Source organism: Streptomyces sp. NRRL S-455, assembly GCF_000717875.1.
Taxonomy (GTDB): Bacteria; Actinomycetota; Actinomycetes; order Streptomycetales; family Streptomycetaceae; genus Streptomyces.
The window spans coordinates 1-56,733 of sequence record NZ_JOCT01000046.1; the positions used below are offsets into that span (position 1 = coordinate 1).

Here is a 56,733-nt window from a genome sequence, read left to right on the forward strand (position 1 = left end):
GTGTCGGGGGGTGTCCGCCCGCAGCTGGTTGGCGCGTCAACGGACAGTCAATTGATCTCCGACCCCATCGCGCCGTTCCGAGGACGGACACCCCCCGGCGCGGCCCCGACCCACCACGAAACCGTTGGCGCTCCGCGCAGAACCAGACCCGCCTGCCCACCGACGAGCGGCAGGCAGGCAGGCAGGCGGCGGCGCGGCACTCGCACCGCGCGGTCAGTCCGAGATGAGGCCTTCCCGCAGCTGCGCCAGGGTCCTCGTCAGCAGACGCGAGACGTGCATCTGTGAGATGCCGACCTCCTCGCCGATCTGCGACTGCGTCATGTTCGCGAAGAACCGCAGCATGATGATCCGCCGCTCACGGGGCGGAAGCTTCGCCAGCAGCGGCTTCAGGGACTCCCGGTACTCCACACCCTCCAGCGCGGTGTCCTCGTACCCCAGCCGGTCCGCCAGCGAGCCCTCGCCACCGTCGTCCTCCGGCGCGGGCGAGTCCAGCGAGGACGCCGTGTACGCGTTCCCGACGGCCAGCCCGTCGACCACGTCCTCCTCGGACACCCCGAGCACGGACGCGAGCTCGGTGACCGTCGGAGAGCGGTCCAGCTTCTGTGACAGCTCGTCACTGGCCTTGGTCAGCGCGAGCCGCAGCTCCTGAAGCCGGCGCGGCACCCGCACCGACCACGACGTGTCGCGGAAGAACCGCTTGATCTCGCCCACGACCGTCGGCATGGCGAACGTCGGGAACTCCACGCCCCGTTCGCAGTCGAACCGGTCGATCGCCTTGATCAGCCCGATCGTGCCGACCTGGACGATGTCCTCCATCGGCTCGTTCCGGGACCGGAACCGCGCCGCCGCGTACCGCACGAGCGGCAGATTGAGCTCGATGAGCGTGTCCCGGACGTACGCACGCTCGGGGCTGTCCTGGTCGAGCGCGGCCAGCCGCAGGAACAGGGAGCGGGACAGGGTGCGGGTGTCGATGGCGCCCGCGGCCGGGATGGTCGGGGCGGCGGACTCGGTCGCGAGCTCGGCCGGAACGTCTTCGATGGGGCCGAGTGTGTCGAGAGCATGGGGAGCTGACTCGCTCTCCGCGAGCGTGAGCACCTTCGAGCTGCCCTGTTCTGCGGACATGCCACCCCCTTTGGGTCGCGGGACGGTCGCGGCGAACGCCCCCCGTCTGAGGAACGCAGCCTTCACCTGAATACCGGCGCCGAAGCCCCGGCAAACGCGCTTCCCGCAGAATGTCACATGTCGGCAACACGCCGTAGTGACATGTCGACATCTGAGACGCGAATCCGCCCTGCAAGCAAGGGGTCTGACACCCTGTCGGCACCGATCTGTCGGCAACCGCCCTGACCTGCGATTCCCTCGCCCCGGTTACCTGTCGATCAGGTTTTCGGTTACGCCCCGACCTGTTTCCGGCGACGCCCCGACCCGGTTCCGACTACGCGTCGATCCGGTTCGCCGACCGCAACCGCTGAAAGCTACGCGCGAGTAGCCGCGAGACATGCATCTGCGAGACGCCGAGCTCCGCGCTGATCTGGGACTGCGTGAGGTTGCTGTAGTACCGCAACAGCAGAATCCGCTGCTCCCTCTCGGGTAGTTGCACGAGCAGATGCCGCACGAGATCCCGGTGCTCCACCCCGTCCAGCGCGGGATCCTCGTAGCCGAGCCGGTCCAGCAGCCCCGGCAGCCCGTCACCCTCCTGCGCGGCCTCCAGCGAGGTCGCGTGGTAGGACCGCCCGGCCTCGATGCAGGACAGCACCTCGTCCTCGGTGATGCGCAGCCGCTCGGCGATCTCCGCGGTCGTCGGGGACCGCCCGAACGCGGTCGTCAGGTCCTCGGTCGCGCTGTTCACCTGCACCCACAGCTCGTGTAGCCGGCGCGGCACGTGGACCGTACGGACGTTGTCCCGGAAGTACCGCTTGATCTCGCCGACGACCGTCGGCATGGCGAACGTCGGGAACTGCACGCCCCGGTCCGGGTCGAAGCGGTCGATGGCGTTGATGAGCCCGATGGTGCCGACCTGGACGACGTCCTCCATCGGTTCGTTGCGGGAGCGGAAACGGGCGGCCGCGTAGCGCACGAGCGGCAGATTGGCCTCGATGAGCGCCCCACGCACCCGGTCGTGCTCCGGCGTGCCCGGCTGGAGCTCCTTGAGCTGACCGAAGAGGACCTGCGTGAGGGCGCGAGTGTCGGCGCCACGGCTGCTGCGCCGAGGGGCCGCTTCCGAGGACGGTGCTTGAGGTGCGGTACTGGCCAGCACGGTCAACTCCACCTCGTCATCCGTCAACGCATCCGTCCATGCTTCCACTAAAAACGGTCATAGCATCACAAGAGATGCGCACTGTGTGCAAGCACCCCATAACTACGTGTTGAGGGGTAAAACAACAGCCCCCGTCGGTACGACGGGGGCTCGAGACCACGCTTCGGGACTCAGCTCGGCGGAGCGTGCCAGAACTCAGAATTCGTAGTCGGCGATCACCCATGTGGCGAACTCCCGCCACAGCGCGACACCCGCCTGGTGGTCGGGGTGCTCCACGTACCGGCGCAGCGCGTCCGCGTCGTCGAAGGCCGAGTTGATGGCGAAGTCGTAGGCGATCGGACGGTCGCTGACGTTCCAGCCCAGCTCCCAGAAGCGGAGCTCGGGGATCTTGCCGTCGAGGGAGCGGAACGCCTCGACGCCCTTCACGACCCGGGGATCGTCGCGCCCGACGCCCTCGTTGAGCTTGAAGAGGACCAGATGGCGGATCATCACTTTCCTCCGTTGGCGACCCAGGTGGCGAAGTCGCCGAGGGCCTGGACGGCGTCCGATATGCCCTGGAACCCTATCCCGACGTAGCCGGTGGCCTTGTCCGGGTCCGTGATGATCACGTACAGCGCGAAGACCACGAGCAGATAGACGGCGATCTTCTTCGCGTTCACCGCCATCGCGGCCTCCCATATCACCGATGCCTCATGCAGCGCACATGATCGCACGAAGAGCCGAGGACCCGAAGGGGCAGATCGTACGAAGGGCCCCGTCTGACGACGGGGCCCTTCCCAAGCGGTAGCGGAGGGATTTGAACCCTCGGTGACTTGCGCCACACTCGCTTTCGAGGCGAGCTCCTTCGGCCGCTCGGACACGCTACCGAGGGAGACCTTACAGCAAGGGGCGGCCTGCTTCGAAATCGGTATTCACGGCATCGGATTCAGCGGCTGCGGATTCAGCGGCTCCGGAAGAACTCGGTGAGCATTCGGGCGCACTCCTCGGCGAGGACGCCCTCGATCACCTCGGGCCGGTGGTTGAGCCGCCGGTCGCGAAGGAGGTCCCAGAGGGAGCCGGCCGCGCCGGCCTTCTCGTCGCGGGCGCCGTAGACGAGCCGGTCGACGCGGGACTGCTGGATCGCGCCCGCGCACATCGTGCAGGGCTCCAGCGTCACCACGAGGGTGCAGCCGGCGAGCCGCCACGCGCCGAGTGCGGCGGCGGCCCGCCTCAGGGCGAGCACCTCCGCGTGGGCCGTCGGGTCGCCGCAGGCCTCCCGTTCGTTGTGCCCGGCCGCGAGCACGGTCGTGCCGTCCGGGGCCAGCACGACCGCGCCGACCGGCACGTCCCCGCCCCGGACGGCCTCGGCGGCCTCGTCCAGGGCGAGTCGCATCGCGGGCCGCCAGGGGTCGCGTACCGGGTCCGGCGGCCCTGGGATGGTGCGAGCGGTCAGCGGACGGCCTCCAGGGTCTCCGAGGCCCCGAGGGACTCGGCGATCTCGTTGACGGCGTCCGTCACCATCGAGCGCAGCTCCTTCTCGCTCACGCCGAGGTCGTCGAGGATCCGGGCGTCGCCGACCGGGCCGTGCGGCACGGCCTCGGCGGAGCCGGCGGCACCGGCGACGTCGCCGGATTCGTCGTCCTCGTCGGGTTCACCGTCCTCGGTGCCGTCCAGGTCGAGGGCGTCCAGGTCGTCCCCGTCGTCCGGGTCCCGGCCGAGCAGCTCGTCGGTGAGCAGGATCTCGCCGTAGCTGCTGCGGGCAGCGGCGGCGGCGTCCGAGACGTAGATGCGAGGGTCCTCCTCGCCGTCCACGCGGACCACACCGAACCAGGCGTCCTCCTGCTCGATGAGCACGAGCACCGTGTCCTCGTCGGGGGAGGCTTCACGGGCCAGGTCGGCCAGATCCGACAGGGTTTCCACATCGTCGAGCTCTGTGTCGCTCGCTTCCCACCCGTCTTCGGTGCGCGCGAGCAGTGCGGCGAAGTACACCGTGACTCTCCCACTGGTCATAGGCGTGCCGGTTGGGGATCCCCCCGGCGGAGGTTACGGGCGGGGAGTGCTCGTCCGAGCCCCACCCACCCGGAATCGTGGCAGAAACAAGGCGTTCAGGGGATGTCTTCCACTCCCTGTGTCCAGCGGTTCCGCTCGCACGCTCGTTGCCACCACGTGCGGATCGTACGCGGCTTTCCCCTGCTCCACGCACGGTCACCCGCGAAGAATTTCCCGCGGTTCGTGATCTTCCCCGGGGGTTTCCTCACTCGTTTCCTACCAGCGGAATGTACGCATGCGCATGGCGTGCCGCAGCCGGGCCACCTTGGCGCGGCGCGGCTGGACGCGGTCGCGCAGTTCCCGGGCCTCGGCGAGGTCGCGCAGGAACCGGGCGCGGCGCCGGCGGCGCTCGGCGTCGGACACGTCCGTCCCGTCCGTCCCATCCGTTCCGTCCGGCCTGTCCGTCCGGCCGGTCTCCTGGCCCGTCCCGGGCTGTGCGCGCGGCGACGGGGCATGTCGGGAATGCCGTTCGGGCATCAGGTTCACCACCCCCAGTCCGTCCCTCCCGTTTTCCCCGGACGGCCGGATTGACGCCTGCGAACGGGTGGCGGCCGGACGGTGGGCTCGCCGTGCCGCCGGGTCATCCGGCCCGGTTACTGTTGTGGACATGCGTCTCCACGTCGTCGACCACCCCCTGGTCGCCCACAAGCTCACCACGCTGCGCGACCAGCGCACCGACTCAGCGACCTTCCGCCGTCTGGCCGACGAGCTGGTCACCCTGCTCGCCTACGAGGCCACGCGCGACGTGCGCACCGAACAGGTCGACATCCAGACGCCGGTGGCCGCGACCACGGGCGTCAAGCTGTCCCACCCGCGTCCGCTGGTGGTGCCGATCCTGCGGGCCGGACTGGGCATGCTGGACGGCATGGTCCGGCTGCTGCCGACCGCCGAGGTGGGGTTCCTCGGCATGATCCGCAACGAGGAGACGCTCGAGGCCTCCACGTACGCCACGCGTATGCCGGAGGACCTGTCGGGCCGTCAGGTGTATGTGCTGGACCCGATGCTCGCCACCGGCGGCACGCTGGTCGCGGCGATCCAGGAGCTGATACGGCGCGGCGCCGACGATGTGACCGCCGTGGTGCTGCTGGCCGCGCCGGAGGGCGTCGAGGTCATGGAGCGCGAGCTGGCGGGCACGCCGGTGACGGTCGTGACGGCGTCGGTCGACGAGCGCCTCAACGAGCACGGCTACATCGTCCCGGGCCTCGGTGACGCCGGGGACCGGATGTACGGGGCGGCCGAGTAGGCCCCTCTCAGCAGCTCTTCTTCGACGACGGCGCCGGCTCGGGCTCGGCCATCTTGGTCAGGGCCCGGTCGGCGTCCGCCCGTTTCGCCAGCCCCTTGAAGGCGTCGCCGATGACGAGGTCGACGGCGGTGCCCTCACGGGCCGCCTCGGCACGCCGTTCGGCGCCCGGGAGCTGGGTGCCGAGGACGGGCAGTGACGTGTCGAGGGCGGAGGCGGGGCCGAGCAGGACTCCGGCGCCCTTGACCTTCTTGTCGTACTCCTTGGTGGCGTTGCCCACGTCGCCGATCTTGAAGCCGCGCTTCTTCAGCTCGTCGGCGGTCTTCTTCGCCAGGCCGCTGCGGGTGGTGGCGTTGAGGACGTTGACCTTGATGGTGCGCGGGGCGGGCAGGGCCTTGGCACTGGGCTTGGGGCTCGCCTTGGTCCTGGGGGCGCAGTCCTTCCCCGTGCCGGCCGCCGAGGCCTTCTTGCCGCCGCCGGTGAAGACGTCGATGAGCTGCAGCGTGCCCCAGCCGCCCACGCCGAGCACCGCCACGGAGGCGACGACCAGGACGGCGAGCCTGCCGCGCCGCCGGGCCCGGCGCATCCGGGGGTGCTTGTTGCCCGTGATGCGGTACTTGCCGCCCATGCCGGGGGGAGTCAGCATGCTCATGAGCGCAGCGTAGTGCGCCCGGGCGACGATGCCTACTAGATGATCATTCGACATCGCCCGGCGGAACCCGAAAGGGCCAACGCGTGACCGGGGAGGGTCAGTCGAGCTCGAGCACGCGTGCGTGCAGCACCTGACGCTGCTGGAGCGCGGCCCGCACCGCGCGGTGCAGCCCGTCCTCCAGGTACAGGTCGCCCTGCCACTTCACGACGTGCGCGAAGAGGTCGCCGTAGAACGTCGAGTCCTCGGCGAGCAGGGTTTCCAGGTCGAGCTGCTGCTTCGTCGTCACGAGCTGATCGAGGCGGACCGGGCGCGGCGCGACGTCCGCCCACTGCCGGGTGCTGTCCCGGCCGTGGTCGGGGTACGGCCGGCCGTTTCCGATGCGCTTGAAGATCACACGGAAAGCCTACCGGGCAGGACCTTCCGGGCGCAGCCGTGACGGCGGAGTGCGACGCTGAAAAAAAGCCCACAAGGCGGTATGAACCGGGAACAGAGGCGTGAATATGCCTGACCGTGAGGCCAGCCACCGGCCGCTGCTCCCGAGGCGTCCGCCCGTGCGGCCGCCCTCCAAGGGTGCTGCGGCTGAACCGGACCCAGGATCTTCCTCGACGAGGCCCACCCGCTCTTCGACGACGCCTCCGAGGCGTTCGCGGACTCGGTCACGCGGACCGTTCGCCTGATTCGCTCGAAAGGGGCGTCCTCTTCGCGACGCAGACCCCGATCCTGATGGGGCCGGTCGCGCAGGCTGCCTTCGGGGCGGCGGAGGCGTTCGTTAGTCCGGTGGCCGACCGGCCTCCGCCGCTGCGGATCGGTCAGCCGCGCTCCCGTTCCCTCGGGGACTGCTGCGGCTTCCGCGCGTCCCGCTCGGGCTGGGGCTTCTTGGAGGTGCTGCGGGCGGCCTCGGCGCGCAGCAGGGCGCGCATGACCGCGTACGGGTCTTCGTACATGGCTGGTTCCTCGTCGTTCCTTGTGCCTTGTTGTGCCTTGTGCGTGTGCTCCGTGCCCTTTTCGGGCCGGCGCCGCTGTGTGGACCGGTGTCCGGTCCGGTCAGCACGGTCAGCAGCGCAGCACCTCGGAACGCAGGGGACGAGGGTCGAGCGACGGGCCCGGCGGTACGGGCACCCGGCGCCGGGCGGCGTGGGCGGGCCCGGGGGGCGAGGGCAGTGCGGGGCGCGGCGGGACGGCGGCGCGGTGGGCGAACCTGGCCGGTGGGCGCAGGGCGGCGTCGAGGGCTTCGTACTCGACGGCCGTGCTCTCCCCGGAGACGGTGGCCGTCGGCCCGGTGTGCGCCTCGGCATACGCGGGACAGGCGGCCACGAGCAGGGCGAGCAGCAGGACGAGCACCCGCAGCCACGCGCTGTGGTGTGCGCCGCGGGAGGCCGGCCGCGGTGCGGGGCTCACGGGAGGTCGTTCCCCGTGGTGAGCGGGGCGTTCGGGCCCACGCGCGGCGGTATTCGCCCTTCCGGCCTGCGGGGGCCCGGGAGCGTGGAACCGCGACGGTCCCTACGACGCCTGCCGCGAGCGGCGGGCAGCCGCCGGCCGCGGCGGGGGCGGCGACCGGCCAGGAGCGGGAGCCCTGACACGGGTGAGGGGGAACCGGTGCCCGGGGCGGCGTGCCGTGCGGCCCGGGAGAGTCGCGAGCCGTCCCGGCCCGGGCCCCGGGGGACGTGGAGTTCCAGTCCCTGCGGTGGGCGCGGGGCGGGGCCGTGGGAAGGGGCTCGCTCCGGTTCCCGGGGGGAGCCGCTCGGTGGCTCGGTCATGGTCCATGTTTGGACCCGGCCTGAGGGGCCCGCCACCTGGGGCGGGCCACGTGGCTGACGCCTACTTGCCGACCGCTACGTGCCGACCGCTACGTGCTGGCCGCTACGTGCCGGCCGCTACGTGCCGGCCGCCTTCGCGGCCTTGGCCGCCGCCTTCATCTCCTGCTTGTGCGCCCGCACCTTGGCCAGCGACTCGGGGCCGGTGATGTCGGCGACCGAGCGGAAGGACTTCGGCTCCCCGTAGGAGCCCGCCGCCTCCCGCCACCCCGTGGGCCGCACGCCGAGCTGCTTGCCGAGCAGGGCGAGGAAGATCTGGGCCTTCTGCTTGCCGAATCCCGGCAGTTCCGCCAGCCGCTTCAGCAGTTCCTTGCCGGTGGCGACGTCCTTCCAGACGGCCTCGGCGTCACCGTCGTAGTGCTCGACGAGGTACTGGCAGAGCTGCTGGATCCGCTTGGCCATGGAGCCCGGGTAGCGGTGCACCGCGGGCTTCTGCGAGAGCAGCGCGGCGAAGGCCTCGGGCTCGTGCGCGGCGATCTCGTGCGCGTCCAGGTCGTCCGCGCCGAGCCGCTGGGCGATCGTCGCCGGACCCTTGAACGCCCACTCCATCGGGACTTGCTGGTCCAGCAGCATCCCGACCAGCGCGGCGAGCGGACTGCGGCCGAGCAGCGCGTCGGCTTCGGGGTCCTGGGCGAGGTGAAGAGTGACGTCCATGCCCCGATCATCCCCCGGGGCGGGTCCGGCCGCGTCCCGAGCCCGCTCAGGTGGCGCGCCAGTAGCCCAGGGCGTGCACGCGCTGCTTGGGCAGGCCCAGTTCCTTGCGGACGTACGCCGCGAGTGTCCGGGTCGTCGCCGTGTCACAGGCGATCCAGACGTACGGGTCGGAGGTGCCCTGGAGCAGGCCGGGCAGATCCTTCTTCACCCGGTCGACGAGATGGGCCCCTGAGTCCCGGCGCGGCACCGCCCGCAGTTCGTGCCTGTCGGGGTCCGTGCGGTGGGGCAGGTCGTCGTCGCCGCCCTCGAACCAGACGGTGGCCGGGGCGGAACCCAGGGCGTCCAGCAGGGAGTTGATGGCCGGCAGCGAGGCCGGGTCGCCGACGGCGAAGACGTGCGAGGGCGCCGGGCTCGGGTACTCGAAGCCGGTGCCCTGGACGGTGGCCTCGATGGTGTCGCCCGGCTTCGCCGCCCGGGCCCAGTCACTGGCGCACCCCTCGTGCAGGGCGAACTCCAGGGCGAAGGTTCCGGTGTCGGGGTCCGGGTCGACCAGGGTGTAGGCCCGCTGGTGGGGCCTGCCGGCGTTGTCGAACCAGAGGCGGACCCACATGGTGGGGTGCACGTCGGCCGCCGCGAGCAGACCGCCGTCGGTGAAGCGCAGCCGACGGTAGTCCGGGGTGACGTCCTCGGCGTCCGTCACGGTGAACTCGAAATCCTTCGCGCGCAGCAGCTTGAGGACCGCGCCCTCCCAACCCCGCCCCTGCCCCATCGCGTTCCAGCCCTTCGCGTACGATTCCGGCCACAGCTTTGGCTTAGGCAAGGCTAACCTAAAGGAAAGTGGGGGGCAGGGTGGCCATCGAGATCTACCGCGACGCCTGGGGCATTCCGCATCTGCGCGCGGGCAGCGCGACGGAACTCGCCCACGCGCAGGGCCTGGTCACCGCCCGCGACCGGGCCTGGCAGATGGAGACCGAGCGGCACCGGGCCGAGGGCACCTCGGCTTCCTTCCTCGGCGCGAGCGCCCTGGCCTGGGACCGGTTCGCCAGACGGGCCGGACTCGACGACACGGCCAGACGCTGCTTCGACGGCCTGGAGAGACGGGAACCGGAGACGGCGCAGTGGGTGCGGGCGTACGTGGACGGGGTGAACGAGGGGCTGGCGGAAGGAGCGGACGCGGCCCCCGAGTTCGCCCGGACCGGTCTCGTCCCGGGCCACTGGCACCCCTGGACCCCGCTCGGCGTCTGGCTCGCCACCCACATCCTCTTCGCCGGGTTCCCGGCCAAGCTCTGGCGCGAGCAGGTCGCCGCCCACCTCGGTCCGGACGCGGTCGGCCTCTTCGCCACCGACGGCCCCGGCACCTCCGGCAGCAACGGCTGGCTGGTGAGCGGGGAGCGGACCGTCACCGGGCGGGCGGTCATCGCCGGTGACCCGCACCGCTGGATCGAGGACCCGGGCGTCTACCAGCAGATTCACCTGTCCTGCCCCGAGTTCGACGTCGTGGGCCTGGCCGTGCCCGGCGTCCCCGGCATCGCCCACTTCGGCCACACCGGCACGGTCGCCTGGGCCATCACCAACGCCATGTCCGACTACCAGGACCTGTACCGGGAGCGGCTGCGGCGCACCGGCGCGGGCGTGGAGGCCCTCGGGCCCGACGGGGTCTGGCGCCGGGCGGCCCGGCACACGGAGGTCATCGAGGTTGCGGGCGAGGAGCCCGTCGAGGTCGAGGTGATCGAGACCGACCGGGGGCCGGTGGTCATCGGAGGGCCCGAGGGTATCGACGGGGATTTGGTGGATGTGGCGGTGGCGGGCCTTCGGGGGGACTCGACGGGTCCGGGTGGCCCTGCCGGTGCGGTCGGCCCTGCCGGTGCGGCCGATGCGGTCGGGACCGCTGATGCAGCCAGCCCTGGTGGTGCTGCCGGTGCCGCCAATGCGGTCGGCTTTGCCGGTGTGGCCGATGCAGCTGGCCCTGCCGGTGGTGCCGATGCGGCCGGCCCTGCCGGTGGTGCCGATGCGGCCGGCCCTGCCGGTGTGGCCGGTGCAGCTGGCCCTGCCGGCACTACCGGTGCAGCCGATGCGATCGGGACCGCTGATGCAGCCAGCCCTGGTGGTGCTGCCGGTGCCGCCAATGCGGTCGGCCGTGCCGATGTGGCTGATGCCGCTGACCCCGCCGACCCCGCCGCCCCGCCCCTGGCGATCAGCCTGCGCTACCCGCCCCGCGTCACCGGAGACCTCGGCTTCGGCGCCCTGCTGCCGCTGCTGCGGGCCCGCCGGGTCGCCGACGTCGACGAGGCCTTCGACCGGTGGGCCGAGCCGGTCAACGTCGTCCAGGCCGCCGACACCGACGGCGGGGTACTGCACCGCGTGGCCGGACGGGTGCCGCTGCGCGCCGAGGCCAACCGCGTCCGCCTGGTGCCCGCCTGGGAGCCCGGTCACGACTGGCACGGCTGGCACGAGTCACCCCGTGCCGGGCTCACCGACGGCGTCGCCGTCATGGCCAACCAGCGCGGCCCGGCCGAACCGCTCGGTGTCGAGTTCGCCCCGCCGCACCGCGCCGACCGCATCGCCGAGCTGCTCGCCGGCCGGCAGCGCTGGTCCGCCGCCGACATGCCCGCGATCCACACCGACACCCATCTCGCCTCCGCGTCCCCGCTCCTGGACCACCTCCGTGCCCTCGACGACCTCACCCCCGAGGCCTCCGCCCTCCGTGACCGCCTCCTCGCCTGGGACCGCCGTATGGACGCGGGCAGCGCCGACGCGGCCCACTACGCGGCGGTGCGCGGCGCCGTCGTACGGCAACTCGCGGCACACCCGGCCTTCGCCGCACTCGCGACCCCGCCGCCGTACCCCGAGGTGTTCCGGCCCTGGCTGGCCCTCCTCCCGCGCGTCGGCTTCGCCCTGGAACACCTGCTGCGGGCCGAGGAGCTGTACGGCGTCGACCGGCCGGCGGCCGTGCGCGCGGCGGTCGAGGAGGTGGCAGCACAGCCACCCGCCGGTGTCTGGGGCGACACCCACCGGCTCGCCCCCTGGCGGGCGCTGGACCCGGAGACCCCGTACGACGAACCGGGCCTGTCCGGTGACCACGACTGCGTGCTGTGCACCTCGGGCGTGCCCGGCCTCACCGACCTGGCCGCACGTGGCCCGGCCGCCCGCTACGTCTGGGACCTGGCCCGGCGCGAGGACAGCCGCTGGGTGGTGCCGTTCGGCGCCTCGGGCGTCCCCGGCTCGCCCCACCACCGTGACCAGCTCTCCCTGTGGCTGGGCGGAGAACTCGTCCCGGTCGTCACCGACTGGGCCCTGCTGAAGAAGGAGACCGATGTCTGACCTGTACGCCTCCCGAACGGCCGTCCACGAGCAGCTGACCGACGGCTTCGGCACCGTCCGCATCCTGCCGCTGGACCCGGAGGCCGACTCCGGAGTGGTCCACCGCTGGGTGAGCGAGGACCGGGCCGTCTTCTGGGGGATGAACGGCCTCACCGAACAGCAGGTGGCCGGCATCTACGCCCACATGGCCACGCTCACCACCCACCACGCCTTCCTCCTCGTCCGGGACGGTGAACCGGTCGCGCTCCTGCAGACCTACGAGCCCGAGGCGGACCGCGTCAGCGAGTGCTACGACGTCCGCCCCGGCGACATCGGCATCCACCTGCTGATCGCCCCGGCCGGCCCGGGCGGCGCACGCTCCGGCTGGACCGCCCGGCTGGTGGCGGCCATCGCCGAATACGTCCTGCTGGGCCTGGACCGCCGGCGGGTCGTCGTCGACCCGGACGTGCGCAACGAGAAGGCGGTCACCCGTTTCCTCGAGCTGGGTTTCACACAAGGGCCGGTGGTCGTCCTGCCGGAGATCGACCTCCCGGACGTGTACCTGCCGGAGAAGAAGGCCCAGCTCGCCTTCCTGGACCGGCAGACGCTCTTCCCCGGGTGACGCCCCCGGCGACGTCATCGCCCAACTGCCCGACTGCCCGGTCGCCCACTCATCGCCCACGACACCTGTTCGACCTCCACGGACGCTCCCTCCTCGGTGAGCACTACACCGATCCCGTCCGTACATAACGCCGAGCCGTACAGCCCAACCCCGGAGACCCACGTGGACCAGCGGCGGAACGAGGAGCGCGATGTCGGACACCCCCGGCGACTACAAGCCTTGGTGCTGCTCGGCACCGTGCTGGTACTGCTCCTCGGAGGAGCAACCCCCGCCTCGGCCCACGCCGCCCTCCGCGGTTCCGACCCCGACGACGGATCCGTCGTCAAGCAGGCCCCCCGCCAAGTCACCCTGACCTTCACCGAGTCCGTCGGCCTGCTCGACGACTCGTTCCGGATCTTCGGCCCGGACCAGCGCCGCGTGCGCACCGGCGAGGCGCAGCACGCGGACGGCCGCTCCGACACGGCCCGGGTCGGACTGCCCGGGAAGCTCACGCAGGGCACGTACACGGTGGCCTGGCGGGTGGTGTCCTCGGACAGTCACCCGGTCTCCGGCGCGTTCACCTTCTCCGTCGGCAAACGGACCGCGACGAGCGCGCAGATCGACACCGGCCCGTCCGAGGACCCGCTGACCGGCGGCCTCTACGACGCCGCTCGCTACCTCGCCTACCTCGCCGCCGCGCTGCTCGTCGGCACGGTGGCGTTCGCGCTGCTGTGCCGGCCGGCGGACACGTCCGCGCTGCGCAGGCCGCTGGTGAGCGCCTGGTGGACGCTGCTCGGTTCAACGGTCGTCCTGCTGTTCCTGCGCGCCCCGTACGAAGCGGGTGCGGGCCCGGTCGCGGCCTTCGACGCTTCCGCCCTCGTCCGCACCCTGACCAGCCGCCCGGGCTGGGCCCTGCTGGCACGGTTGGTGATCCTGCTGCTGGCCGCCGTGTTCCTCGTCCGGCTGGCCAGGAGCCGTGACCGGCAGAAGCCCGTGGTGCTCGCGGCGGGCGCGGCCCTGGCCGTGGCGCTCGCATTGACCTGGGCGGCGGCCGAGCACGCCTCCGCCGGGATCCAGGTGCCGCTGGCGATGACGTCGTCGGTGCTGCACCTGGTGGCGACCGGCGTCTGGCTCGGCGGCCTGGTGGCACTGCTTCTGACCATGCGCCGAGCCTCCGGTGACGTGCTGCGGGAGGTCGTGCCCCGCTTCTCCGGGATCGCCTTCGCCTCGGTGATCGTCCTGGCCCTGACCGGCCTCTACCAGTCCTGGCGGGGCCTCGGCTCCCTCTCCGCGCTGAGCGGGACGTCGTACGGCAGGCTGCTGCTCGCCAAGCTGGTCGCGGTGACCGTGCTGCTGATGGCGGCCGGCTACTCCAGGCGCTGGACCGCCCGCCTCGCGGCACCGGTGGCCGTCGCCGTCCGGACGGCCGTACCGGAACGCGTCCCGCAGCCGGTCGGCGCCCCGCCCCCTCCGGACGTCACCGAGCGGGCCGGGGCCGGGGAGCCCGGGCCGGGCGGAGAATCCCGGCCGACCGGGGAATCCGGGAAACCCGGGCAGCCGGAGGACGCGCACATGCCCGACGGGCCGAGGCCTGACGGACCAGCGCCGGACGGACCGGCACCCGACGGACCGGCACCCGACGGACCGGCGGTCGAGTCCGGCGACACGGACGCCCAGCGACGCGGCCTGCGCCGCTCCGTCCTGGTCGAAGTGGCCGTGGCCGCCGTGGTGTTGCTGATCACGACACTTCTCACCACCACGCTGCCCGCCCGTGCGCAGGCCGAGGCGGCACAGCAGGCACCGGTGGGGGCGCTGCCGCCCACCTCCCTCACGGTGGTGCCCTTCGACATGGGGGGAAGCACCGGAAACACCCTCTCCAGCCGCGGCTCGGTGTACGTCACCCTGGATCCGGCCCGCGTCGGCGTGAACGGTGTCCAGGCCGTGGTCCACGGCGCGGACGAGGGCCCGATCATCGTCCCCGAAGTCCGTATCACCTTCACCCTCCCGTCCCGGAAGATCGGCCCGATCGACGCCGAACTCACCGACGCGGGCGGCTACTGGGGCACCAACTCCGTCAACCTGCCCCTCCCCGGGACCTGGACGATGAAGACGACCGTTCGGGTGTCGGACGTCGACCAGGTGACGGTGTCGAGGAAGGTGCGGATCGTGCCCTAGGCACCGCCGGTGTCGTCCCCGCCGGGGCGTCGCGGTCGAGGAGCCGCGTCATGCACTCGGCGGCGCGAACGGCCGCGTCGCCGCAGCAGTTGTTGAACAGCACGTGGACCTGCTCGGTCCGCTCGGCCAGCCGGCGCACCCGGGGCAGCCACTCGGCGAGTTCGTCCTCGCCGTACCCGTACCGGAACCGGTCCTCCTTGCTCCCGGTCCCCCATGCGGTGCTGCGTCCGTGGAACCGCACCACGGACAGCCGGGGCGAGGTGACGGGGGCGACCGGCGGGACGGAGGAGGGGAGTGTCTGCGTCATGTCGACGGCGACCGCGGCCATGTCGTACCGGGCGAGCAGCGCGCACGTGCTCTCCGCCCGGTCCGGCTCCCACCACGAGGGATGCCGGAACTCCACGGCGACGGGCCACCCGTCCGTCCGCTCCGCGCACTCCCCCAGGAAGGTCTCCGCCCGCTGCCCGGGCCGGAACCACGGCGGGAACTGGAACAGCACGCTCCCGAGCCGTCCGGCCTGCCGCAGCGGCTCGATCCCCGCGCGGAAACGGTCCCACACCGTATCGAGCACCGCCGGGTCCCGGTGATCGGCCGGCAGCCCGCCCGGCATCACCGCCTCCCTGGTGGGATGCCCGGTGAGCAGCGAGAACGCCTTGACGTCGAACACGAACCCGTCCGGTGTGCGTTCGGCCCACAGCCGGCTGTTCCGTTCGCTCGGCAGTGCGTAGTACGACGCGTCGACCTCGACGACCGGGAACCGCTCGGCGTAGTGCCGTAACCGCCCCTCGGCGTCCCGCCGCCCCGGCGGATACCAGCCACTGCCGACCAGCGCCCGGTCGGTCCAGGAACACGTGCCCACGAGGATCTCGCCCATGGGGGAGCGGTTACCCGGGCCGGGCACCGGCAGGCTCGCGCCCGGGGGCCGACGCGAGACCGTCCGTCGCGGCCGTCTGCCCGGCATTGCCACCGCTACACATCAGGGCAAACAGGGGTACTCGTGGCGAACGACCTGCCGCCGCGCGGCCCAGGTGCTGTGGTCCGGTGACCGGCGACCTGTGACCTGTGACCTGTGACCGGTGATCGGTGCCACCGGACGAGGAGAACTTCCCGCGAGGAGCCACACGGCATGCAGACCTTCCTCCCCTACCCCGGCTTCCGGGAGTCGGCCCTGGTCCTGGACCGCCGTCGGCTCGGCAAACAGCGGGTCGAGGCCCTGCAGGTCCTGCGCGGCCTGGTGGTGCCGGACTACGGGTGGCGCCGGCACCCGGCCGTGCGGATGTGGGCCGGGTACGAGGAGGCGCTGGTCCGCTACGGGCTGGAGATCTGCCGCGTCTGGCGCGAACTGGGCCACCAGGACAGCTGCGCGGCCACCCTGGTCGCCGACCTGGCGGCCACCCGCCCGCACGCGCCGGTCCGGGACCAGCCGGTCCTCGCGGCCGAGGGGGAACTGCCGCCCTGGCTGGGCGACGACTCCTTCCACCGCAGCCACCGCTCCGCCCTGGTCCGCAAGGACCCGACGGCCTACACCGGGCACTTCCCGGACGTCCCCGACGACCTCCCCTACGTCTGGCCCGCCTCGGACCGGGAGTCGTAGGCGGTGTCGTAGCCGGGGTCGAAGCCGGCCCGTAGCCGGGGTCGAAGCCGGAATATTCGCAACTCCTCCCCGTGCAGCCCCTGTTGTCCGACCGGATGGTTCCGTGCTCCACTGGATCTTTTCTGGCACATCGGTCACGGGTCACCCGCCCCCCGGGGCGGGCAGGCACTCCAGGGGGGTCCGTGTGTGAAGAACTGGGGTTCGAGAGACTCCTCGACGAGGACGGCTTCTTCGCCCGTCTGCTCGGCCGGTCGCCCTCGGGTGCCGGCCGGGATCCGCTGTACGGCCCCGACCTTCCCGTGGTGCTGCTCACCGGCGGCCCGGGCATGGGCAAGGGCCGGCTGCTGCGCGCCGTGCGGGACCGCTTCGCCGCCAAGGTGCCGGTGATCCACCTGGACTGCGCCGCCCCGGTGTACGCGGACCGCGCGGACCCGGAGCCGGGCGCCCGCTCGGCCGCGACCGAGGCCCTGGTGGAGGTGGCCCGGCGGCTGGGCACCTGGCAGGGAACGGGTGGCTCGTTCGCCTTTCCGCGCCTCTTCGCGGGGCTCGCCATGATCGCGACCGGCGTCACGGAGGGCACGCCCGAGGCGGTCGCGACGGAGGCCGAGCGGTACGAGGGCCTGGCCCAGCGGCAACGCCTGCGCGGACTGGTCACCGGCGACTTCTGGCGGGGCGTGCTGCACGGCGCCATCCGCAACCTGCTGATGAGCCTGTCCGGGCAGATGCTCGACAACGTGTACTCGACGGCCGTCAGCAACGCCCTGCTGGACGCCCTTTTCGAGCGTGCGGCCCCGCGCGGCAGGGCGGAGCTGGAGCGGGTCTACGGCGCGTATCCCGGCGCGGCCGGCCAGCCCAGGATCGGTCTGCGCATCCTCGCCGCCGACTTCCGGGCCGGCGGCGAGGCACGGGAGGTCGCGGAAAGCTTCCTCTTCCGGGCTCTGCGCGAGGACCTGGAGGCGTCATACTCCTCGGCCTCCGGCTGGCTGCGCCGGGTCGGCCGCCCGGGCCTGCTGCTGGACCACGCCGAGTCGCCCCTGGGCGAGCAGTTGCTGCGCGCCGTGCTCACCGACCGCCGGGCCGGGCAGCGCGACCGCGTGGTGATCATCGGCACGGCACGCCGCCCGGACGGCGGGGCCTTCCTGCACGGCGGCCTCCCGCCGCAGGAGGTGACGCCCCCGGCGGAGTACCGCCCCGCCGACGGCGCACCGCCCGCCTGGTCCCGCCGCAGCGACGCGGCCGACCGGGCCCCCCTGGCCGACGGCGTGCTCCTGCTGCGGATGCCCCTGCTCACCGGCGACCAGCTCCGCCGGGAGACGGTGCGAAGACAGCAGCACGCGGAGCCGGAGGGCGGCACGAACCGTCGCCGTATCGACGCCGCCGTGGCCCGGCTGAGCGGCGGCCGGCCGCACACGGTGATCCGCCTCGCCGCCGCCGCGGCCGCCTTCCGCATGCCGGCGGACGCCAATGACCGGGACATCCTGGACGCCCCGTTACGACTGCCCGGCCTCCCCGGCGACGACGCCACCGAAAGCCCCGTCGCCGACGTGCTCCTGCGGGAACTGGTCCTGGACCAGTTACCGGTACGGCTCCCGACCGAGCACCACGCTCACTGGCTCGACCTCCTCACCCACCTGTCCGTGGCCCACGACACGGAGTGCGCCGACGTCCTGCTCCGCCATCACCAGTCGGGTCACGTCCACCACCTGACCGCCCATCACGTCTCCCAGCTGCTCACCGACACCGGATGGCCCACCTGCGAACGCCACTTCATCGGCGACTTCGGCCTCCGCCAGCTGCTGGTGCACCGGCTGTACGGACTGCGCCCCGACGGCGCCGCCTGGTACGCCGACCACCACCTGCTGCGCGACCACTACGCGCGGAGAGCGGCGGGGGAGGAGGGGGTTCAGGGCGACGGGGCCGCACGCAATGGGGCATCGGGCGACGGGCCCTTGAGAGGCGACCGACCCCGGGGAGGTGACGGGTCCCTGAGCCGTGCCGGGTCCCTGAGCCGTGCCGGGTCCCCGAACGGGGACGGGGCTTTCCGCTCCCTCACCGCACACCAGATGAACCACCACCTGGTCTCGGGCGGCGCCGACGACGTCGTCAGCCACCTCGCCGCGACCCTCCCCGGCCGCCCCGGCGAGTGGTGCGCGGACCTCCTGGAGATCGCCCAGGCCCCCTACCCGGGCGGGGCGGACGCCCGGCGGGACCGCGCCCAGGGCCTGGTCACCGCGGACGGACCGCCCCTGCGCCGCACCGTCGACCAGCTGCTGCACGCCGTGTGGCTGTGCGAGGAGCGGACCCGGCCCACCGGCAAGGAGACCGCCCGCACCCTGGCCAAGCTGCTGGACCTGCTCTCGATCATGGACTTCGAGGGCGCGGGCCGGCTGAGCAGGACAGCGACGGAGTGGAGCGGACTCGCGGAGAACGAACAACCCCTGTTGCGCTGCACCTGCACCGAGCAGCTCCGGCGAAGGAGATGACGGGCATGCCCAGATGGCGGAAGATCCTTTACTCCCTGCTGGCCGCGGTGGCGATCGTCGCCGGCGTCGCGTTGACCACCTCCCTCATCCGCAAGCCGGACACCTGCGCCGACGGTGTGGAACGGATCGACGACGAGTGCATCGGAGTCAACGGCGAGGGCTACGACTTCGGTAACTCGGAGATCACCGACGTGGCCCGGGCCATCGCCCGCGAGAACCAGCGGATCGAGAAGCAGCCGCACGTCACGGTGGCGATGATGCTGCCGCTCCAGTCGGACCGGGAGGCCCTGCGCCGGCAGATGCGCAGCGACCTCCAGGGCGCGTACCTGGGACAGCGGCAGGCCAACGAGGGCGAGGGCGAGCCACCCAAGATCCGCCTGGTGCTGGCCAACCCCGGGCAGGACTACGGCCGTCAGGCGAAGGTCGTCGACACCCTGCTGCGCATGGCCGCCTCCCCCGAGGACCGGCTGCGCGCGGTCACCGGCTTCAACCTGAGCCTCACCGCCACGGAGACGGCCGTGAAACGCCTGACGGAGAACAAGGTCCCGGTCCTCGCCGCCCGCATCAGCGGAGACCGCATCGCCAACGAGGACCGTCCGGACGGCATGGCGAAGCTCCGCTTCCCCGGCCTGGCCCGCATCCTCCCCACCAACAACGACGCGGCCCGGGCCCTGGCCGACTTCAACGGTGAGCGGGGCCGGCAGAACCTCAAGACGGTCCTCGTCTACGACAAGCGCCCCGACGGCTACAACGAGTCGCTGGCAAGGGCCTTCAGCAGGATCGAGGAGAAGGGCCCGGCCGGCCCCGCGGCGATGTCCTTCGAGTCCCCCTCGATCGACGAGGCGGGCTCGACGGGCAACCAGTTCACCCAGACGGCGAACAACATCTGCGACTCCGAGGCCGACACCGTCTACTTCGCCGGCCGCACCCTCCACCTGCGCATCTTCGCCCTGAAACTCGCTCAGGTCGGCTGCAAGAACCGCCACTACACCATCATCAGCGGCTCCGACGCCGCCTCCCTGCGCCAGGACATGACCGAGAAGGACTGGGCGAAGCTCCGCGGCGACGACGGCCGCCCGAAGGTCACGGTCCAGTACGCGGCCCCCGCCCACCCCGACGCCTGGACGACGGAACTGACGGCCTGGACGAAGAAGTACAGGGCGACCCACGAACGAGAGCCGGCCGCCCAGGACCTCCCTCAGTACCTCACCGAGCCGAAGGCGGCCCTGGAGACCCTCAGAAAGCAGATCTACACGACCGCGAAGGAGGGCACGAAGCTCGGCTCCACCCCGACGCTGGAGGACTCCCGCACGATGCTCGTCCACGACGGCCTGATCACCATCGGCAAGGCACTCCACCAGGCTCAGCGAGGTGCTCCCGAGAGCACCGTCCCCACGCTCGAGGACGTGGGCCGCCAGTGGCCCCTCCTCCAGTCCCGCCACCGGGTCCAGGGCACCAGTGGCCTGATCTGCCTCACCACAGGCGGCAACGCCTACGACAAACCGGCCGCGATCGTCGAACTCGACCCGGGCCGGCAGGGCCCCGGCACCCTGAAGTTCGTCGGCCTGGGCTGGCCGACGGGCACACCGCAGCCGAAGAACTGCGTGATCCCGAGCGACACGCCCTGAACGGGTGCGTGCGCGGCACGGCCGGGCACACCGCGGACACGCGGACACAAGCCGCCTGACGATCCCTCAAACAATCAACCGAAGCTACCCATCGGTCTCACATTCCACGGCAGTTTGACGAAGTAGTCACCATTGCTCCACATACGGAGTCTAGGTTCTGCATGATTCCTTCGACGCACACCGGGAGGGGAGTCCTCGTTGTCCGGGATTGACGAGTGTCTGCTGGAGGCCATGAAGCTGCCCGGCGCCCGGGGCGCCGCCGTAGTCGACTGGACCAGCGGCCTGGCCCTGGGCACGGCAGGGGAGTCCCCGGGCGGTGACCACGAGGTCGCGGCGGCCGAGGCGGCGGAGCTCGCCCGGATCGCGGCGGAGTACCAGTCCTTCGCCCCGGCCGACGGCTCCGACTGGTCCGGCGGGTCCGGTGACGACACTCCCGTCGAGGACCTGATCGTCAGCAACCGCGACAGCTACCACCTCCTCCAGTTCGTCCGCACCACCTTCGACAGCAGCGTCTTCCTGCATCTGTGGCTCGGCCGCGCCGAGGGCAACCTCGCACTGGCCCGCATCCGGCTGCGAGACCTGGCGCATCAGCTCGTACTGGGATGACCACTGTGCGGACGCTCTCCTCCGACACCCCCCGGCGAAGTCCCGGCACCGCTCCGCCCGGCTCGCCGATGCTGGACCGGCTCGTCGGCGAGAGGGCGACCGGCTCCCTCATGCGGGAGCGCGGCACTCTCTATCTCGCCGACGGCCAGGTGATCCACGCGGAGAGCCCGCACACGCCCGGTCTCGACGTGCTGCTCACCGCGGGCGGCTCCCTGTCCGCCGAGGAGTGGTCGGAGGCACTCACCGCGGCGGGGCCCCAGCAGCGGGTGGGCCGTTTCCTGGTGGACAGCGGCCTCTTCCCCGAGGGCGCGCTGGAACTGTGCCATCTCGGGGCGCTGTACGACGCGGCGTTCTTCGTGCTCGGGCCGGGTGGCGGCCCGGCCCGGTTCCGGCACGGGGTCGCGCACTGGCTGGGGGCGGTGCGCCCCGTGCCCGTCGACGCGGTACGGCGCGAGACGGTGCGCCGGCGGGAGCTGCTGCACGAGATCTGGCCCGAGGAGGAGACGGACTCCCAGCCGCTCGTACGCACCCGGCTCCCGCTCGACACACCCGTGCCGCGGCGTCAGCGCGCGGTCCTCGAGCACGTGGACGGGACGCGAACGGCATCCGACATCTCTCATCTCCTCGGCCGGCCCGCCTTCCACACGCTCGTCGACGTCCGCCGTCTCGCCGCCGCCGGCATCGTGGCCGCGGCCCGGCGGCCACCGCGCCCCGCCCCCACGCCCGCGCGCATTCCGGAGACCTCGGCCGGCCACGACATCGCCCTGCTGCGCCGAATCAAGAACGCATTGGAGGCCCTGTGATCCGCGGGATCAGACAGCGCGCCGAGAGGAGACAGCTCATGGCGGCCGAGGCGGAAGTCCTCGACGAACTGCACAGCCTCCGGGCCCGCCTGCCACGACTGACCGGCGCGCTCGCCGCCAGCGTCGACGGCCTCGTGCTGGCACAGGACATACGGGGGGTGCAACCGGAGGGGCTGGCCGCCCTCACCGCGACCGCCCAGGGCGTCGCGCTGCGGCTCACAGACGCCACCGGGCAGGGCGACTTCCGCGAGCTCCTCGTCCGCGGCGCGCACGGCTACGTGGCCACCTACGCCGCCGGCTCGTCCGCCGTGCTCACTCTGGTCGCCGAGGGACGGGTCAACGTCGGCCGGCTGCACCTGGAAGGACGCCGCTCCGGCAACCGAATCGGCGAACTGCTGCGGGTCGCCGCTCAACAGCCCGACCGCACCCCCGGCCGGCCGCCCGCCACTCCCACCCCCACCGTCACGGGCGGCCCTCTCCCCGTACGGACCCCGTCACCACGGGCCGACCGAACCCGCGAGTAGACCGCGCGCCACTGGCCGCACCACAGCTCAGCACAGGCCCGGACCCACAGGGCCGGCACCACCCGAAGGGAACAGCAAGCCATGGCGAACACCGAAACAGCGCTGAAGGAAGCCCTCTCGTCCATCGAGGGCGCGACCGGAGCCGCGCTCGTCGACTACACCAGCGGAATGGCGCTGGGAACCATCGGAGGCAACAACGGCTTCGACCTGAACGTGGCGGCCGCGGGCAACACCGACGTCGTCCGCGCCAAGCTGCGCACCATGGAGCTCCTCGGCATCCAGGACGAGATCGAGGACATCCTCATCACCCTGGGCACCCAGTACCACCTGATCCGGCTGCTCAAGAGCCAGGGAGGCAACGGCCTCTTCCTCTACCTCGTCCTCGACTCCGGCCGCGCCAACCTGGCGATGGCCCGCCACCAGCTGAGGAGAATCGAGGCCCAGCTCGAAGTCTGACGGAGGCGAGACCTCCCACACCGAAGGGCCCCACCGGGACAGCGACCGGTGGGGCCCTCAGTTCCTGCTCACCCTCTGCACCAGGCGCTGAGCAGCTCCTCGGGGCCGTACACCGCCTGGAGGCCGGAACAACCGACGCCGCTGCGGGAGACCGCCACGAGCGGCACCGGCTCGTCGGTGATCGCTGCCCGGTGCTTCTGCAGCGCGGCCAGGTCGTGGCTGTCGAACGCGGAGTTCTCCAGCCACTTGACCGATCCGAGAAAGAGCAACTGCTTGGCCACCGGCTGCCGGTCGGCGCCCACCAAGTCGATCTCGACGTCGTTGCTGCGGGTCCAGTACCCCCCGATCGCCGGGGCAGCGGGCAGGAGGCCGTCCGGCAGGAGGCGGGCGAGGGAGTCCCGGACCAGGGGCTCGATCGCGCGGCCACGCCAGCTCGTCCACCGCTCCTTGATCCGGCTCAGTGTGAGATCTCCCCGCATCCGCTCGATCTCCGCCATGTGCGGATCCAGAAACGCGAGCCAGAAGCGGAGGTAGGGGTCGGCCACCCGGTAGCGGCGCTCCTTCGACGGTCTCAGCGAGATCGGCAGCTCGGCGGCCACAACCCTCTTCTCGGTCAGGACGTCAGTGGCTCGTGTGAGAGTGGTGTGGGCGATGCCGCCGGCCGCCCGCGCGATGTTGGTGAAGGTCCGCTCCCCGGATCCGATGGCACGCAGGACCTCCCTGCTCATCGCCTGCGGGGGGAACTCCGCGGCCAGAGAGCGCTCGGCGGAGACCAGCAGCGCCGAGATCGGGTTCTCCAGCGAGTCGCGGAGAAACTCCCAGACATCCGCTCCGGCCCGCCACTCGGCACAGATCAGGGGAAGACCGCCGGTGATCAGGGCGGCGTCGAACGCGGCCGCCGGAGGCAGGTCGAGCATCTCGCCGATGTCGGCCGGGGTCAGCGGCCCCACGATCATCTCGCGGCCCCGCTGGTGGAAGGGGCGGTCGTAGCTGTTCAGCGCCTCCATCATCGACGGATCGGACCCGACCAGGAGAAGGAGCACGGGCTTGCGGCTGAGCAGCCGGTCCCATGCCCGCTGGAGCATGCCCTCGAAGGCGTCGATGCGGTCCATGAGGTACGGAACCTCGTCGATGACCACCACGCTCGGGCTGTCGTCGGGAAGGATCTCCGCGAGCAGCCTGAACGCTGCGTTCCACTGTCCCGGGCTCTCCTCCGAGAACAGCCCCCGCTCCGGCAGGGTGGACCTGGCGACGGCGTCGAGCAGCTCCGACAGTTCGTCCTCCGCTGTGCCGCCCGCCGCGGTGAAGAAGAGGTATGGCGTCCCGGTACGCCGGAGAAACTCCTCGACGAGGCTGGACTTGCCGACCCGACGCCTTCCCCGCATGAGGACGCACTGCCCCGGTTTCGCCCACCCGACGGCATCCCGGACCGTCTGCAAGGCGTTGCCGAGCACTCTCAGCTCACGGTCCCGCCCGATGAAACGACGCATGCGATCTCCCGACGGCGACAGTATCGGTAGCGATACTATCGCCGTCGTTACCATAAGCGGCTCCTCATGCGAGAGATGGCGTCGCTGCGAGGGCTGGCCGAAGAGTCGCTGAAAGCGGGGCACAAACTGAGCCGGACAAACGCCAGAGGGCCGGACCGCTGCTGCGGTCCGGCCCTCTGAGCCGGCGGAGGATACGAGATTCGAACTCGTGAGGGGTTGCCCCCAACACGCTTTCCAAGCGTGCGCCCTAGGCCTCTAGGCGAATCCTCCGCCGGAAACATTACATGACCGAGAGGAGTGCTCGCGAACTCGTTCCCCGCCCCCGACATCAGGTAGCCTTGGCGCAGCCCCTCACGCGGCGCTATCTGACTGAACTCCCCCAGGGCCGGAAGGCAGCAAGGGTAGGTTGGCTCTGGCGGGTGCGTGGGGGGCGTCTGCGTTCCCGGGGCCGGATTGCCTGGCCGGGGTCCGTTGTCGGTGGGCGCCTATAACCTCGTATGCGTGTCGTCTCTCGCTCTGTACCGCCGCTACCGCCCGGAGACCTTCACCGAGGTCATTGGGCAGGAGCATGTCACCGACCCGTTGCAGCAGGCGCTGCGGAACAACCGGGTCAACCACGCGTACCTGTTCAGCGGGCCGCGCGGCTGTGGCAAGACGACCAGTGCGCGGATCCTCGCCCGGTGTCTGAACTGCGAGCAGGGGCCGACGCCCACGCCGTGCGGTGAGTGCCACTCCTGTCAGGACCTCGCGCGCAACGGACCCGGATCCATCGACGTCATCGAGATCGACGCCGCTTCCCACGGTGGCGTGGACGACGCCCGTGACCTGCGCGAGAAGGCCTTCTTCGGCCCCGCCCGCAGCCGGTACAAGATCTACATCATCGACGAGGCCCACATGGTCACGTCGGCCGGGTTCAACGCGCTGCTGAAGGTCGTCGAGGAGCCGCCGGAGCACCTCAAGTTCATCTTCGCTACGACCGAACCCGAGAAGGTCATCGGGACGATCCGGTCGCGGACCCATCACTACCCCTTCCGGCTCGTCCCGCCCGGCACGCTGCGTGACTACCTCGCCGAGGTGTGCCGGCGGGAGAACATCCCGGTCGAGGAGGGCGTCCTCCCGCTCGTGGTGCGGGCCGGTGGCGGATCCGTGCGTGACTCCATGTCCGTCATGGACCAGCTGCTCGCGGGTGCCGCCGCGGACGGTGTGACATACGCCATGGCGACCGCCCTGCTCGGATACACCGACGGCTCCCTGCTCGACTCGGTGGTCGAGGCCTTCGCCACCGGGGACGGGGCAGCGGCCTTCGAGGTCGTCGACCGTGTCATCGAGGGTGGGAACGACCCCCGGCGCTTCGTCGCCGACCTGCTGGAGCGGCTGCGTGACCTGGTGATCCTGGCCGCTGTCCCGGACGCGGCGGAGAAGGGGCTCATCGACGCCCCCGCCGATGTCATCGAGCGCATGCAGGCCCAGGCCGGCACCTTCGGCCCAGCCGAGCTGAGCCGGGCCGCGGACCTCGTCAACGAGGGACTGACCGAGATGCGCGGCGCCAACTCGCCCCGTCTCCAGCTGGAGCTGATCTGCGCCCGTGTCCTGCTGCCCGCCGCCTACGGCGACGAGCGGTCCGTCATGGCCCGCCTCGACCGGATCGAGCGTGGCGTGAGCTTCTCCTCCCAGGGCCCCTCCGGCATGCCCGCCATGGGGTACGTGCCCGGTCCGGAGGGGCACGGGGCGGCGGCCGCCGCCCCGGGGGGTGCGCCCGTTCCGCCGGGTGGCGGTCCGGCCGCGGCCCGGGCTGCTGTCCGGGCCTCCGGAGCGCCGGGCGGCAGCGGAAGCGGCGGTCCCGCGGCGGCCGCGGGCGGGCACACCCCTGCCGCGGCGGGGCCCGGGGGGCCGCCCGCGGCGCCGGGGGGGGCCGCCGGGCACGCGCCCCGGGCCCCGCCTCTGGAGTCCCCGGCTCCTCCGGTGCTTCCGCCGATGCCCCGGCCGCGTCCGACCCGGCCACCGGCGGCGCTCCCCAGCCCGCCCAGCAGTCCCAGCAGTCCCAGCCCGCTGCCCAGCCGCCCCAGACGGACCCCGCTCCTGCGGCGCCGTCCGCCCCGGCACCGGGTGCCTGGCCCACCGCGGCCTCCGCCGGCAGTGGCCGTCGCCCCGGCGGCTGGCCCACGGCCGCCCCGGGCACGCCCACCTCGAACGCCCCGGCAGCGCACGCCCCCGGGCCGAACGCCCCCGCCCCCAGCACCTCACCGGCGGCCCCGCCCTCGGCACAGCAACCGGCCCGACCAGCGGCCCAGTCCTCGGCTCCCGCCCAGGCCGCCCCCGCCCCCACCGGGGGCCTCGACCCCCGCATGCTCTGGCCGAACATCCTGGAGGCCGTGAAGAACCGCCGTCGCTTCACCTGGATCCTGCTCAGCCAGAACGCCCAGGTGGCCGGCTTCGACGGCACGACCCTCCAGCTCGGCTTCGTGAACGCCGGCGCGCGTGACAACTTCCTGAGCAGCGGCAGCGAGGACGTCCTGCGGCAGGCGCTGGGTGAGCAGTTCAACGTCCAGTGGAAGATCGAGGCGATCGTCGACCCCTCCGGCGGCTCCGCGCCCGCGCCGGCGCCGGGCGGCCCCTCCGGCTTCGGCGGCGGCCAGGGCGGAAGCAGCGGCGGTGGCTACGGCAACGGCGGTGGCTACACCGGCAGCGGGGGCAGTGGCGGCGGTTACGGCAACGCCGGTGGCGGTTACAACGCCGGCAGCTCCGGCAGCGCCGGCGGCGGTACGGCGACCGCCCAGCGCCAGGCCCCGTCGTCGCAGTCGGCGGCGACGTCCACGCCGGCCCAGGAGCCGAGCAGACCCACGCCCGCCCCCGCACCGACCGCCCCCGTTCCACAGCCCTCCGCCCCGGAGCCACGGCGCGTGTCCGTCGAGGACGACATCCCCGAGGACGACGACCCGGACCTCGACGAGTCGGCCCTCTCCGGCCAGGAGCTGATCGTCCGCGAGCTGGGAGCGACGGTGGTGGAGGAATTCTCGAACGAGTAGCGGGCTCGAGGAGACCCGTTTGGAGGAAGCTCCAAACCAAGATCCCTGCCCCGTTCGGAAGCCCGCACAAAGCATCTGCGGCGCATCCCGTTAGGCTGACCCCGTGAAGGTCCTCGTCATCGGCACCGGCGCCCGCGAACACGCCCTGTGCCGCTCCCTGTCCCTCGACCCCGACGTCACCGCGCTGCACTGCGCCCCCGGCAACGCAGGCATCGCCGAGGTCGCCTCGCTGCACCCGGTCGACGCCCTGGACGGCACGGCCGTCACCGCGCTGGCCACGAAGCTCGGCGTGGACCTCGTGGTCGTCGGCCCGGAGGCGCCGCTGGTCGCCGGTGTCGCCGACGCCGTACGCGAGGCGGGCATCCCGGTCTTCGGCCCGTCGGGCCGGGCCGCGCGGCTCGAGGGCTCCAAGGCCTTCGCGAAGGACGTCATGGCGGCGGCCGAGGTGCCCACCGCACGGTCGTACGTCTGCACCACGCCGGAAGAGGTCGACGCGGCCCTCGACGCCTTCGGCGCCCCGTACGTCGTCAAGGACGACGGGCTCGCCGCCGGCAAGGGCGTCGTCGTCACCGACGACCTCGAAGCCGCCAAGGCCCATGCCGCGGCCTGCGAGCGCGTGGTCATCGAGGAGTACCTGGACGGCCCCGAGGTCTCCCTGTTCGCCGTCACCGACGGCGAGACGGTCGTGCCGCTCCAGCCCGCACAGGACTTCAAGCGCGCGCTCGACGGCGACGAGGGCCCGAACACCGGCGGCATGGGCGCGTACTCCCCGCTGCCCTGGGCCGACCCGAAGCTGGTCGACGAGGTCCTCCAGACGGTCCTGCAGCCGACCGTGGACGAGATGAACCGCCGCGGCACCCCGTTCTCCGGTCTGCTCTACGCCGGACTCGCGATCACCTCCCGCGGTGTGCGCGTGATCGAGTTCAACGCCCGCTTCGGCGACCCCGAGACCCAGGTCGTCCTGGCCCGGCTGCAGACGCCGCTGGCCGGTGTCCTGATGGCCGCGGCCACCGGCAACCTCGCCCACCTGGAGCCGCTGCGCTGGAGCGACGACGCGGCCGTGACCGTGGTCGTCGCCTCGCACAACTACCCGGGCACCCCGCGCACCGGTGACCCGATCACCGGCCTCGACGAGGTCGCCGTCCAGGACGCCCCGCACGCCTACGTGCTGCACGCCGGCACCAAGCGGGACGGGGACGCGATCGTCAGCGCGGGCGGCCGGGTCCTGTCCGTGACGGCCACCGGCAAGGACCTCGCCGAGGCCCGCGGCCGCGCCTACACCGCTGTCGGCCGCATCCGGCTCGACGGCTCCCAGCACCGCACCGACATCGCCGCCAAGGCGGCAGGCGCGTAGCGCGTGATCGGCCATTCGCGCGGCAGTTCGACCGTCGCCCGCAAGGGGTAAACGGCCGCGTTCGATGAACCTCACAGGCCCCGGATCCGTCTCAGGATCCGGGGCCTGAAGTTTTCGGTATGCGGGGCCAGACCCTCGCTGTCCGTTCTCCACCTCTCCCCAAAGCCATTCCATCGAGTGACCGATGTCCTATCCGGCTGACGGGGGGCGAGGCCCCAACTAGGGTGCGGCGCAAGCGTTCCGGCACTTGGCCCATCGGCATTGCGATGTCGGTGCCGGGTGCCACAGTGGGGGAGTGAGCAAGGACAGCGTCAGGTCAACGGGGAGGGGGTGAGGTCGGTCGTGACCGGTATGGGTGTGGAGGCGGGCGCACAGGCCGCGCGTGCCCGGGCGCTGGTGGTCCTGCGCATCCGCAGCCGCGCGCTGGCCCTCGCCCTGTTGCCCGCCGCCGTCGCCGTGATCCTGCTCGCGGGCGCCGCCACCGACCGCCTCGTCGGCACCGGCTGGGACGCCGCCCGCTGGGTCGTGACGCCGTTCGCGGCCCTGGTACTGCTCGCCGCCGCGGCCATCGCCCTGGTCGTGGCCCGTGCCCGTCCCGCCACGAGCCCGACGGTCCCGATCACGGAGGAGGCGGCCCCCGACCTGTACCGGATGGTGCGCGACCTCGCCGATCGCCTCGACGTCCCCGCGCCCTCCGCGATAGCGCTCACCCCGGACTGCGACAGCTGGCTGGAGGACCGCAGCCACCGGGCCCATGGGCCGCCCCCCGCCGAGGAGCACGACGACATAGCGGGTGCGGGGAGACACCCGCACCGCCGTCACCCCGTCGCGCCGGTGCTGGTCATCGGTTCCCCGTTCCTGTGGTGGATGCGGGTCGGCGAGCTGCGCGCCGTCCTCGCCCCGGTCGTGGCGGGCACGGGCCCCTCGGCCCACCCGGACATAGCCGCCGCCCGGCGCTTCGTCCGGGGGCTGGACGCCGCGGTGGCCGTGGCCTCGGCACCCCGCCGCGGGCCCGTGCCGCGGGGCGTTCTGGCCGGGGTCGGGTGGGCGGCCCGGGTTCTGCTGCGCAGCTGCCGCGTCCACGCCGGCGAGATGGAGCGGGGGGTGGCGGCCGCGGCCGCGGAGCGTGCACAGGCTGTGGATTACGGACTGCGGATCGTCGCCCAGGAGCAGGTGGGTCTGGCGTACGCGGGCTGGGACCGGCTGCTGACCCGGGTCGCGCTGCCGGCCTGGCGGATGGGCCGCTGGCCGTCCCGGCTGGACGCCGGTGTCGTGGCGGCGCTGACGGAGCTGTCCCGGCGCGACCGCCTGGCCGAGGGTTTCGCGTCCCGCCTCGGGGAGCGGCCCGCCTGCGATCTGCTCGAGGAACCGGGAGCGGTCGACGAGGCCGCCTCGCTGCTCGCCGCCCGTCTCTTCCACGGCGTCCCCGCCTGGCCCGGACCCGAGTGGTCGCCGGTGGACTGGAGCGACTATCCGGACGAGGTCGTGGACCGCAAGTGGCGCGTCGACGCGGCCCGCCTCCACCGCGTCCTGGACGCGATGGGCGTCCGCCCGGCCCCGGGGAGCACGGCTTCGGACACCGGGGGCCCGACCCTGTCCCGTGTCCTCGACCACCTGACGGACCGCGCCGGCGAAAAAACGCCCGCCACCGCCGGAACGCCGGAGCCATCTCCGGACGACGACGAAGACCTCTCCGGCACCACCACCCACAGCGCCACCCTGGCCGCCAGACTCAGCGCCGAACTGGCCCGCGAGGAGGCCACCGCGCCGCCCGGCCAGTCCACCACCGCCTCCGCCGCCCCCGCTCCGGCCGCCGCACCGCCCGCCGGCTCCCCGGCCACCCCGGACACCGCCTTCTGGGACGACCGGGCCCTCCCTCTCTTCCCCCTCCAGCCGCCGCGCACGGCCCGCGAACTGCTCGCCGACCACCTCACCGCGATGGTCTGCTGTGCCGCGATGGACACCGCCGACGCGACACCGGGCCTGGACTGGCTGGACGGCCCCACCCTCCTCCACAACGGCGAACGCACCGCCGATCTGGCGCCCAAGGTCCTCACCCTGATCGAGGACGGCGACCCCACCCCGCTCCGTGCCTGGCTCGCCGAGCTGGGGATACGCCCGGAGAAGCCGGTCCGGCTCGCCTGAGCGGGGCGCCGGCCGAGCCACTCCTCACCCGGATCCCCAGCTCCCGCTTCTGGCCAATTCAAAACGAACAGTGACGGACCGCGCGCGTTATGTGATGTGCTTGGACCGTTCGCGCACATGGCAAGGTCGGGCGACATACGACAAACACATAAGCGAGCCGCTGTCGCACAGTCCGCAGCACCCGGCACACACCGCACCAGTACGCGCAACTACGGGGGCCAAGGGGAGGGGAAGCAGGCATGGGTTCGGAGCAGATCCGCCGCTGGGAGTCGGGAGCGCTGGCACATGCCGTGACGGATCCCTTCGGGCAGGGCCCCGTTCCGTGGCTCCGCGGCGACGTCACGTACTTCGACGACACCGGCCAGGTCGTCCCCTGGTACGTGGACCAGGACGCGCCCCACTCCGGGAAGCAGCCCGGCCGTTCCAGCGGCCCCCGCGCCGCCGATGACGTCCACCGCCAGATCAAGGGCTTCACCTCGACCGGCGCGGTCGCCCCCGGCGAGGCCATCGACTTCCACATCACCGTCGACCCGCCCCAGGAGTTCGGCGTCGACATCTACCGCATCGGCCATTACAGCGGTGACGGCGCCGCGAAGATCACCACCAGCCCGCGCCTGTCCGGCATCGTGCAGCCCCCGCCGCTCAGCGCGGACCGTACGGTCTCCTGCCACCACTGGTGGCTGTCATGGCGGCTGCAGGTCCCGTCGTACTGGAACATCGGCGCGTACGTCGCCGTCCTCACCACCGCCGACGGCTACCGCTCCCACGTGCCCTTCACGGTCCGCCACGACCAGCCCGCCGACCTGCTCCTCGTCCTGCCCGACATCACCTGGCAGGCGTACAACCTCTACCCGGAGGACGGCCGTACCGGCGCCAGCCTCTACCACGCCTGGGACGAGCAGGGCCGTCTGCTGGGCGAGGCCGACGCCGCCACCACGGTCTCCTTCGACCGTCCGTACGCGGGCGCCGGCCTCCCCCTGCACGCCGGCCACGCCTACGACTTCATCCGCTGGGCCGAGCGCTACGGCTACGACATCGCCTACGCCACCGGCTGCGACCTGCACGCGGGCCGGGTCGATCCCACCCACTACCGCGGTCTGGTCTTCCCGGGCCACGACGAGTACTGGTCGGCCGCGATGCGCGGCACCGTGGAGCTGGCCCGCGACGCCGGCACGTCGCTCGTCTTCCTCTCCGCCAACTCCATGTACTGGCAGGTGGAACTCGGCCCCTCCCCCTCCGGCGTCCCCGACCGCCTGCTGACCTGCCGCAAGCGCCGGGGCCCGGGGAAGCCGGTGCTGTGGCGGGAGATCGACCGGGCGGAGCAGCAGCTGATCGGCATCCAGTACGCCGGTCACGTCCCCGAGCCGCACCCGCTGGTCGTGCGCAACGCCGGCCACTGGCTGTGGGAGGCGACCGGGGCGGGCGAGGGCGACGAGATCGAGGGCCTGGTGGCGGGGGAGGCCGACCGCTACTTCCCGCGCACCCCGCTGCCCGAGCACGAGGAGCGCGTGCTGCTCGCCCACTCTCCGTACACCGACAAGCGGGGCGCCCTCCGCCACCAGGAGACGTCCCTCTACCGTGCCCCCTCCGGCGCCTGGGTCTTCGCATCGGGGACGTTCGCCTGGACACCGGCCCTGGACCGCCCCGGCCACGTCGACGCCCGCGTCCAGCGCGCGACCGCGAACCTCCTGGACCGCATCTGCAAACGCGACTGACCCGCTGTCCGCGGTCACGTCCCGCATACGGGAGAATCGACCCACTTGGACAGAACCACGGGGAGGAACCGTGTCCGGATTCGTAGAAAAGCCCGAGCCGATCCAGGTTCCGGGCCTGGTGCATCTGCACACCGGCAAGGTGCGCGAGCTGTACCAGAACGAGGCGGGCGACCTCGTGATGGTCGCCAGCGACCGCATCTCCGCGTACGACTGGGTGCTGCCGACCGAGATCCCCGACAAGGGCCGGGTCCTCACCCAGCTCTCCCTGTGGTGGTTCGACCGGCTCGCCGACCTGATCCCGAACCACGTCCTGAGCACCGAACTGCCCGTGGGCGCCCCCGCCGACTGGCAGGGCCGGACGCTGGTCTGCAAGTCCCTCCAGATGGTCCCGGTGGAGTGCGTGGCCCGTGGCTACCTCACCGGCTCGGGCCTGGCCGAGTACGACCAGACCCGCACGGTCTGCGGCCTCGCCCTCCCCGAGGGCCTGACCGACGGCAGCGAACTGCCCGCCCCGATCTTCACCCCGGCCACCAAGGCGGAGGTCGGGGAGCACGACGAGAACGTCTCCTACGAGGAGGTCGCCCGCCAGGTCGGCGCGGACACGGCGGCCCGGCTGCGCCAGGCGACCCTCGCCGTCTACTCCCGGGGCCGGGACATCGCCCGGGAGCGGGGGATCATCCTGGCGGACACCAAGTTCGAGTTCGGCTTCGACGGTGACGACCTGGTCCTCGCGGACGAGGTCCTCACGGCGGACTCCTCCCGCTTCTGGCCGGCCGACCAGTGGCAGCCGGGCCGGGCCCAGCCGTCGTACGACAAGCAGTTCGTCCGCGACTGGCTGACCTCGGCGGAGTCCGGCTGGGACCGCGGGAGCGAGCAGCCGCCGCCCCCGCTGCCGCAGCAGGTCGTGGACGCCACCCGCGCCAAGTACGTGGAGGCGTACGAGCGTCTGACCGGCACGAGCTGGTCCTGACCCCGCGGCACACGCAGAAGCCCCCCGGCCGGAACCGGGGGGCTTCTCGATGGAGCGAACGACGAGGTTCGAACTCGCGACCTCAACCTTGGCAAGGTTGCGCTCTACCAACTGAGCTACGTTCGCATGCGCCGTGGCGCGGAACCCACTATACCCAACCTCGCTCCCGTGCGAGCCGCACCGCCGCATGCCGGTTCTCCGCCCCGAGCTTCGACACCGCCGACGACAGGTAGTTCCGCACGGTCCCCTGTGACAGCGCGGCCCGCTCCGCGATCTCCGCGACAGGCGCCCCGTCGGCCGCCAGCTCCAGCACCTCGGCCTCCCGCGCGGTCAGCGGCGAGTCCCCGGCGACGATCGCGTCGGCGGCCAACTCCGGGTCGACGTAACGGTTGCCGGCATGCACCGTGCGGATGATCTCAGCGAGCCGCTGCGCACTCACGGTCTTCGGCACAAACCCCCGCACCCCGGCCTCCAGGGCCCGCTTCAGGTGCCCGGGCCGCCCGTGACTGGTGACGATGAGCACCTTGCAGGCAGGCAGTTCGGCCCGCAGGTGTGTGGCGACCTTCACACCGTCGGCGCCGGGCATCTGGAGATCCAGCACCGCGACATCGGGCTTGTGCGCCCGGGCCATGGCCAATGCCTCCGGCCCGGTGGCCGCCTCGGCGACGATCATGAGGTCGTCCTCCATCGCCAGCAGCGCGGCGAGCGCCCCACGGATGAGGTGCTCGTCGTCGGCGAGCAGCAGCCGTACGGGCTCTGTGGCCGTCATGGCGTGACCTCACTCACGGCGTGCAGGCCGACGGAGGCGGGACCGCGGCGCTCAGTGGGAGAGGAACCCGTGCCGGAGGGTTCGGGGCCGGGAAGCCCAGGACCGGGAAGCCCAGGACCGGAGGGTCCGGACCCGGAGGCCGCGTGCTGCGACCGCAGCGGGATCTCCGCCGTCAGCCGGAACATCCCCTTCGCCGCGGGTCCGGCCTCCAGCGTCCCGTCGATCTCCGCCAGCCGCTCCCGCAACCCGGCGAGTCCGGAGCCGGAGCCGGTGTCCGCCGCCCCCTCGCTCACCCCGTCGTTCTCCACGGACAGCACCACACGTCCCTCCAGCACCCGCAGCCGCACCGCACACCGCCGCGCGTCCCCGTGCCGCAGAACGTTCGTCACGGCCTCCCGCACCACCCACCCCAGGGCGGACTGCACCCCGGCCGGCAGCCCGGCCGCCGCCCCGCTCACCGTGCAGTCGATGCCGGCCGCGACCAGCACCCCTTGCGCACCGGCCAGTTCCGAGCCGAGGTCGGCCTTCCGGTAGCCGCGCACGACCTCCCGTACCTCCCGCTGCGACTCCTGCGCGAGCCGCTGCACCTCGACCATCTGCGCCACGGCCTCCGGCCGCCCCCGTTGGGCCAGCTGCACGGCGAGCTCGCTCTTGAGCGCGATCACCGCGAGGTTGCGGCCCATGACGTCGTGCAGATCCCGCCCGAACCTCAGCCGTTCCTCGGCGACGGCGAGCCGGGTACGGGTCTCCCGGGCCTCGTCCAGCTCGTAGACGATGTTCAGCAGCCACACGGAGACGACGGCCGTGAAGGCGAGGAGCCCGCCGCCGAGCAGGACCATCAGCGACGCGAAGAGCGATTCGCCCACCGGGGCGCCCCGAGCGAAGGCCACGACGAAAGAACCCGCGGCGAAGCCTCCGGGGATCGCGAACACACGCTGCCGCCCGCGTACGCCGAGCGCGATGATGCCGGTCCCGATGACCACGACGATGGCGAACGCCCCGCCCGCAGCGGCGTCCACGCTCTCACGGTCCGGTCCGTGATCCGCGATGCCGATCGCACAGAGGCCGACCGCGGCGGTGACCACGGCCAGCGTCCACAACAGCCGGACGGGCTGGGGCCGCTTGCCCCGCGTCCAGTCCAGCGCCCGCGACACGGTGACGCAGCAGACCCCGACGTGCACCCCCACCGTCAGCAGCAGCGCGGCGCCCGGCCACGGCCCCAGCGGGACAGCCATGAACCCGACCGTGAGGAACTCGATCACCGCGAAGGAGTGGAACGACCACCGTGTGTACGTCTCGACCTTCTCCGGCTTGCTCTGCCGCCGCCACCACCCGCCCGGCCCCCGCATCAGCCCGTCACTCCCCCTTCGGTCAGCGCCGCGGTTCCCAGCGGAACCACCGCCATACAGCAAACACCGACACGACGATCCAGGCCACCGCCGTAGCGACGGCGCCCAGCGCCTCGTACGCCGAGAGGTCGCCGGTCCAGCCGCCGCGCACCAAGGTGACCACGGGCGTCAGCGGCAGCAGTTCGCAGACGGAGGCCACCTTGTCCGGCAGCAGCTCCAGCGGTACGAACATGCCGGAACCCATCCACGAGACGAGCATCAGCGGCATGGGCGTGACCTGGGCGCTCTCGCCGGTCCGGGTGAAGCTCGCGGTGGCGGCGGCGAGCGCGGCACACATCACGAGCCCCAACAACAGTCCGGCGACGGCCAGATGGGGCGCGGACGGCGCGGACAGATCCAGCAGGACCGAGCAGCCCACCGCAAGCACCAGGCACTGCACGATCCCGATGAGGACGGCCGGCAGCGCGGTACCGGCCAGGATCTCGACGTCCGGCAGCTCGCCGGTGCGCAGTCGCTTGAGGACGAGTTCCTCACGCCGGACGACGAGGGCGCCGACGAGCACCGAGTAGACGGCGAACAGCAGGGAGAAGCCGACCGCGGCGGGCAGCACCAGGGTGCCGGTGTTCAGCCCCACTTCGGCGAGGTCCATCTCCTTCGCCATCTGGGCCGCGCTGACCGGCAGCACCAGCGGCGCGAACAGCGCGGCGACGAGCGCGCCCTTGGTCCGTCCGAGCAGGGTCAGTTCGGCGCGGGCGAGCGCCGTCATCCGGCTCAGTGGAGTGGTCGCCGCCCTCCCCGGGCGGGACGTCGTGTGGATGGCGCTCATGCCGCGTACTCCTTCGTCTTCGTACCCCTGGCCCGTTCCGCGGAGACCTCCTTGGCGATCCTGAGGAACGCCTCCTCCAGGGAGGCCGACCGCACGTCCAGCCGGCGCAGCTCGACCCGGCCCTGTGCCGCCCACATCAGCAGCCCGGTGGCCGTCCGCTGCGGTTCGTGGGTGCTCAGCCGGATCATCCGGCCGTCGGCCTCGTGCCCGGCCACGCCCAGCTCGCCGAGTGGCGGAAGGTCACCGGCGAAGTAGCCGTCGGGCAGTTCGAAGGAGATCCGGGACGGTTCGGTGGCGGTCACCTCGGCCGGGGTCCCGGTGGTGGCGATGCGGCCCTCGTGCATGATCGCCAGCCGGTCGGCGAGGTTCTCGGCCTCCTCCAGGTAGTGCGTGGTCAGCAGCACCGTCGTCCCGCCGTCGCGCAGCGCGCTCACCAACTCCCAGGTCTCACGGCGCCCTTCGGCGTCCAGCCCGGTGGTCGGCTCGTCCAGGAACAGCACCTCGGGGTCGCCGAGCAACGCGAGCGCCAGGTCCAGCCTGCGCCGCTGCCCGCCGGACAGCTGCTTGACCCGGGTGCGGGCCTTCGACTCCAGCCCGACCAGCGCCAGCGCCTCCGCAGGCGGCCGCGCCCCGCTCACGCACCCCGCCCACATCCGTGCGGTCTCCGCGACGGTCAGCTCGGAGGGGAAGCCCCCTTCCTGGAGCATCACGCCGGTGCGGGGCCGGACGAGGGTCCGCTCGGTGTACGGGTCGTGCCCGAGGACCCGTACCCGGCCGCCGGCCGGAGCCGCGAGTCCTTCGAGCAGTTCGACGGTCGACGTCTTGCCCGCGCCGTTGGTGCCCAGCAGGGCGAAGATCTCCCCGCGCCGTACGGAAAAGCTGATCCCGCGGACCGCTTCGAACCCGCCCCCGTACACACGCCGCAGGTCAGTGACCTCAATCACGTGTTCGTGTCCGTTGGTTTCCATGCCTTCAGCGTTCCGGCTGCGCGGACCCGGTTGCAGTGCGCGCTGTCATCACTCGGCATGACAAATGTCAGGCGGACAGTCGACGGATACGAAGAAACCCCGGTCCATCAGGACCGGGGTCTCATTCCCGAGCGGACGACGAGGTTCGAACTCGCGACCTCAACCTTGGCAAGGTTGCGCTCTACCAACTGAGCTACGTCCGCATATGCTCCCGACCAGCTTTCACCGGCCGGTGCGAGCACCAGCCTACCTGATCCACAAGCGTGGTCGGTACGGCGGTGCAGAGCGGGTGACAGGAATCGCACACTGCGCCTTCCCCCTGGAAGGGGGATGTTCTACTACTGAACTACACCCGCATGTCTCCGTGAGCCGGGCCTTTCGGCCTCGCCCCTCGGCGTGCTCCAGACTCTAGCTGATCAGCAGGGGTGCTGCGCAAGTCGGTTGCCGCGAGGGGGCGATGACCGGCCATCGGCCCGGGCTCACCGGGCCGTCACTGCGCCGCGCTGAACGCCTCGTAGACCTTCTTCGGGATGCGCCCGCGCGCGGGGACCTCCATCTTGTTGGACTGGGCCCAGGCCCGTACGGCCGACGGGTCGGGGGCGACCTCCGTCTGCCGGTAGGCCCTGCCCGAGCGGGACCGCTTGCGGCCGGCCTCCACGTAGGGCGCGAGGGCCTTACGCAGTTCGCCGGCGTTGACTGCGCTCAGGTCGATCTCGTACGACTTGCCGTCCAGTCCGAAGGCGATCGTTTCCGTCGCTTCCGAGCCGTCGATGTCGTCAAAGAGAGTGACCACGACTTTCTGCGCCACGAATATCGGTCCCTTCTTGCGGCACTTTGCCAATTAGTTTGTACAGTGCCCGGCAATGCATGGTGAAGCCCGACTAAATCCTTCCGCGTGTCCAGAATCAAGAGGCAGCGGAGCGACTTCTGTGGAAGCGTGATGGCGGGAGACGGGTGGGCGCAATAGGTTCCGGGTGTCGGTCCGGAATCTTTCCCGGAAATTTTCGCGCGTGCGCCCGTCGATGCCGGATCGTGATGGCGGTCACGTAGATTCCTACAAGTCGACGCGCGTAGAATTTTTGTGCGGGTAGTCTGAAGGAACCTGCTCAGCACCACACACCGGGAGTGCCAGTGGCACGCGTCGTAGTCGACGTCATGCTCAAGCCGGAGATCCTCGACCCCCAGGGCCAGGCGGTGCAGCGCGCACTGCCGCGGCTGGGTTTCGACGGGATCTCGGACGTCCGTCAGGGAAAGCGTTTCGAACTGGAAGTTGACGGGCCGGTCGACGAGGCCGCCCTCGCCCGCATTCACGATCTTGCGGAGTCCTTCCTCGCGAACACCGTGATCGAGGACTTCACCGTCCGGGTCGAGGAAGTCGCGGAGGCCGTGAAGTGACCGCTCGTATTGGCGTCGTCACTTTTCCGGGCAGTCTGGACGACCGGGACACCCAGCGCGCTATCCGCCTCGCGGGTGCCGAGCCGGTCGCCCTGTGGCACAAGGACAAGGACCTCAAGCAGGTCGACGCCGTGGTGCTGTGCGGTGGTTTCTCCTACGGCGACTATCTGCGCGCCGGGGCCATCGCCCGTTTCTCGCCGGTGATGGAGCCCCTGCTGGAGCAGGCGAAGGCCGGTCTGCCGGTGCTCGGCATCTGCAACGGCTTCCAGATCCTCACCGAGGCCCACCTGCTGCCCGGCACGATGCTGCGCAACGACCACCTGCACTTCATCTGCCGTGACCAGAAGCTGCGGGTGGAGAACGCCGAGACCGCCTGGACCACCGACTACACGGCCGGCCAGGAGATCCACATCCCGCTGAAGAACATCGACGGGCAGTACGTCGCCGACGAGCGCACCCTCGACGAGCTGGAGGCCGAGGGGCGCGTCGCGTTCCGCTACGTGGACTTCAACCCCAACGGCTCGCAGCGCGACATCGCGGGCGTCACCAACGCGGCCGGGAACGTCGTGGGTCTCATGCCGCACCCCGAGCACGCCGTCGAGCCGCTGATCGGCACCGGTCGCACCGACGGCCTCCCGTTCTTCACCTCGATCCTCAAGAAGCTGGTCAACGCATGAGCCGGACGCCTCTGGACACGGTCGAGCACGCGGCCGCGACCCCCGACGTCGAGCTGCCCTGGGCCGAACTCGGTCTGAAGAAGGACGAGTACGAGCGGGTCGTGGAGATCCTCGGCCGCCGGCCCACCGGGGCCGAGCTCGCCATGTACTCGGTGATGTGGTCGGAGCACTGCTCGTACAAGAGCAGCAAGGTCCACCTCCGCCAGTTCGGCGAGAAGGCCCCCCAGTCCGACGCGATGCTCGTCGGCATCGGCGAGAACGCCGGTGTCGTCGACGTCGGCCAGGGCTACGCGGTCACCTTCAAGGTCGAGTCGCACAACCACCCGTCGTACGTCGAGCCCTACCAGGGCGCGGCCACCGGCGTCGGCGGCATCGTCCGCGACATCATCGCGATGGGCGCCCGGCCGGTGGCGGTCGTGGACCCCCTGCGCTTCGGCGCCGCCGACCACCCGGACACCAAGCGCGTCCTGCCCGGTGTCGTCGCCGGCATCGGCGGCTACGGCAACTGCCTGGGTCTGCCCAACATCGGCGGCGAGGTCGTCTTCGACGCCTGCTACCAGGGCAATCCGCTGGTCAACGCCGGTGCCATCGGTGTGATGCGGCACGAGGACATCCACCTCGCCAAGGCCTCCGGCGCGGGCAACAAGGTCATCCTGTACGGCGCCCGGACCGGCGGCGACGGCATCGGCGGCGCCTCGATCCTGGCCTCCGAGACCTTCGACGACGCCAAGCCGTCGAAGCGCCCGGCCGTCCAGGTCGGCGACCCCTTCCAGGAGAAGCTCCTCATCGAGTGCACCCTGGAGGCGTTCAAGGAGAAGCTGGTCGTCGGCATCCAGGACCTCGGCGCGGCGGGCCTGTCCTGCGCCACGTCCGAGCTCGCCTCCAACGGCTCCGGCGGCATGCGCGTCACCCTCGACGACGTCCCGCTGCGCGACTCGACGCTCTCGCCCGAGGAGATCCTCATGAGCGAGTCGCAGGAGCGCATGTGCGCGGTCGTCGAGCCGGAGAAGGTCGACCGCTTCCTGGAGATCTGCGAGAAGTGGGACGTCATCGCCACCGTCATCGGTGAGGTGACCGACGGCGACCGTCTGGAGATCTACTGGCACGGCGGCAAGATCGTCGACGTCGACCCGCGCACGGTCGCGCACGAGGGCCCGGTCTACGAGCGCCCGTACGCCCGCCCGTCCTGGCAGGACGAGCTCCAGGCCGACGACGCGAACAAGCTGCCCCGGCCGGGGACCTCCGAGGAGCTGAAGGACCAGGTCCTGAAGCTGGTCGGCTCCCCGAACCAGGCCTCCAAGTCCTGGATCACCTCCCAGTACGACCACTTCGTGCAGGGCAACACCGTCCTCGCCCAGCCCGAGGACTCCGGCATGATCCGGATCGACGAGGAGACCGGCCTCGGCGTCGCCATCGCCACGGACGGCAACGGCCGGTACGCCAAGCTCGACCCGTATCACGGTGCCCAGCTGGCCCTGGCGGAGGCGTACCGCAACGTCGCCACCACCGGCGCCAAGCCGCTCGCCGTCTCCGACTGTCTGAACTTCGGCTCGCCCGAGGACCCGGCGGTGATGTGGCAGTTCGCGGAGGCCGTGCGCGGCCTGGCCGACGCCTGCCAGCAGCTCGGCACGCCGGTGACCGGCGGCAACGTCTCGCTCTACAACCAGACGGGCGAGGCGGCGATCCACCCGACCCCGGTGGTCGCGGTCCTGGGCGTCATCGACGACGTCGCCCGCCGCACCCCCGTCGCCTTCCAGGAGGAGGGCCAGCTCCTCTACCTCCTGGGCGACACCCGTGAGGAGTTCGGCGGCTCGGCCTGGTCGCAGGTCGTGCACGACCACCTCGGCGGTCTGCCGCCCAAGGTCGACCTGGAGCGCGAGCGGCTGCTGGCCGAGATCCTGATCTCCGCCTCCCGCGACGGCATGATCGACTCCGCGCACGACCTGTCCGACGGCGGTCTGATCCAGGCGGTCGTCGAGTCGGCGCTGCTCGGCGGCAAGGGCGCCCGGCTGATCGTCCCGGACGGTCTGGACGCCTTCACCTTCCTGTTCTCGGAGTCGGCCGGCCGCGCGGTCGTGGCGGTGCCGCGCTCCGAGGAGGTCCGCTTCAACGACATGTGCGGTGCCCGGGGCCTGCCGGCCACCCGCATCGGTGTCGTGGACGGTGACTCGGTCGACGTCCAGGGCGAGTTCGCGCTCTCCCTGGCCGAGCTGCGCGAGGCACACGAGGGCACGATCCCGGCGCTGCTGGCGTAAGCCGGCCCAGCCTCGAGGAGTCCCCGCTCGGTTCGCCGGGCGGGGACTCCGTCGTGTCGGGACCGGGTGCCCGATCAGCTTGCACGTAATTACGTTGTTCCGTAATGTCGTAGGAGTGGAACTCGAAGAACGCGTCGCCGACCTCGAGCGCCGTCTGGCCGCTCTGGAAGGCGCCCAGCGCGACGCACCCCGCCTCGACGAGAGCGACTTCTGGGCCCTGAACGGGCTGAAGGAGCAGCTGTCCGAGGTGGGCGCGGCAGACGGAGGTGTCCTCTACACCGGCTCCGTACGCCTGCCGACGGGCGAGGAGTACGCCTGGCAGATGGGAGCCCTGACGGAGGGGCTGCTGGAGGAGGACTGGACGGTGGCCGCCGAGTCCTTCGCGGCCCTCGGCCACCCGGTCCGGCTCCGTCTCCTGCGCGAGGTCCTCGGCGGCCGCCGCACCGCAGCCGACCTCGCCGAGCTGGACGAGGTCGGTACGACCGGCCAGATCTACCACCACCTGCGCCAGCTCACCGGTACGGGCTGGCTGCGCACGAGTGGCCGGGGCCGCTACGAGGTGCCACCGGAGCGGGTCGTACCGCTGCTGGTGGCGGTGGCGACGGCACGACCGTAAGAGACCTGCACGACCGTGAAAGAACTGGGGGGAAACAGGATGTCCGCACGCAAGCTCGGCATGGTGACCTACCGCCTTCTGTGGCTGGTCTTCTTCGGTCTGGTGGCGGCCGACCTCTTCTTCGGCCTGGTCGGCTTTCCCTGGTACTTCCTGCCGGCGGCCCTGGCGTACGCGGTCATCTTCCTGGTGAACCGGTGGGGCGGTGCCCCGGACAAGCCACCCGCGGCCCGCGAGCCCGTTGAGGTCGCGCCGCCCGTCGCCGGCCGCTGGTCCGCGCTGAACAGCCCGGCCGACCGGACCCCGAGCCACGGCGTACACAGCTACGGCCAGACGTTCGCCATCGACATCCTCGCCGAGCCCGAGCCAGGTGCCCGCCCACGCTTCCGCTGGCTCTGGCCCATCGCCCGCCGCCCCGAGGCCTTTCCGGCCTTCGGCGCTCCCATCCTGGCGGTCGCCGACGCGACGGTCGTACGAGCAGAAGGCGGCCGGCGCGACCACCTGAGCCGCAACTCCCTGCCCGCACTGCTGTATCTCATGGTTCCCGAGGGGATCGTGCGGGAGGTGTCCGGCGTGCACCGCATCCTCGGCAACCACGTCATCCTCGACCTCGGCAACGGCACCTACGCCGCCTACGCCCACCTCCGGCGCGGCTCCCTCACCGTCCGGGAGGGCGACCGTGTCCGCGCCGGACAGCTCCTCGCCCGCTGCGGCAACTCCGGCAACTCGACCGAGCCGCACCTGCACTTCCAGCTGATGGACGGCCCGGACGCGGCCCGGGGCGTCCCCTTCACCTGGACCGGCATCGGTGTGCCGCGCAACGGGGAGACCTTCGAGGCGCCCTCCGAAGCCGCCGCCCTAGGCTGACGCCCATGCCCCCGGCCAAGAAGCGCACCCGCAGCTATGACCCCGCCAGGACCCGCACGGCCGTACTCGCGCAGTACGGGAACATACGCCGGGCCGTGGGCACCCTCACTCCCGGCATGCTCGCCCTGCCCACCCGCCTCGGCGACTGGACCGTGCGCGACCTGGCCGCGCACTGCGCCATGGCCCTGGACGCGGTGGACCGGCTGCTCGCGGAGCCCGAGCCCGCGAAGCAGGACGGCCGGCTGGTCGACTGGGCTTTCGCCATCGCCGCCGACGCCCCCGCCATCGCCGGCACGGCCCGCCGCCTGGCCGAGGAGCACCCGGACCTCGACACCCACCTCGCCGGCGCCGAGCGCCGCTTCACCGCGAACCTCGACGCGCACCCCGCCGCCCGGCTGCTCCCGACCAGCGCGGGCGCCCTGCCACTGGCCGACTACGTCGTCACGCGCACCGTCGAACTCGTCGTCCACACCGACGACCTGAACGCCGCCGTCCCCGGCCTGGACATCCCCTACGACCGTCAGGCCCTCGCCGCGGCCACCCGGCTGCTCGCCGACGCGCTGGCCGTGAAGGCGCCCGGCGGGTCGACGGAGGTGCGGGTGCCGCCGTACGCGGTCGTGCAGTGCGTGGAGGGGCCGAGGCACACCCGGGGCACCCCGCCCAACGTGGTCGAGACGGACCCGCTGACCTGGCTCCGGCTGGCGACCGGGCGGCTGACCTGGCAGCAGGCGATCGAGGACGCGCTGGTCAGCGCCAGTGGGGAGCGAGCGGACCTGTCGGCCTGCCTGCCGCTGATGGCATAAGGGGAACCGATCCCCCCGGGTCCCCCGTCGAAGCGGCATGGACAGGCAGAAGCAGCGCATCACCCTGACGGCCGCCGCCATGCTCGTCCCGCTCATGGCGGCCTGTGGCAGCGAGAACGCGGACGGCGGCAGCGCCACGGTCGGTGCCGGCAAGCCGGTGACCGGCGTGCGGTGGAACGTGGACAGCGTCACCGCCGACGGCAGGACCCAGAAGGCACCCACGGGCGCCCACATGACCATCGACAAGGGCCGCGCCGAGGGCAGCTTCGGCTGCAACAACTTCGGCGCCGAGGCCACCGTCGACGGCGACCGCGTCCGGCTCAGCAAGACCATGGCCACGGAGATGGCCTGCGAGAACAAGCCCATGGCGTTCGAGGAGACCCTCGCACGCACGCTCTTCGACCAGGAGTTCGAGGCCAGGGTGGACGGCGACCGCCTCACCCTCACCACCGAGCAGGGGGACACCGTCCGCCTGACCAAGGCCCAGGACGCCCCGCTGAGCGGCACCAAGTGGACCGTCACGACCCCGAAGGCCGACGGCCGCGCCCACCTCACCTTCGACGAGAAGAAGGGCACCGTCTCCGGCAGCCTGGGCTGCAACAAGGTCAACGCCGAGGCCACCGTGCGCGACGGCGATATCACCCTCGGCCCCCCGGCCACGACCCGAATGATGTGCGAAGACTCACTCATGGCCGACGAGAAGGCCCTGCTGCGCATTTTCGACGGCGAGCTGAAGTACCGAGTCGATCACCAAACCCTCACCCTGACCAGCGAGAACGGCATGAAGGTACGGGCCGCCGCCGGGCAGTGATCCACGAAAAGTCCGGTATCCCCAATTCGGACCAGTGGTCGACCTCGCCTACACTCGGTGGCGTGCCACGTGGTGACGGACGACTCAACCACGACCTGCTCCCCGGTGAGAAGGGCCCCCAGGACGCTTGTGGCGTCTTCGGTGTCTGGGCTCCGGGCGAAGAGGTCGCCAAGCTCACGTACTTCGGGCTCTACGCCCTCCAGCATCGAGGCCAGGAATCCGCGGGAATCGCGGTCAGCAACGGCTCACAGATCCTCGTCTTCAAGGACATGGGCCTGGTCTCCCAGGTCTTCGACGAGACCTCCCTCGGCTCGCTCCAGGGTCACATCGCGGTCGGTCACGCCCGCTACTCGACCACCGGTGCGTCCGTGTGGGAGAACGCCCAGCCGACCTTCCGCGCGACCGGGCACGGCTCCATCGCGCTCGGCCACAACGGCAACCTCGTCAACACCGCCCAGCTCGCCGAGATGGTCGCCGACCTGCCCAAGCAGGAGGGCGGCCGCACCCCGCGCGTCGCGGCGACCAACGACACCGATCTGCTCACCGCGCTCCTCGCGGCCCAGACGGACGAGGACGGCAAGCCGCTGACCATCGAGGAGGCCGCCCACAGCGTCCTCCCGCAGGTCAAGGGCGCCTTCTCCCTCGTCTTCATGGACGAGCACACCCTGTACGCCGCCCGTGACCCGCAGGGCATCCGTCCGCTGGTCCTCGGCCGGCTGGAGCGCGGCTGGGTCGTCGCCTCCGAGTCCGCGGCCCTCGACATCTGCGGCGCCAGCTTCGTCCGCGAGATCGAGCCGGGCGAGTTCGTCGCCATCGACGAGAACGGCCTGCGCAGCTCCCGCTTCGCGGACGCGAAGCCCAAGGGCTGCGTCTTCGAGTACGTGTACCTGGCCCGCCCGGACACCGACATCGCCGGCCGGAACGTCTACCTCTCCCGTGTGGAGATGGGCCGCCGCCTGGCCAAGGAAGCCCCGGTCGAGGCCGACCTGGTCATAGCGACCCCGGAGTCCGGCACCCCCGCCGCCATCGGCTACGCGGAGGCCTCCGGCATCCCCTTCGGCAACGGCCTGGTGAAGAACGCCTACGTCGGCCGCACGTTCATCCAGCCCTCGCAGACCATCCGCCAGCTGGGCATCCGCCTGAAGCTGAACCCGCTGAAGGAAGTCATCAAGGGTAAGCGCCTGGTCGTCGTCGACGACTCGATCGTGCGCGGCAACACCCAGCGGGCCCTGGTCCGCATGCTCCGCGAGGCGGGCGCCGCCGAGGTCCACATCCGGATCTCCTCGCCGCCCGTGAAGTGGCCCTGCTTCTTCGGCATCGACTTCGCCACCCGCGCCGAGCTCATCGCCAACGGCATGACCGTCGACGAGATCGGCACCTCCATGGGCGCCGACTCCCTGGCGTACATCTCCATCGACGGCATGATCGAGGCGACCACCATCGCCAAGCCGAACCTCTGCCGCGCCTGCTTCGACGGCGAGTACCCGATGGACCTCCCGGACCCCGAGCTGCTCGGCAAGCAGCTCCTGGAGACCGAGCTGGCCGCCGGCCCGGCCGCCACGGCCGCCGCCGACGCGATCCGCCGCCCGTAGTCAGCCCGTATCACCTGCCGTACGACACGAAAGCTCTCACAGCCATGTCTGAGAACCCCAGTGCCGAGGGCGGCGCCAGCTACGCAGCCGCGGGCGTCGACATCGAAGCCGGCGACCGCGCCGTCGAACTCATGAAGGAGTGGGTGAAGAAGGCCCAGCGCCCCGAGGTCCTCGGCGGCCTCGGCGGCTTCGCCGGACTCTTCGACGCCTCCGCCCTGAAGAACTACGAGCGGCCCCTGCTGGCCTCCGCCACGGACGGTGTCGGCACCAAGGTCGACATCGCCCGGCAGATGGGCGTCTACGACAGCATCGGCCACGACCTGGTCGCCATGGTCATGGACGACATCGTGGTGTGCGGCGCCGAGCCGCTGTTCATGACCGACTACATCTGCGTCGGCAAGGTCCACCCCGAGCGGGTCGCCGCCATCGTCAAGGGCATCGCCGAGGGCTGTGTGCTGGCCGGCTGCGCCCTGGTCGGCGGTGAGACGGCCGAGCACCCGGGTCTGCTGGGCGAGGACGACTTCGATGTCGCCGGCGCCGGCACGGGCGTCGTGGAGGCCGACCGGCTGCTCGGCGCGGATCGTATCCGGACGGGTGACGCGGTGATCGCCATGGCGTCCTCCGGTCTTCACTCGAACGGGTACTCCCTCGTCCGGCATGTCCTGCTGAACCAGGCCGGTCTCGCGCTGGACACCCACATCGACGAGCTCGGCCGCACCCTCGGCGAGGAACTGCTCGAGCCGACGAAGATCTACTCGCTGGACTGCCTGGCCCTGATGCGCACCACCGAGGTGCACGCCTTCAGCCACGTCACCGGCGGCGGACTCGCGGCCAACCTGGCCCGGGTCATCCCCGACGAGCTCCACGCGGTCGTCGACCGCTCCACCTGGACCCCGGCCCCGATCTTCGACCTCGTCGGACGGACGGGTCAGGTCGAGCGCCTGGAGCTGGAGAAGACCCTGAACATGGGCGTCGGCATGATCGCGATCGTGCCGCAGGAGTCCGTGGACGTGGCCCTGGCGACCCTCGCCGACCGTGGGGTCGACGCGTGGGTGGCAGGCGAGATCACGGACCGGGGCGAGCACACCACCGGTGCCGCCCTGATCGGTGACTACGCGAGCTGAGCACGGGTCGTGACTTTGCGCGCAGCACAGAACCCGGTCGGTGACCGAAGTCGCCGACCGGGTGAGTGCTCAGTGCAAGGTCAAGCGCCGCGACGATGCTGCGAGGACTGGTCGTCCTCGTCGTCGTCGTCCTCGTAGAGGTCGGCGTACCGTGCGTACAGGTCGTCGTCCTCATCGTCTTCGAACGGCTCGCCGTTAGGCGGCTGCGGATTCGAAGGCGATGCACCCAGCTCCTCGGCCAGGCGTGAGAGGTCAGTCCCACCGCTGTTGTACTTCAGCTGGCGGGCGACCTTCGTCTGCTTGGCCTTGGCCCGGCCGCGCCCCATGGCTCGACCCCCTCAACGACGGGGCTCGACGGCCCCAGAGTCTTGACACGCGTTCATGGTCCGGCACGGACTCTCCGCGGAGAGACCGGTCCGTAGGGCTTCCACGGTACCTGAGCCCGCGCCCATACGGTACGTCGCCCGCATGACCTGCCCGTGCCCAGGACCTTCGAGGTGCCCCGTCCTCGCTGGTCAACCGCGATTTTAACCACTTATCGGCGGTCGACCCGCCGGTAGAAGTGAGAGTTCTCTCTAACTGCCCACCGGCGGGTACCGGCCAAACGTGCGAGGCCCCCGGGGAAGCGCCGCCTAGTGGGCCCGGCGAGCCGCGGCCGCGTCGTGCATCCGCTGCTCGGCGATCCGGTCGGCCGCGGCGGCCGGCGGAATACCGTCTTCCTTCGCACGTGCGAATATGGCCAGCGTGGTGTCGAAGATCTTCGCCGCCTTCGCCTTGCACCGCTCGAAGTCGAAGCCGTGCAACTCGTCGGCCACCTGGATGACGCCGCCGGCGTTCACCACGTAGTCCGGCGCGTAGAGGATCCCGCGGTCGGCGAGGTCCTTCTCCACACCCGGGTGGGCGAGCTGGTTGTTGGCGGCGCCGCAGACCACCCTGGCGGTCAGTGCCGGCACCGTGTCGTCGTTCAGGGCGCCGCCGAGCGCGCACGGGGCGTAGATGTCGAGGCCCTCGACGCGGATCAGGGTCGCGGTGTCGGCGACCGCCGTCACACCCGTCGGGTGCGCGGCGAGGATCCGCCCCACGGCGTCCTCGCGCACGTCGGTGATGACGACCTCGGCGCCCTCCGCCCGCAGGTGCTCCACCAGGTGGTGGCCGACCTTGCCGACGCCGGCGATGCCGACCCGCCTCCCGCGCAGCGAGGGATCGCCCCACAGGTGCTGCGCGGAGGCCCGCATGCCCTGGTAGACGCCGAAGGCGGTGAGGACCGAGGAGTCCCCGGCGCCGCCGTTCTCCGGGGAGCGCCCGGTCGTCCAGCGGCACTCACGGGCCACGACGTCCATGTCGGCGACGTACGTGCCGACGTCGCAGGCGGTGACGTACCGGCCGCCGAGGGAGGCCACGAACCGGCCGTAGGCGAGGAGCAGCTCCTCGGTCTTGATCTTCTCCGGGTCGCCGATGATCACGGCCTTGCCGCCGCCGTGGTCCAGACCGGCCATGGCGTTCTTGTACGACATCCCGCGGGCGAGGTTCAGCGCGTCGGCGACGGCCTCCGCCTCGTTCGCGTACGGGTAGAAGCGCGTACCGCCGAGCGCGGGGCCCAGGGCGGTGGAGTGGAGGGCGATGACGGCCTTGAGGCCGCTCGCGCGGTCCTGGCAGAGCACGACTTGCTCATGACCCCCCTGGTCCGAGTGGAACAGGGTGTGCAGTACATCAGCAGGCGCGCCGGTTACGTCGGTCACTGTGGTGACTCCTGAGTAGGTTCGGCGGGTGGAGACCAGCCCTCGTGCGGGTGGCGGGGACTGTTGAGCATGAGATTAGAGCCTGGGGGCCCCGCAGGCCGCACAGTGCACAGGATCACCTCCGACTGGAGTACGCACGTGCGACGATTTGCATAGATTTCCCGTGCGTTTGTGAGTGGGTCCCGCAGGTTTTCGCGACGGAGCGCGGGGGAGGGAGCAGGCGTGCCCAAGGTGTCCTCGGTGATCGTCCCCTACGCGAGCTACCTCCGCGTGTACGAACCGCTGGCCGCCTTCCCCGAGCCGGAGCGCAGCCAGTGGGCCCGCTACGCCCGCCGTCCGGACCGCCCCTCGTACCAGGACGAACTCCGCCGGGCCCTGGCCGACTTGGCCCCCACTCCGCCGGTCCCGGTGCCGGTGCACGAGAGTGAGGACGCCTTCGTGCTCGAGGTGGACGGCGTCGTCTGCGTCTGCCCCTGGCGCACCAGGCTGCGCGGCTGGCTGGCCCTGGACGAACTCTCCGAGGAACTCCCGCCGCCGGTCCTGGACGCCGTCCTGCCGCCCGTCCTGCGCCGCCAGGCCGCCCAGGACTACGAGCGCTGGCTGGCGATCAACCCGGACGCCCGGCCGTGGATCCGCACGGCGACCTGGCAGGTGCCGATCAACTGGTTCGTGCTGGTCTCCGACGAGGAGCGCGAGTACGACAAGGGCGGCAGCGTGGCCGGCCCGCCGGTGCTGCGCTACCGCACGCCCATGGTCCAGGCCCGGCGGCGGGTGGCCCGGGGCCTCAGGGCCCTGAAGGAGGCCATGGACGAGGGGCCGCTGATCGACGGCCTGATCGACGTCGGGCGCTGGCTGGAGGAGTTCCACCCGCGCTCGCTCGTGGAGCTGGACTACGGCGGCCTGGTGCACGCCCTGCCGGCCGGATCGCTCGAGGACGACCATTCGGCGGCGGACGTGGCCGAGGGCATCGCCGCGCTGCGCCGGGGGGACGGAGACACCGCGGGGGCGGCGTACGCCCGGCTCGTCGAGCGGTGGCGTTCCGTACGGGATCTTCGGTCGGCGAACTGACCTCTGACCTCAGGCTCCTACGGACCGCTCCCGATCGGTCACGAACTGAGGTTTGACGTACCGCCCGTTTTGGGGTTTCGTCCTCGCACTGACGTTCCTGAAAAGTCCTCCCGCGTCAGCTGAGACCTCGTCAACACCGGACACAGGTTTCGATCCGGGCGTACCGCTCAAGTAGGCCAAGCGTGACGGACTACACGTACGCGGCTCTTGCGCCCCTTGCCCCTCCTCATGCCAAAATAGGACAAGGAGTCCGGGGGGCTCCTTCCGTCCCATTGCGTTGCAGTGTGGGCGGAATCTCAGCATTGCACGCTTTGGGGGGTCTGTGACTCCTGAGCGCCGCTGTGACTGATCGTCACAGCGGCGTGACTGTCCGCTATGGCATGGTCCATCGGCTTCCGTCGCTGATGAACACCTGGGAGGGCAATTCCATCGGTTTGGCCGACGCGGCTGGACAGATGGTGTAGTTGTAGTGCCGAGGACAAGCCGTTCGTCCTATAACCGACTCGACTCGCGTCCGCCATTTCGGGCAACGCGGGTCAAGGTGCAGAATTTAGAGGAAAGAACCGAGAAGGTTCGGTTCTCCCGAGGAGGCCGCTCATGACCGCTCGCACCCCTGATGCCGAGCCGCTGCTGACCCCGGCTGAGGTCGCCACCATGTTCCGCGTCGACCCCAAGACGGTCACGCGGTGGGCGAAGGCCGGCAAGCTCACGTCGATCCGCACGCTCGGCGGGCATCGCCGCTACCGCGAGGCAGAGGTCCGCGCTCTGCTCGCGGGCATTCCGCAGCAGCGCAGCGAGGCCTGAACAACTGAATAACCGGGCGAAACCGGCTGGTCCCCCCATCGGCCGAGGCGCCCGGAACCACAGCTCCAAGCGACGCGGGTCCTGCCCCAACAGGCCCCACGCCCACGCCGGTCAGAGCTCTTCAGGCACATAACAGGGTGCGTCGTCGGTCGCGCTGGACTCCGCCGGGTCCAGCGCGATCTTTTTTGTGCGTCGGCTGCCGACCGGACGGGCCCGCGGTGAGCGGGCTTGTCGGAGTCTGGGGAGGGGTGTCGAATCACCTGTGTGCGGCACCACCAGACTGGTGCAATTGCACATATTAAATTGACCCCTTGTAGGTGGGGAGTAAGTACCGCACTTTTCAAAACTCATGCGGTGACACCCGTCACATACCGAGCGGCTTGTTAGCCCTCACGCCGGTGCGGTAGAGGAACCTCCGCCTCCAGCAGCCCACGTGTGCAAGGGCGTTGGGGCCGGCCACCGATCACGCCCGCGCCGGGCTCTGGTCCTCGACGTCCTCCTCGGAGGCCTGCGCGGCGCGCGGGGCGGACTCCAGCGTTTCCATCGCCAGGCGCAGCAGGTGGTGGCAGATCGGACAGTGACGAGTGAGGTGCCGGTACGACGACGCGGCCGACAGGTGCGCGCGGAGCAGGGCCCGCGTCTCGTGCCTAGCCGATGCCGCCATACGCCACCTCCAGGGGGCCGCACGGAGAACGGCCCTGGTCTCTGGGTACCGACCCGATGAGAGGCCGTCAAGACGGCGCGAGAGACCGCAGGGAGTTACCCGGAGGTCGGAACACGCGAGAGCCCGGATCCGAAGATCCGGGCTCTCGCGCTGCGGTCCACACGAATGAGCCCGCGTCCCTTGCGAGACGCGGGCTCATTCGCTTCACTGCGGTCCTGACGGGATTTGAACCCGCGGCCTCCACCTTGACAGGGTGGCGAGCACTCCAAACTGCTCCACAGGACCAGGTTTCGCGGCGCTATTCCTGCGTTGCGCTGCGAGAAGAGACTGTACAGGAGCGGGGGGTCCTGGTCGAACTCACCCCCCGTACACACGTGATCACGGAACTGCCGCGTCGATCGCCTTCACGATCCGCTTGTCGGAAACGGGGTACGCCGTGCCCAGCGCGTGGGCGAAGTAGCTGACCCGGAGCTCCTCGATCATCCAGCGGATGTCCAGGACCGACGACGGGACCGGCCGGCCCTGCGGCATCTGCTCCAGGAGCCAGGCGTACTCGTCCTGCATCTCCTGGACCTTCTGCATCCGCGTCGTGTCCCGCTGGACGTTCGTCGGCATCTGCTGGAGGCGGCGGTCCGCCGCGACCAGGTAGCGCATCAGATCCGGCAGACGCCGCAACCCCGCCTCCGTCACGAAGCCCGGCTTCACGAGGCCGTCCAGCTGCTTCCGTACGTCCTGGAGGTTCGGCAGCAACGCGGGGCTCCGTACGGCCTTCAGACGGCGCTCACAGGCCTGCCACGCCGCCAGCACCTGCTGCACCTGACCCACCGTACGGACGGTCGTGTCGACGATCTCGGCGCGCACCCTGTCGTACAGCTTCCGGTACGACTCCTCGTCCCACGCCGGCCCGCCGAAGTCCGCGATCAGCTTGTCGGCTGCCGCCATCGCACAGTCGTCGAACAGGGCCTGGACGGAGCCGTGCGGATTCGAGGACAACGCGAGCTTCTGCGCGTTCGTCAGGCGATCGCTCGCGAATTTCGCCGGATTCACCGGGATGTTGCGCAGGATCAGCCGGCGGGTGCCCTTCCACATCGCCTGCCCCTGCTCGGCCTCCGTGTCGAAGAGTCGTACGGAGACCGTGTCACCGTCGTCGACCAGCGCCGGGTACGCCTTCACCGGCTGCCCGGCCCGCCGTGTCTCGAAGACCCGGGTCAGCGTGCCGATCGTCCAGTCGGTGAGGCCCTTGCGCTCCAACGACTCGCCACCCCGGCGCTCCGCGGTGGCCGCGGCCGCCTGGGAGAGCGCCTTGCGCGCCTTGGGCCGCAGCCGCAGCTTCAGCGCCTCCAGATCCTTGTCCTCCGCGAGCTTGCGCCGCCGCTCGTCGACGATCCGGAACGTGACCCGCAGATGGTCGGGGACCTTGGACCAGTCGAAGTCGTCCGCCTCGAACGGCACGCCGACCATGCGCCGCAGCTCGCGGGTCATCGTCGTCGTGAGCGGTTCCTGGAGGGGCGCCGCCTTGTCCAGGAACGCCTTCGCGAAGTTCGGCGCGGGCACGTAGTTGCGGCGGATCGGCTTCGGCAGGGACCGGATGAGCTCTGTGACGAGCTCCTCCCGCAGACCCGGGATCTGCCAGTCGAAGCCCTCCTCGGTGACCTGGTTGAGCACCTGGAGCGGGATGTGCACCGTCACGCCGTCGGCGTCCGCGCCCGGCTCGAACTGGTACGTCACACGGAACTTGAGGTTCCCCTGGCGCCAGGAATCCGGATAGTCGGCCTTGGTGACCTCGCCCGCCCTCTCGTTGATGAGCATCTCGCGCTCGAAGTCGAGGAAGTCGGGCTGCTCGTGGCGCTTGCGCTTCCACCAGGAGTCGAAGTGCGCGCCGGAGACGACATGCTCGGGGATCCGCTGGTCGTAGAAGTCGAACAGCGTCTCGTCGTCGACCAGGATGTCCCGGCGCCTGGCCCGGTGCTCCAGCTCCTCGACCTCGGTGAGAAGCCTGCGGTTGTCCGCGAAGAACTTGTGGTGCGTGCGCCAGTCGCCCTCGACGAGCGCGTTCCGGATGAACAGCTCGCGGCTGACCTCCGGATCGATCCGGCCGTAGTTGACCTTCCGCTGCGCCACGATCGGGACGCCGTACAGCGTGACCTTCTCGTACGCCATCACCGCGGCCTGGTCCTTCTCCCAGTGCGGCTCGCTGTAGGTGCGCTTGACGAGGTGCTGGGCGAGAGGTTCGACCCAGTCCGGCTCGATCTTCGCGTTGACGCGGGCCCAGAGGCGGGACGTCTCGACGAGTTCGGCCGACATCACGAAACGCGGGGGCTTCTTGAAGAGCGCCGAGCCCGGGAAGATCGCGAACTTGGCGTTCCGCGCGCCCAGGTACTCGTTCTTGGCGCCTTCCTTCACGTCCTTCATGCCGACGTGGGACAGCAGCCCGGCGAGGAGCGAGACGTGGATGCGGTCGGCCGGGGCGTCGTCCTCGTTGAGGTGGATGCCCATCTGCTTCGCGACCGTGCGCAACTGGCTGTAGATGTCCTGCCATTCACGGATGCGAAGGAAGTTGAGGTACTCCTGCTTGCACATCCGGCGGAAGGACGACGAGCCCCGCTCCTTCTGCTGCTCGCGGATGTACCGCCAGAGGTTGAGGTAGGCCAGGAAGTCGCTGGTCTCGTCCTTGAAGCGGGCGTGCTGCTGGTCGGCCTGGGTCTGCTTGTCGGCGGGGCGCTCGCGCGGGTCCTGGATGGACAGCGCGGCGGCTATCACCATGACCTCGCGCACGCACCCGTTCTTGTCCGCCTCCAGGACCATCCGGGCCAGCCGCGGGTCGACGGGCAGCTGGGCGAGCTTGCGGCCGGTCTCCGTGAGCCGCTTGCGGGGGTCCTTCTGCGCCGGGTCCAGTGCGCCGAGCTCCTGCAGGAGCTGCACACCGTCGCGGATGTTCCGGTGGTCCGGCGGGTCGATGAAGGGGAACTTCTCGATGTCGCCGAGACCGGCCGCGGTCATCTGCAGGATGACGGAGGCGAGGTTCGTACGGAGGATCTCCGCGTCCGTGAACTCCGGGCGGGCGTTGAAGTCGTCCTCGCTGTAGAGGCGGATGCAGATGCCGTCCGACGTACGCCCGCAGCGCCCCTTGCGCTGGTTGGCGCTGGCCTGCGAGATCGGCTCGATGGGCAGCCGCTGCACCTTGGTGCGGTGGCTGTAGCGCGAGATGCGGGCGAAGCCGGGGTCGATGACGTACTTGATGCCCGGGACCGTGAGGGACGTCTCGGCGACGTTCGTCGCCAGAACGATCCTGCGGCCGGTGTGCGGCTGGAAGACGCGATGCTGCTCGGCGTGGGAGAGCCGGGCGTACAGCGGAAGGACCTCAGTGAACCGGTAGTTCTTCTTGATCAGGGCGTCCGCGGTGTCCCGGATCTCCCGCTCCCCGGAGAGGAAGACCAGGATGTCGCCCTTCCCCTCCTTCTGCAGCTCCTCCACCGCGTCGGTGATCGCGGTGATCTGGTCGCGGTCGGCGTCGTCGGAGTCCTCTTCCAGGAGAGGGCGGTAGCGGACCTCCACCGGATAGGTCCGCCCGCTGACCTCGACGATCGGGGCGTCACCGAAGTGCCGCGAGAAGCGCTCGGGGTCGATCGTCGCCGAGGTGATGACGACCTTGAGGTCGGGCCGCTTCGGCAGCAGCTGGGCGAGATAGCCCAGCAGGAAGTCGATGTTCAGCGACCGCTCGTGAGCCTCGTCGATGATGATCGTGTCGTAGGCGCGCAGCTCACGGTCGGTCTGGATCTCGGCCAGCAGGATGCCGTCCGTCATGAGCTTGACGAAGGTGGCGTCCGGGTCGACCTGGTCGGTGAAACGGACCTTCCAGCCGACGGCCTCACCGAGAGGGGTGTCCAGCTCCTCCGCCACGCGCTCGGCGACGGTACGGGCCGCGATCCTCCTCGGCTGCGTGTGCCCGATCATGCCGCGCACGCCCCGGCCGAGCTCCATGCAGATCTTCGGAATCTGCGTCGTCTTGCCGGAGCCCGTCTCGCCGGCCACGATCACGACCTGGTGGTCGCGGATGGCCTCGGCGATCTCGTCCTTCTTCTGGCTGACCGGCAGCTGCTCCGGGTACGTGACCTCGGGCACACGAGCCCGCCGGTCGGCCATCCGCTCCTCGCCCTTGACGACCTCCGCCTCGATCTCGGCCAGCACGGCGGCCCGGGCCTCCGGCTTACGGATCTTGCGCGCACCTTCGAGCCTGCGCCCGAGCCGGTGCGCGTCGCGCAGGGACAGCTCGGTCAGGCGGGGGGCGAGGGCGCCGAGTGCGGGGGCGGATTGCGTAGACATACGCGGTCCAGGATCTCATCCCTCGGATTTTCGTGGCTAACGCTTTTGTCTCTGGCGGTCTGGCCGGGGTTGTGCCTGCTGCGGCGGGGGTGGGGTGCGCGTGGCGCCTTGCGCCGGGTGGTGGGTCGGGGCCGCGCCGGGGGGTGTCCGTCCTCGGAACGGCGCGATGGGGTCGGAGACCAATTGACTGTCCGTTGACGCGCCAACCAGCTGCGCTTTTCAGGCGGACGCTCGTACCAACTGAGCTACCCAGCCATGAGGTTTCACGTGAAACCTCAGCGGTCCTGACGGGATTTGAACCCGCGGCCTCCACCTTGACAGGGTGGCGAGCACTCCAAACTGCTCCACAGGACCAAGCTTTCGTACGACAGTGTCGCACAGGGTGGTGCGTGCCCCCAACGGGATTCGAACCCGTGCTACCGCCTTGAAAGGGCGGCGTCCTAGGCCGCTAGACGATGAGGGCTATCGGCCCGCCTGGGCGCTTCTCAGCGCGTCGGGGACGTGAGAAGCATATGGGATGGCGGGAGGTATCGCCAAAACGGTTTAGGGGGCGGGGGACGCGGAGGGGGTG

The 56,733-nt window shown here is 71.2% G+C and carries 52 protein-coding genes, 8 tRNA genes, 1 other RNA gene and 1 pseudogene; 30 read left to right on the top strand and 32 right to left on the bottom strand.

All coding sequences use genetic code 11. From position 1 onward, the window contains the following. Nucleotides 1-213 precede the first annotated feature (213 nt). From IE97_RS0136835 to IE97_RS0136870, 8 genes are all read right to left on the bottom strand, one after another. Nucleotides 214-1,122 carry an RNA polymerase sigma factor SigF gene (locus IE97_RS0136835; RefSeq protein WP_030251485.1) on the bottom strand — a complete coding sequence of 303 codons (909 nt, stop codon included), beginning with the start codon at nt 1,120-1,122 and terminating at the stop codon, nt 214-216. 313 nt (nt 1,123-1,435) lie between these two features. Beyond that, nucleotides 1,436-2,269, bottom strand: a complete 834-nt coding sequence (locus tag IE97_RS0136840; protein WP_199807061.1) for an RNA polymerase sigma factor SigF — start codon at nt 2,267-2,269, stop codon at nt 1,436-1,438. A gap of 183 nt (nt 2,270-2,452) precedes the next feature. Then, entirely contained in the window at nt 2,453-2,746 is a 294-nt protein-coding gene (locus IE97_RS0136845; protein WP_030251493.1) for a Dabb family protein, read from the bottom strand. After that, complete coding sequence (locus IE97_RS0136850; RefSeq protein ID WP_030251497.1) at nt 2,746-2,922, bottom strand: hypothetical protein; 177 nt, start codon at nt 2,920-2,922, stop codon at nt 2,746-2,748. Before IE97_RS0136850 ends, IE97_RS0136845 begins: the two co-directional genes overlap by 1 nt. A gap of 116 nt (nt 2,923-3,038) precedes the next feature. Continuing rightward, nucleotides 3,039-3,123 (bottom strand) — tRNA-Ser (locus IE97_RS0136855). 74 nt (nt 3,124-3,197) lie between these two features. Beyond that, entirely contained in the window at nt 3,198-3,629 is a 432-nt protein-coding gene (gene tadA, locus IE97_RS0136860) for a tRNA adenosine(34) deaminase TadA (RefSeq protein ID WP_030251500.1), read from the bottom strand. Nucleotides 3,630-3,685: 56 nt separating this feature from the next. Next, complete coding sequence (locus IE97_RS0136865) at nt 3,686-4,225, bottom strand: hypothetical protein (protein WP_030251503.1); 540 nt, start codon at nt 4,223-4,225, stop codon at nt 3,686-3,688. Between the two features lie 276 nt (nt 4,226-4,501). Beyond that, on the bottom strand, nt 4,502-4,762 hold the full coding sequence (locus tag IE97_RS0136870) for a hypothetical protein (protein ID WP_030251506.1): 261 nt from the start codon (nt 4,760-4,762) through the stop codon (nt 4,502-4,504). 130 nt (nt 4,763-4,892) lie between these two features. On the opposite strand from IE97_RS0136870, the gene upp reads away from it, so the two are divergent. Next, on the top strand, nt 4,893-5,528 hold the full coding sequence (upp, locus tag IE97_RS0136875; protein WP_030251510.1) for a uracil phosphoribosyltransferase: 636 nt from the start codon (nt 4,893-4,895) through the stop codon (nt 5,526-5,528). A gap of 7 nt (nt 5,529-5,535) precedes the next feature. Here the strand turns inward: upp and IE97_RS0136880 are convergent, their stop codons facing one another. Next, the gene (locus IE97_RS0136880) at nt 5,536-6,153 is read right to left on the bottom strand and encodes a LytR C-terminal domain-containing protein (RefSeq protein WP_030251513.1); all 618 of its coding nucleotides are present in this window, start codon (nt 6,151-6,153) and stop codon (nt 5,536-5,538) included. Between the two features lie 121 nt (nt 6,154-6,274). Continuing rightward, entirely contained in the window at nt 6,275-6,571 is a 297-nt protein-coding gene (locus IE97_RS0136885) for a type II toxin-antitoxin system VapB family antitoxin (RefSeq protein ID WP_003991361.1), read from the bottom strand. A 204-nt stretch (nt 6,572-6,775) separates the two neighbouring features. Here IE97_RS0136885 and IE97_RS41840 point away from each other — a divergent pair. Further along, a pseudogene (locus tag IE97_RS41840) lies at nt 6,776-6,868 on the top strand (helicase HerA-like domain-containing protein); the annotation flags it as partial. 118 nt (nt 6,869-6,986) lie between these two features. Here IE97_RS41840 and IE97_RS43540 read toward each other — a convergent pair. From IE97_RS43540 to IE97_RS0136905, 4 genes are all read right to left on the bottom strand, one after another. After that, nucleotides 6,987-7,121 (bottom strand): hypothetical protein, encoded by a 135-nt coding sequence (locus tag IE97_RS43540; RefSeq protein ID WP_267881821.1) that lies wholly within the window; start codon nt 7,119-7,121, stop codon nt 6,987-6,989. A gap of 109 nt (nt 7,122-7,230) precedes the next feature. Continuing rightward, nucleotides 7,231-7,575, bottom strand: coding sequence for a hypothetical protein (locus IE97_RS0136895; RefSeq protein ID WP_030251516.1), 345 nt, complete (start codon nt 7,573-7,575; stop codon nt 7,231-7,233). A gap of 476 nt (nt 7,576-8,051) precedes the next feature. Next, on the bottom strand, nt 8,052-8,645 hold the full coding sequence (locus IE97_RS0136900) for an HhH-GPD-type base excision DNA repair protein (RefSeq protein ID WP_030251519.1): 594 nt from the start codon (nt 8,643-8,645) through the stop codon (nt 8,052-8,054). Nucleotides 8,646-8,691: 46 nt separating this feature from the next. Continuing rightward, nucleotides 8,692-9,414 carry a siderophore-interacting protein gene (locus IE97_RS0136905; protein ID WP_030251522.1) on the bottom strand — a complete coding sequence of 241 codons (723 nt, stop codon included), beginning with the start codon at nt 9,412-9,414 and terminating at the stop codon, nt 8,692-8,694. An 80-nt stretch (nt 9,415-9,494) separates the two neighbouring features. Here IE97_RS0136905 and IE97_RS41165 point away from each other — a divergent pair, with 80 nt between their 5' ends. From IE97_RS41165 to IE97_RS0136920, 3 genes are all read left to right on the top strand, one after another. Then, entirely contained in the window at nt 9,495-11,966 is a 2,472-nt protein-coding gene (locus tag IE97_RS41165) for a penicillin acylase family protein (RefSeq protein ID WP_030251525.1), read from the top strand. Beyond that, the gene (locus IE97_RS0136915) at nt 11,959-12,567 is read left to right on the top strand and encodes a GNAT family N-acetyltransferase (protein ID WP_030251528.1); all 609 of its coding nucleotides are present in this window, start codon (nt 11,959-11,961) and stop codon (nt 12,565-12,567) included. Before IE97_RS41165 ends, IE97_RS0136915 begins: the two co-directional genes overlap by 8 nt. A 222-nt stretch (nt 12,568-12,789) precedes the next feature. After that, on the top strand, nt 12,790-14,721 hold the full coding sequence (locus tag IE97_RS0136920; protein WP_030251531.1) for a copper resistance protein CopC: 1,932 nt from the start codon (nt 12,790-12,792) through the stop codon (nt 14,719-14,721). Here IE97_RS0136920 and IE97_RS41170 read toward each other — a convergent pair. Further along, a complete protein-coding gene (locus IE97_RS41170; RefSeq protein WP_078603534.1) occupies nt 14,621-15,595 on the bottom strand; it encodes a DUF72 domain-containing protein in 975 nt (324 codons plus the stop codon). The two genes, IE97_RS0136920 and IE97_RS41170, sit on opposite strands and share 101 nt — an antisense overlap. A gap of 252 nt (nt 15,596-15,847) precedes the next feature. Here IE97_RS41170 and IE97_RS0136930 point away from each other — a divergent pair, with 252 nt between their 5' ends. The 7 genes from IE97_RS0136930 to IE97_RS0136960 all read left to right on the top strand — a co-directional run bounded on the left by IE97_RS0136930 (nt 15,848) and on the right by IE97_RS0136960 (nt 22,815). After that, the gene (locus IE97_RS0136930) at nt 15,848-16,315 is read left to right on the top strand and encodes an MSMEG_6728 family protein (RefSeq protein WP_030251543.1); all 468 of its coding nucleotides are present in this window, start codon (nt 15,848-15,850) and stop codon (nt 16,313-16,315) included. Between the two features lie 182 nt (nt 16,316-16,497). Then, nucleotides 16,498-18,798 (top strand): hypothetical protein, encoded by a 2,301-nt coding sequence (locus tag IE97_RS0136935; RefSeq protein ID WP_030251545.1) that lies wholly within the window; start codon nt 16,498-16,500, stop codon nt 18,796-18,798. Between the two features lie 5 nt (nt 18,799-18,803). Then, nucleotides 18,804-20,426 carry an ABC transporter substrate-binding protein gene (locus IE97_RS0136940; RefSeq protein ID WP_030251548.1) on the top strand — a complete coding sequence of 541 codons (1,623 nt, stop codon included), beginning with the start codon at nt 18,804-18,806 and terminating at the stop codon, nt 20,424-20,426. A gap of 198 nt (nt 20,427-20,624) precedes the next feature. Further along, nucleotides 20,625-21,032, top strand: coding sequence for a hypothetical protein (locus IE97_RS0136945; RefSeq protein WP_030251551.1), 408 nt, complete (start codon nt 20,625-20,627; stop codon nt 21,030-21,032). Then, on the top strand, nt 21,029-21,835 hold the full coding sequence (locus IE97_RS0136950) for a hypothetical protein (protein WP_030251555.1): 807 nt from the start codon (nt 21,029-21,031) through the stop codon (nt 21,833-21,835). Before IE97_RS0136945 ends, IE97_RS0136950 begins: the two co-directional genes overlap by 4 nt. 38 nt (nt 21,836-21,873) lie before the next feature. Then, nucleotides 21,874-22,359 carry a roadblock/LC7 domain-containing protein gene (locus tag IE97_RS0136955; RefSeq protein ID WP_037845365.1) on the top strand — a complete coding sequence of 162 codons (486 nt, stop codon included), beginning with the start codon at nt 21,874-21,876 and terminating at the stop codon, nt 22,357-22,359. 81 nt (nt 22,360-22,440) lie between these two features. Beyond that, complete coding sequence (locus tag IE97_RS0136960) at nt 22,441-22,815, top strand: hypothetical protein (RefSeq protein ID WP_030251562.1); 375 nt, start codon at nt 22,441-22,443, stop codon at nt 22,813-22,815. Between the two features lie 68 nt (nt 22,816-22,883). Here the strand turns inward: IE97_RS0136960 and IE97_RS0136965 are convergent, their stop codons facing one another. Continuing rightward, nucleotides 22,884-24,305, bottom strand: a complete 1,422-nt coding sequence (locus IE97_RS0136965; RefSeq protein WP_030251567.1) for an ATP-binding protein — start codon at nt 24,303-24,305, stop codon at nt 22,884-22,886. 185 nt (nt 24,306-24,490) lie between these two features. Continuing rightward, a tRNA-Ser gene (locus IE97_RS0136970) sits at nt 24,491-24,575 on the bottom strand. Nucleotides 24,576-24,647: 72 nt separating this feature from the next. On the opposite strand from IE97_RS0136970, the gene ffs reads away from it, so the two are divergent. The 7 genes from ffs (at nt 24,648) to IE97_RS0137000 (ending at nt 33,515) form a co-directional block, all read left to right on the top strand. Further along, an RNA gene (ffs, locus tag IE97_RS39670) (signal recognition particle sRNA small type) lies at nt 24,648-24,744 on the top strand. A gap of 62 nt (nt 24,745-24,806) precedes the next feature. Further along, entirely contained in the window at nt 24,807-26,681 is a 1,875-nt protein-coding gene (locus IE97_RS38990; protein ID WP_234331898.1) for a DNA polymerase III subunit gamma and tau, read from the top strand. Further along, nucleotides 26,678-27,331, top strand: a complete 654-nt coding sequence (locus tag IE97_RS43345) for a DNA polymerase III subunit gamma/tau (protein WP_234331899.1) — start codon at nt 26,678-26,680, stop codon at nt 27,329-27,331. Before IE97_RS38990 ends, IE97_RS43345 begins: the two co-directional genes overlap by 4 nt. Before the next feature lie 103 nt (nt 27,332-27,434). After that, complete coding sequence (gene purD / locus IE97_RS0136985; RefSeq protein WP_030251581.1) at nt 27,435-28,685, top strand: phosphoribosylamine--glycine ligase; 1,251 nt, start codon at nt 27,435-27,437, stop codon at nt 28,683-28,685. Between the two features lie 351 nt (nt 28,686-29,036). Then, nucleotides 29,037-30,830, top strand: coding sequence for a membrane protein (locus IE97_RS0136990; protein ID WP_030251585.1), 1,794 nt, complete (start codon nt 29,037-29,039; stop codon nt 30,828-30,830). A 239-nt stretch (nt 30,831-31,069) separates the two neighbouring features. Next, the gene (locus IE97_RS0136995) at nt 31,070-32,545 is read left to right on the top strand and encodes a N,N-dimethylformamidase beta subunit family domain-containing protein (RefSeq protein WP_030251588.1); all 1,476 of its coding nucleotides are present in this window, start codon (nt 31,070-31,072) and stop codon (nt 32,543-32,545) included. A gap of 70 nt (nt 32,546-32,615) precedes the next feature. Then, nucleotides 32,616-33,515 carry a phosphoribosylaminoimidazolesuccinocarboxamide synthase gene (locus tag IE97_RS0137000; protein WP_030251593.1) on the top strand — a complete coding sequence of 300 codons (900 nt, stop codon included), beginning with the start codon at nt 32,616-32,618 and terminating at the stop codon, nt 33,513-33,515. A gap of 50 nt (nt 33,516-33,565) precedes the next feature. Here IE97_RS0137000 and IE97_RS0137005 read toward each other — a convergent pair. The 8 genes from IE97_RS0137005 to IE97_RS0137040 all read right to left on the bottom strand — a co-directional run bounded on the left by IE97_RS0137005 (nt 33,566) and on the right by IE97_RS0137040 (nt 38,235). Beyond that, nucleotides 33,566-33,641 (bottom strand) — tRNA-Gly (locus IE97_RS0137005). A gap of 22 nt (nt 33,642-33,663) precedes the next feature. Continuing rightward, nucleotides 33,664-34,284, bottom strand: coding sequence for a response regulator transcription factor (locus IE97_RS0137010; RefSeq protein WP_030251596.1), 621 nt, complete (start codon nt 34,282-34,284; stop codon nt 33,664-33,666). Then, a complete protein-coding gene (locus IE97_RS0137015) occupies nt 34,281-35,633 on the bottom strand; it encodes a sensor histidine kinase (protein WP_106975504.1) in 1,353 nt (450 codons plus the stop codon). Before IE97_RS0137015 ends, IE97_RS0137010 begins: the two co-directional genes overlap by 4 nt. A gap of 22 nt (nt 35,634-35,655) precedes the next feature. Continuing rightward, on the bottom strand, nt 35,656-36,459 hold the full coding sequence (locus tag IE97_RS0137020; protein WP_030251601.1) for an ABC transporter permease: 804 nt from the start codon (nt 36,457-36,459) through the stop codon (nt 35,656-35,658). Next, nucleotides 36,456-37,427, bottom strand: coding sequence for an ABC transporter ATP-binding protein (locus tag IE97_RS0137025; RefSeq protein WP_030251604.1), 972 nt, complete (start codon nt 37,425-37,427; stop codon nt 36,456-36,458). The genes IE97_RS0137020 and IE97_RS0137025 overlap by 4 nt, the downstream gene beginning before the upstream one ends. Before the next feature lie 130 nt (nt 37,428-37,557). Continuing rightward, nucleotides 37,558-37,630: transfer RNA gene (locus IE97_RS0137030), tRNA-Gly, on the bottom strand. An 81-nt stretch (nt 37,631-37,711) separates the two neighbouring features. Beyond that, a tRNA-Gly gene (locus tag IE97_RS0137035) sits at nt 37,712-37,783 on the bottom strand. A 134-nt stretch (nt 37,784-37,917) separates the two neighbouring features. After that, nucleotides 37,918-38,235 carry a histone-like nucleoid-structuring protein Lsr2 gene (locus IE97_RS0137040; protein ID WP_030251607.1) on the bottom strand — a complete coding sequence of 106 codons (318 nt, stop codon included), beginning with the start codon at nt 38,233-38,235 and terminating at the stop codon, nt 37,918-37,920. A gap of 323 nt (nt 38,236-38,558) precedes the next feature. Between IE97_RS0137040 and purS the strand changes: the two genes are divergently transcribed. From purS to purM, 9 genes are all read left to right on the top strand, one after another. Continuing rightward, nucleotides 38,559-38,822, top strand: coding sequence for a phosphoribosylformylglycinamidine synthase subunit PurS (gene purS / locus IE97_RS0137045; protein ID WP_030251612.1), 264 nt, complete (start codon nt 38,559-38,561; stop codon nt 38,820-38,822). After that, on the top strand, nt 38,819-39,499 hold the full coding sequence (gene purQ, locus IE97_RS0137050) for a phosphoribosylformylglycinamidine synthase subunit PurQ (protein ID WP_030251614.1): 681 nt from the start codon (nt 38,819-38,821) through the stop codon (nt 39,497-39,499). The genes purS and purQ overlap by 4 nt, the downstream gene beginning before the upstream one ends. Then, nucleotides 39,496-41,754: a phosphoribosylformylglycinamidine synthase subunit PurL gene (gene purL, locus IE97_RS38995; RefSeq protein WP_030897985.1), complete on the top strand. Its 2,259-nt coding sequence runs from the start codon at nt 39,496-39,498 to the stop codon at nt 41,752-41,754. The genes purQ and purL overlap by 4 nt, the downstream gene beginning before the upstream one ends. Before the next feature lie 115 nt (nt 41,755-41,869). Then, a complete protein-coding gene (locus IE97_RS0137060; RefSeq protein ID WP_030251617.1) occupies nt 41,870-42,370 on the top strand; it encodes an ArsR/SmtB family transcription factor in 501 nt (166 codons plus the stop codon). Between the two features lie 39 nt (nt 42,371-42,409). Continuing rightward, the gene (locus IE97_RS0137065; protein ID WP_030251620.1) at nt 42,410-43,234 is read left to right on the top strand and encodes a M23 family metallopeptidase; all 825 of its coding nucleotides are present in this window, start codon (nt 42,410-42,412) and stop codon (nt 43,232-43,234) included. Nucleotides 43,235-43,239: 5 nt separating this feature from the next. Then, nucleotides 43,240-44,037 carry a maleylpyruvate isomerase family mycothiol-dependent enzyme gene (locus IE97_RS0137070; protein ID WP_030251623.1) on the top strand — a complete coding sequence of 266 codons (798 nt, stop codon included), beginning with the start codon at nt 43,240-43,242 and terminating at the stop codon, nt 44,035-44,037. 37 nt (nt 44,038-44,074) lie between these two features. Further along, nucleotides 44,075-44,848: an META domain-containing protein gene (locus IE97_RS0137075; RefSeq protein WP_030251626.1), complete on the top strand. Its 774-nt coding sequence runs from the start codon at nt 44,075-44,077 to the stop codon at nt 44,846-44,848. 62 nt (nt 44,849-44,910) lie between these two features. After that, the gene (gene purF, locus IE97_RS0137080) at nt 44,911-46,440 is read left to right on the top strand and encodes an amidophosphoribosyltransferase (RefSeq protein WP_030251630.1); all 1,530 of its coding nucleotides are present in this window, start codon (nt 44,911-44,913) and stop codon (nt 46,438-46,440) included. A 44-nt stretch (nt 46,441-46,484) separates the two neighbouring features. Continuing rightward, the gene (purM, locus tag IE97_RS0137085; RefSeq protein ID WP_030251633.1) at nt 46,485-47,564 is read left to right on the top strand and encodes a phosphoribosylformylglycinamidine cyclo-ligase; all 1,080 of its coding nucleotides are present in this window, start codon (nt 46,485-46,487) and stop codon (nt 47,562-47,564) included. Between the two features lie 80 nt (nt 47,565-47,644). Here the strand turns inward: purM and IE97_RS0137090 are convergent, their stop codons facing one another. After that, complete coding sequence (locus tag IE97_RS0137090; protein ID WP_030251636.1) at nt 47,645-47,890, bottom strand: DUF3073 domain-containing protein; 246 nt, start codon at nt 47,888-47,890, stop codon at nt 47,645-47,647. Nucleotides 47,891-48,196: 306 nt separating this feature from the next. Further along, complete coding sequence (locus IE97_RS0137095) at nt 48,197-49,303, bottom strand: Leu/Phe/Val dehydrogenase (protein WP_030251639.1); 1,107 nt, start codon at nt 49,301-49,303, stop codon at nt 48,197-48,199. Between the two features lie 222 nt (nt 49,304-49,525). Here IE97_RS0137095 and IE97_RS0137100 point away from each other — a divergent pair, with 222 nt between their 5' ends. Together IE97_RS0137100 and bldC are read left to right on the top strand one after the other, a co-directional pair. After that, nucleotides 49,526-50,371, top strand: a complete 846-nt coding sequence (locus IE97_RS0137100) for a hypothetical protein (RefSeq protein WP_030251642.1) — start codon at nt 49,526-49,528, stop codon at nt 50,369-50,371. Nucleotides 50,372-50,968: 597 nt separating this feature from the next. Beyond that, the gene (bldC, locus tag IE97_RS0137105) at nt 50,969-51,175 is read left to right on the top strand and encodes a developmental transcriptional regulator BldC (RefSeq protein WP_003949541.1); all 207 of its coding nucleotides are present in this window, start codon (nt 50,969-50,971) and stop codon (nt 51,173-51,175) included. A 463-nt stretch (nt 51,176-51,638) separates the two neighbouring features. On the opposite strand, the gene IE97_RS0137110 is transcribed toward bldC, so the two are convergent. From IE97_RS0137110 to IE97_RS0137130, 5 genes are all read right to left on the bottom strand, one after another. Then, a complete protein-coding gene (locus IE97_RS0137110) occupies nt 51,639-51,839 on the bottom strand; it encodes a DUF6274 family protein (RefSeq protein WP_030251645.1) in 201 nt (66 codons plus the stop codon). A 210-nt stretch (nt 51,840-52,049) separates the two neighbouring features. Further along, a tRNA-Asp gene (locus IE97_RS0137115) sits at nt 52,050-52,124 on the bottom strand. A gap of 93 nt (nt 52,125-52,217) precedes the next feature. After that, nucleotides 52,218-56,162, bottom strand: a complete 3,945-nt coding sequence (gene hrpA / locus IE97_RS0137120; RefSeq protein ID WP_030251648.1) for an ATP-dependent RNA helicase HrpA — start codon at nt 56,160-56,162, stop codon at nt 52,218-52,220. A 279-nt stretch (nt 56,163-56,441) separates the two neighbouring features. Then, a tRNA-Asp gene (locus tag IE97_RS0137125) sits at nt 56,442-56,516 on the bottom strand. Nucleotides 56,517-56,552: 36 nt separating this feature from the next. Then, a tRNA-Glu gene (locus tag IE97_RS0137130) sits at nt 56,553-56,625 on the bottom strand. Between the last annotated feature and the right edge of the window lie 108 nt (nt 56,626-56,733).

Coding starts and splice junctions, on each gene's coding strand:
- IE97_RS0136835 (WP_030251485.1), bottom strand. CDS start 1,122: ATGTCCGCAGAACAGGGCAGCTCGAAGGTGCTCACGCTCGCGGAGAGC.
- IE97_RS0136845 (WP_030251493.1), bottom strand. CDS start 2,746: ATGATCCGCCATCTGGTCCTCTTCAAGCTCAACGAGGGCGTCGGGCGC.
- IE97_RS0136850 (WP_030251497.1), bottom strand. CDS start 2,922: ATGGCGGTGAACGCGAAGAAGATCGCCGTCTATCTGCTCGTGGTCTTC.
- tadA (WP_030251500.1), bottom strand. CDS start 3,629: ATGCGACTCGCCCTGGACGAGGCCGCCGAGGCCGTCCGGGGCGGGGAC.
- IE97_RS0136870 (WP_030251506.1), bottom strand. CDS start 4,762: ATGCCCGAACGGCATTCCCGACATGCCCCGTCGCCGCGCGCACAGCCC.
- upp (WP_030251510.1), top strand. CDS start 4,893: ATGCGTCTCCACGTCGTCGACCACCCCCTGGTCGCCCACAAGCTCACC.
- IE97_RS0136880 (WP_030251513.1), bottom strand. CDS start 6,153: ATGGGCGGCAAGTACCGCATCACGGGCAACAAGCACCCCCGGATGCGC.
- IE97_RS43540 (WP_267881821.1), bottom strand. CDS start 7,121: ATGTACGAAGACCCGTACGCGGTCATGCGCGCCCTGCTGCGCGCCGAG.
- IE97_RS0136900 (WP_030251519.1), bottom strand. CDS start 8,645: ATGGACGTCACTCTTCACCTCGCCCAGGACCCCGAAGCCGACGCGCTG.
- IE97_RS0136905 (WP_030251522.1), bottom strand. CDS start 9,414: ATGGGGCAGGGGCGGGGTTGGGAGGGCGCGGTCCTCAAGCTGCTGCGC.
- IE97_RS0136915 (WP_030251528.1), top strand. CDS start 11,959: ATGTCTGACCTGTACGCCTCCCGAACGGCCGTCCACGAGCAGCTGACC.
- IE97_RS41170 (WP_078603534.1), bottom strand. CDS start 15,595: ATGGGCGAGATCCTCGTGGGCACGTGTTCCTGGACCGACCGGGCGCTG.
- IE97_RS0136930 (WP_030251543.1), top strand. CDS start 15,848: ATGCAGACCTTCCTCCCCTACCCCGGCTTCCGGGAGTCGGCCCTGGTC.
- IE97_RS0136940 (WP_030251548.1), top strand. CDS start 18,804: ATGCCCAGATGGCGGAAGATCCTTTACTCCCTGCTGGCCGCGGTGGCG.
- IE97_RS0136950 (WP_030251555.1), top strand. CDS start 21,029: ATGACCACTGTGCGGACGCTCTCCTCCGACACCCCCCGGCGAAGTCCC.
- IE97_RS0136955 (WP_037845365.1), top strand. CDS start 21,874: ATGGCGGCCGAGGCGGAAGTCCTCGACGAACTGCACAGCCTCCGGGCC.
- IE97_RS0136960 (WP_030251562.1), top strand. CDS start 22,441: ATGGCGAACACCGAAACAGCGCTGAAGGAAGCCCTCTCGTCCATCGAG.
- IE97_RS0136965 (WP_030251567.1), bottom strand. CDS start 24,305: ATGCGTCGTTTCATCGGGCGGGACCGTGAGCTGAGAGTGCTCGGCAAC.
- IE97_RS0136990 (WP_030251585.1), top strand. CDS start 29,037: ATGGGTGTGGAGGCGGGCGCACAGGCCGCGCGTGCCCGGGCGCTGGTG.
- IE97_RS0136995 (WP_030251588.1), top strand. CDS start 31,070: ATGGGTTCGGAGCAGATCCGCCGCTGGGAGTCGGGAGCGCTGGCACAT.
- IE97_RS0137010 (WP_030251596.1), bottom strand. CDS start 34,284: ATGACGGCCACAGAGCCCGTACGGCTGCTGCTCGCCGACGACGAGCAC.
- IE97_RS0137015 (WP_106975504.1), bottom strand. CDS start 35,633: ATGCGGGGGCCGGGCGGGTGGTGGCGGCGGCAGAGCAAGCCGGAGAAG.
- IE97_RS0137020 (WP_030251601.1), bottom strand. CDS start 36,459: ATGAGCGCCATCCACACGACGTCCCGCCCGGGGAGGGCGGCGACCACT.
- IE97_RS0137025 (WP_030251604.1), bottom strand. CDS start 37,427: ATGGAAACCAACGGACACGAACACGTGATTGAGGTCACTGACCTGCGG.
- purL (WP_030897985.1), top strand. CDS start 39,496: ATGAGCCGGACGCCTCTGGACACGGTCGAGCACGCGGCCGCGACCCCC.
- IE97_RS0137065 (WP_030251620.1), top strand. CDS start 42,410: ATGTCCGCACGCAAGCTCGGCATGGTGACCTACCGCCTTCTGTGGCTG.
- IE97_RS0137070 (WP_030251623.1), top strand. CDS start 43,240: ATGCCCCCGGCCAAGAAGCGCACCCGCAGCTATGACCCCGCCAGGACC.
- IE97_RS0137075 (WP_030251626.1), top strand. CDS start 44,075: ATGGACAGGCAGAAGCAGCGCATCACCCTGACGGCCGCCGCCATGCTC.
- purM (WP_030251633.1), top strand. CDS start 46,485: ATGTCTGAGAACCCCAGTGCCGAGGGCGGCGCCAGCTACGCAGCCGCG.
- IE97_RS0137090 (WP_030251636.1), bottom strand. CDS start 47,890: ATGGGGCGCGGCCGGGCCAAGGCCAAGCAGACGAAGGTCGCCCGCCAG.
- bldC (WP_003949541.1), top strand. CDS start 50,969: ATGACCGCTCGCACCCCTGATGCCGAGCCGCTGCTGACCCCGGCTGAG.
- IE97_RS0137110 (WP_030251645.1), bottom strand. CDS start 51,839: ATGGCGGCATCGGCTAGGCACGAGACGCGGGCCCTGCTCCGCGCGCAC.
- hrpA (WP_030251648.1), bottom strand. CDS start 56,162: ATGTCTACGCAATCCGCCCCCGCACTCGGCGCCCTCGCCCCCCGCCTG.